The organism is Novacetimonas cocois, assembly GCF_003311635.1.
Classification (GTDB): domain Bacteria; phylum Pseudomonadota; class Alphaproteobacteria; order Acetobacterales; family Acetobacteraceae; genus Novacetimonas; species Novacetimonas cocois.
Genome location: NZ_QEXL01000016.1, coordinates 41,693 through 83,544, shown reverse-complemented (window position 1 = coordinate 83,544; position 41,852 = coordinate 41,693). Strand labels below are relative to the sequence as shown.

At 60.5% G+C, this 41,852-nt stretch carries 40 protein-coding genes, 2 tRNA genes and 1 riboswitch; of the genes, 14 read left to right on the top strand and 28 right to left on the bottom strand.

The genetic code is table 11. The features are described from left to right. Positions 1–81 precede the first annotated feature (81 nt). From petA to NJLHNGOC_RS12275, 5 genes are all read right to left on the bottom strand, one after another. Complete coding sequence (gene petA, locus NJLHNGOC_RS12300) at positions 82–726, bottom strand: ubiquinol-cytochrome c reductase iron-sulfur subunit (protein ID WP_113596632.1); 645 nt, start codon at positions 724–726, stop codon at positions 82–84. A gap of 308 nt (positions 727–1,034) precedes the next feature. After that, entirely contained in the window at positions 1,035–2,255 is a 1,221-nt protein-coding gene (locus NJLHNGOC_RS12290; RefSeq protein WP_113596615.1) for a cytochrome b, read from the bottom strand. Positions 2,256–2,400: 145 nt separating this feature from the next. Beyond that, entirely contained in the window at positions 2,401–4,161 is a 1,761-nt protein-coding gene (locus tag NJLHNGOC_RS12285; RefSeq protein ID WP_206059789.1) for a porin family protein, read from the bottom strand. 523 nt (positions 4,162–4,684) lie between these two features. Next, a complete protein-coding gene (locus NJLHNGOC_RS12280; protein WP_113596631.1) occupies positions 4,685–5,686 on the bottom strand; it encodes an SDR family NAD(P)-dependent oxidoreductase in 1,002 nt (333 codons plus the stop codon). Positions 5,687–5,808: 122 nt separating this feature from the next. After that, positions 5,809–6,066, bottom strand: a complete 258-nt coding sequence (locus NJLHNGOC_RS12275; protein ID WP_113596630.1) for a hypothetical protein — start codon at positions 6,064–6,066, stop codon at positions 5,809–5,811. A gap of 279 nt (positions 6,067–6,345) precedes the next feature. On the opposite strand from NJLHNGOC_RS12275, the gene NJLHNGOC_RS12270 reads away from it, so the two are divergent. Next, on the top strand, positions 6,346–6,840 hold the full coding sequence (locus tag NJLHNGOC_RS12270; protein WP_110531758.1) for a DUF2721 domain-containing protein: 495 nt from the start codon (positions 6,346–6,348) through the stop codon (positions 6,838–6,840). Positions 6,841–7,003: 163 nt separating this feature from the next. On the opposite strand, the gene NJLHNGOC_RS12265 is transcribed toward NJLHNGOC_RS12270, so the two are convergent. The 13 genes from NJLHNGOC_RS12265 to rapZ all read right to left on the bottom strand — a co-directional run bounded on the left by NJLHNGOC_RS12265 (position 7,004) and on the right by rapZ (position 19,370). Beyond that, positions 7,004–8,047 carry an ABC transporter substrate-binding protein gene (locus NJLHNGOC_RS12265; RefSeq protein ID WP_408890887.1) on the bottom strand — a complete coding sequence of 348 codons (1,044 nt, stop codon included), beginning with the start codon at positions 8,045–8,047 and terminating at the stop codon, positions 7,004–7,006. Then, a riboswitch (TPP riboswitch) is annotated at positions 8,042–8,137 on the bottom strand. (Overlaps the previous gene by 6 nt.) A gap of 56 nt (positions 8,138–8,193) precedes the next feature. Then, the gene (locus NJLHNGOC_RS12260) at positions 8,194–9,849 is read right to left on the bottom strand and encodes an ArnT family glycosyltransferase (RefSeq protein WP_113596613.1); all 1,656 of its coding nucleotides are present in this window, start codon (positions 9,847–9,849) and stop codon (positions 8,194–8,196) included. A gap of 181 nt (positions 9,850–10,030) precedes the next feature. Next, a complete protein-coding gene (locus tag NJLHNGOC_RS12255) occupies positions 10,031–10,801 on the bottom strand; it encodes a glycosyltransferase family 2 protein (RefSeq protein WP_239021516.1) in 771 nt (256 codons plus the stop codon). Positions 10,802–10,804: 3 nt separating this feature from the next. Then, complete coding sequence (locus tag NJLHNGOC_RS12250) at positions 10,805–11,299, bottom strand: F0F1 ATP synthase subunit B family protein (RefSeq protein ID WP_110531754.1); 495 nt, start codon at positions 11,297–11,299, stop codon at positions 10,805–10,807. Positions 11,300–11,329: 30 nt separating this feature from the next. Further along, positions 11,330–11,884, bottom strand: coding sequence for a F0F1 ATP synthase subunit B family protein (locus NJLHNGOC_RS12245; RefSeq protein WP_239029666.1), 555 nt, complete (start codon positions 11,882–11,884; stop codon positions 11,330–11,332). A 74-nt stretch (positions 11,885–11,958) separates the two neighbouring features. Continuing rightward, complete coding sequence (locus NJLHNGOC_RS12240) at positions 11,959–12,183, bottom strand: ATP synthase subunit C family protein (protein ID WP_003616715.1); 225 nt, start codon at positions 12,181–12,183, stop codon at positions 11,959–11,961. A 55-nt stretch (positions 12,184–12,238) separates the two neighbouring features. Next, positions 12,239–12,988 carry a F0F1 ATP synthase subunit A gene (locus NJLHNGOC_RS12235; protein WP_113596611.1) on the bottom strand — a complete coding sequence of 250 codons (750 nt, stop codon included), beginning with the start codon at positions 12,986–12,988 and terminating at the stop codon, positions 12,239–12,241. Positions 12,989–13,026: 38 nt separating this feature from the next. Further along, positions 13,027–13,353 carry an AtpZ/AtpI family protein gene (locus NJLHNGOC_RS12230; protein WP_113596610.1) on the bottom strand — a complete coding sequence of 109 codons (327 nt, stop codon included), beginning with the start codon at positions 13,351–13,353 and terminating at the stop codon, positions 13,027–13,029. A gap of 148 nt (positions 13,354–13,501) precedes the next feature. Beyond that, positions 13,502–14,308, bottom strand: a complete 807-nt coding sequence (locus NJLHNGOC_RS12225) for a hypothetical protein (RefSeq protein WP_113596609.1) — start codon at positions 14,306–14,308, stop codon at positions 13,502–13,504. Between the two features lie 105 nt (positions 14,309–14,413). Then, positions 14,414–15,994, bottom strand: a complete 1,581-nt coding sequence (gene purH / locus NJLHNGOC_RS12220; RefSeq protein ID WP_113596608.1) for a bifunctional phosphoribosylaminoimidazolecarboxamide formyltransferase/IMP cyclohydrolase — start codon at positions 15,992–15,994, stop codon at positions 14,414–14,416. A gap of 112 nt (positions 15,995–16,106) precedes the next feature. Continuing rightward, positions 16,107–16,910: an aminotransferase class IV gene (locus NJLHNGOC_RS12215; protein WP_113596607.1), complete on the bottom strand. Its 804-nt coding sequence runs from the start codon at positions 16,908–16,910 to the stop codon at positions 16,107–16,109. After that, on the bottom strand, positions 16,907–18,334 hold the full coding sequence (locus tag NJLHNGOC_RS12210) for an anthranilate synthase component I family protein (protein WP_239021515.1): 1,428 nt from the start codon (positions 18,332–18,334) through the stop codon (positions 16,907–16,909). The genes NJLHNGOC_RS12215 and NJLHNGOC_RS12210 overlap by 4 nt, the downstream gene beginning before the upstream one ends. Before the next feature lie 28 nt (positions 18,335–18,362). Next, positions 18,363–19,370: an RNase adapter RapZ gene (gene rapZ, locus NJLHNGOC_RS12205; protein WP_113596606.1), complete on the bottom strand. Its 1,008-nt coding sequence runs from the start codon at positions 19,368–19,370 to the stop codon at positions 18,363–18,365. A gap of 251 nt (positions 19,371–19,621) precedes the next feature. Here rapZ and NJLHNGOC_RS12195 point away from each other — a divergent pair, with 251 nt between their 5' ends. Further along, complete coding sequence (locus NJLHNGOC_RS12195) at positions 19,622–19,957, top strand: RidA family protein (RefSeq protein ID WP_113596626.1); 336 nt, start codon at positions 19,622–19,624, stop codon at positions 19,955–19,957. A gap of 24 nt (positions 19,958–19,981) precedes the next feature. Here the strand turns inward: NJLHNGOC_RS12195 and NJLHNGOC_RS12190 are convergent, their stop codons facing one another. The 4 genes from NJLHNGOC_RS12190 to NJLHNGOC_RS12170 form a co-directional block, all read right to left on the bottom strand. Then, the gene (locus tag NJLHNGOC_RS12190) at positions 19,982–20,827 is read right to left on the bottom strand and encodes a class I SAM-dependent methyltransferase (RefSeq protein WP_113596604.1); all 846 of its coding nucleotides are present in this window, start codon (positions 20,825–20,827) and stop codon (positions 19,982–19,984) included. Between the two features lie 12 nt (positions 20,828–20,839). Then, entirely contained in the window at positions 20,840–21,286 is a 447-nt protein-coding gene (locus tag NJLHNGOC_RS12185) for a hypothetical protein (RefSeq protein ID WP_133258746.1), read from the bottom strand. A 226-nt stretch (positions 21,287–21,512) separates the two neighbouring features. After that, positions 21,513–22,721: a glycosyltransferase family 4 protein gene (locus NJLHNGOC_RS12175; RefSeq protein ID WP_239021514.1), complete on the bottom strand. Its 1,209-nt coding sequence runs from the start codon at positions 22,719–22,721 to the stop codon at positions 21,513–21,515. A gap of 19 nt (positions 22,722–22,740) precedes the next feature. After that, positions 22,741–24,003, bottom strand: coding sequence for a polysaccharide biosynthesis/export family protein (locus tag NJLHNGOC_RS12170; protein ID WP_239021513.1), 1,263 nt, complete (start codon positions 24,001–24,003; stop codon positions 22,741–22,743). 55 nt (positions 24,004–24,058) lie between these two features. Here NJLHNGOC_RS12170 and NJLHNGOC_RS15740 point away from each other — a divergent pair, with 55 nt between their 5' ends. After that, positions 24,059–24,244: a hypothetical protein gene (locus tag NJLHNGOC_RS15740; RefSeq protein WP_133258745.1), complete on the top strand. Its 186-nt coding sequence runs from the start codon at positions 24,059–24,061 to the stop codon at positions 24,242–24,244. 13 nt (positions 24,245–24,257) lie between these two features. On the opposite strand, the gene NJLHNGOC_RS12165 is transcribed toward NJLHNGOC_RS15740, so the two are convergent. Beyond that, positions 24,258–24,333 (bottom strand) — tRNA-Ala (locus NJLHNGOC_RS12165). A gap of 159 nt (positions 24,334–24,492) precedes the next feature. On the opposite strand from NJLHNGOC_RS12165, the gene NJLHNGOC_RS12160 reads away from it, so the two are divergent. Further along, entirely contained in the window at positions 24,493–24,798 is a 306-nt protein-coding gene (locus NJLHNGOC_RS12160; protein WP_206059788.1) for a YggT family protein, read from the top strand. 99 nt (positions 24,799–24,897) lie between these two features. Beyond that, complete coding sequence (locus NJLHNGOC_RS12155; RefSeq protein WP_113596601.1) at positions 24,898–25,362, top strand: YjjA family protein; 465 nt, start codon at positions 24,898–24,900, stop codon at positions 25,360–25,362. A 73-nt stretch (positions 25,363–25,435) separates the two neighbouring features. On the opposite strand, the gene hemJ is transcribed toward NJLHNGOC_RS12155, so the two are convergent. Genes hemJ through hemE form a run of 3 tightly spaced genes read right to left on the bottom strand, consistent with a single transcriptional unit; the run spans position 25,436 to position 27,647 of the window. Further along, complete coding sequence (gene hemJ / locus NJLHNGOC_RS12150; protein ID WP_206059790.1) at positions 25,436–25,882, bottom strand: protoporphyrinogen oxidase HemJ; 447 nt, start codon at positions 25,880–25,882, stop codon at positions 25,436–25,438. Beyond that, entirely contained in the window at positions 25,882–26,583 is a 702-nt protein-coding gene (locus NJLHNGOC_RS12145; RefSeq protein WP_113596599.1) for an HAD family hydrolase, read from the bottom strand. The genes hemJ and NJLHNGOC_RS12145 overlap by 1 nt, the downstream gene beginning before the upstream one ends. A gap of 2 nt (positions 26,584–26,585) precedes the next feature. Then, positions 26,586–27,647: a uroporphyrinogen decarboxylase gene (gene hemE, locus NJLHNGOC_RS12140; RefSeq protein ID WP_113596598.1), complete on the bottom strand. Its 1,062-nt coding sequence runs from the start codon at positions 27,645–27,647 to the stop codon at positions 26,586–26,588. Positions 27,648–28,084: 437 nt separating this feature from the next. Between hemE and NJLHNGOC_RS12135 the strand changes: the two genes are divergently transcribed. Together NJLHNGOC_RS12135 and NJLHNGOC_RS12130 are read left to right on the top strand one after the other, a co-directional pair. Next, on the top strand, positions 28,085–28,726 hold the full coding sequence (locus NJLHNGOC_RS12135; protein ID WP_113596597.1) for a Maf family protein: 642 nt from the start codon (positions 28,085–28,087) through the stop codon (positions 28,724–28,726). An 83-nt stretch (positions 28,727–28,809) separates the two neighbouring features. After that, positions 28,810–28,885 (top strand) — tRNA-Ala (locus NJLHNGOC_RS12130). Positions 28,886–29,050: 165 nt separating this feature from the next. Here NJLHNGOC_RS12130 and NJLHNGOC_RS12125 read toward each other — a convergent pair. Together NJLHNGOC_RS12125 and NJLHNGOC_RS12120 are read right to left on the bottom strand one after the other, a co-directional pair. Beyond that, entirely contained in the window at positions 29,051–29,704 is a 654-nt protein-coding gene (locus tag NJLHNGOC_RS12125) for an ABC transporter ATP-binding protein (RefSeq protein ID WP_113596596.1), read from the bottom strand. A 70-nt stretch (positions 29,705–29,774) separates the two neighbouring features. Then, positions 29,775–31,262 carry an LTA synthase family protein gene (locus tag NJLHNGOC_RS12120; RefSeq protein WP_113596595.1) on the bottom strand — a complete coding sequence of 496 codons (1,488 nt, stop codon included), beginning with the start codon at positions 31,260–31,262 and terminating at the stop codon, positions 29,775–29,777. Between the two features lie 204 nt (positions 31,263–31,466). Between NJLHNGOC_RS12120 and NJLHNGOC_RS12110 the strand changes: the two genes are divergently transcribed. From NJLHNGOC_RS12110 to NJLHNGOC_RS12080, 7 genes are all read left to right on the top strand, one after another. Next, positions 31,467–33,161, top strand: coding sequence for a capsular polysaccharide export protein, LipB/KpsS family (locus tag NJLHNGOC_RS12110; RefSeq protein WP_113596593.1), 1,695 nt, complete (start codon positions 31,467–31,469; stop codon positions 33,159–33,161). Beyond that, on the top strand, positions 33,154–34,494 hold the full coding sequence (locus NJLHNGOC_RS12105) for a capsule biosynthesis protein (protein WP_113596592.1): 1,341 nt from the start codon (positions 33,154–33,156) through the stop codon (positions 34,492–34,494). The genes NJLHNGOC_RS12110 and NJLHNGOC_RS12105 overlap by 8 nt, the downstream gene beginning before the upstream one ends. Positions 34,495–34,502: 8 nt before the next feature. Further along, positions 34,503–35,738 carry a glycosyltransferase family 4 protein gene (locus NJLHNGOC_RS12100; RefSeq protein WP_113596591.1) on the top strand — a complete coding sequence of 412 codons (1,236 nt, stop codon included), beginning with the start codon at positions 34,503–34,505 and terminating at the stop codon, positions 35,736–35,738. Positions 35,739–36,038: 300 nt separating this feature from the next. Continuing rightward, positions 36,039–37,508, top strand: a complete 1,470-nt coding sequence (locus tag NJLHNGOC_RS12095; protein ID WP_113596590.1) for a mannose-1-phosphate guanylyltransferase/mannose-6-phosphate isomerase — start codon at positions 36,039–36,041, stop codon at positions 37,506–37,508. A gap of 571 nt (positions 37,509–38,079) precedes the next feature. Beyond that, positions 38,080–38,892 (top strand): ABC transporter permease, encoded by an 813-nt coding sequence (locus tag NJLHNGOC_RS12090; RefSeq protein ID WP_133258744.1) that lies wholly within the window; start codon positions 38,080–38,082, stop codon positions 38,890–38,892. A 59-nt stretch (positions 38,893–38,951) separates the two neighbouring features. After that, positions 38,952–40,097 (top strand): hypothetical protein, encoded by a 1,146-nt coding sequence (locus tag NJLHNGOC_RS12085; RefSeq protein WP_113596588.1) that lies wholly within the window; start codon positions 38,952–38,954, stop codon positions 40,095–40,097. A 76-nt stretch (positions 40,098–40,173) separates the two neighbouring features. Continuing rightward, positions 40,174–41,295: a polysaccharide biosynthesis/export family protein gene (locus tag NJLHNGOC_RS12080; protein WP_239021512.1), complete on the top strand. Its 1,122-nt coding sequence runs from the start codon at positions 40,174–40,176 to the stop codon at positions 41,293–41,295. Positions 41,296–41,852 lie beyond the last annotated feature (557 nt).

Below are 41,852 nucleotides of genomic sequence, written 5' to 3'. Positions count from 1 at the left end.
AAAGCTCGTCGCGGCGAGAATCTGGTGTCGGGGTTTATGAGTCGACGCCCTAGAATTCCATGAGCCCGCAGGGGGCCTGCTTTATATCTGCAGGATGGTCGTGAAATCGAAATCCTGCCCGTCAGGATTGGCGCCTAGGCGTATGGTGGTTGGCGTAGGCATGGAATAGGGCGGAACAGGCAGGTTATAGGGCGCGGGTGCGCCCCTGAACACGCGACCCGCCAGATCGAACATGGAACCATGACAGGGGCAGGCATATCCTCCGGGCCAGTCATCCCCCCCTGTCCCTTCGGGCAGCGGGCGATAGGCCGGAATGCAGCCCAGATGCGTGCAGATCCCCACCAGAACGCCATATTCAGGCACCAGCGAACGATGCCAGTTGGCGGCATAGGGCGGCTGTTGCCGATCAGAGGAATGCTCGTCACGCAGTCGGCGCGTCAGGTCCGCCTGCTGCAGCCGCGCCAGCGCCTGTGGCGTGCGATGGGTAATAAAAACCGGACGGCCCTGCCATGTGACGACAATCTGCTGTCCCGGCGGCAGGCGGGAAATATCAACGTTCAGCGGCATATGCGCTGCCGCACTGTCGCGTGGTGTCAGGCTTTGCAGGAACGGCCACAGGCACGCGCCTGCCCCGGCGGCCGCCGTCGCAACGGTCACCATCTGCAGAAAGTCACGCCGTCCACCGCCTGACGCAGGCGTTACGCTGTCGTCGGTTTCATCTGTCATCAGGATTTCATATCCGCACAATGCCGCGCCGGAAAGAGCGTATCACACCTGCCGACCTGCGAAAGGCCAGCAGATCGCCATCCCAAGTTTGGAATCCGAAGAGCCAGACAGCGCACGGACATGATCTCATGATGCCAACACGCCAATGATAAATCGGTCATGGGTCCGCTCGCCCGGAAGGCTGTTCCAAAAAATCCCCACAAAACATCCTGCAAATACAAAGAAGTTTTTGGTGAAGCTTTTTTTAAAAAGCTTCGGAAGAACGCCGCCTTTTTAAAAAAAGGCAGCACCCAAAAAACTTTCACCATTCAGGACAGGGACGTCGGCAGGGGACGCGTCTTTTCAAAACGGGGCGCAAACGGCAGCAGCACCAGGAAATAGGCGAAATAATACAGGGTCGCGCATCGTCCCGCGATCATCCACACGCCGGCGGCGTGGTGCCGCCCCACAAGCCCCAGCAGCACAAACGCCGCCACCAGCCCCCACAGCGCCACCCGGCACAGGGGACGGAACCGCGCGGAACGCACCGGGGAGGGATCCAGCCACGGCACGGCAAACAGCACCAGCACCGCCCCGGCAGACGCCACCAGCCCCCCGAATTTCGACGGAACGGATTGCAGGATCCCGTAAAATGGCAGGAAATACCATTCAGGCTCGATATCGGTAGGGGTATGCAGGGGATTGGCCGGGCGATAATTGGCCGGCTCCGACAGAAGATCCGGCCACAGAAAGGCCAGCGCGGCAAACACAATGCCAAACAGCACGATGCCGACCATATCCTTGCTGCTGTAATAGGGATGAAAAGGCAGCGTATCGGAAGCCTTCGCCGGTTCCACGCCCGACGGGTTATTCGATCCCGACACGTGAAGCGCCCAGACATGCAGCCCGACCACGCCAAGGATCGCGAACGCCATCACGAAATGCAGCACGAAGAAGCGATGGACGAATATGTCCCCCAGGGCATCGCTGCCTTCGATGACATGTTCCAGATCCGGGCCGATACCCGGTATGGCCCCCACCGCCTTGCCCACCACGTCGGCGCCCCAGTACGACATCTGCCCCCATGGCAGGACATACCCGGCAAAGGCGGTCACCATCGTCATGACCAGCAGCACGAGCCCCGTCAGCCACAGGATCTCGCGCGGGCTTTTATAGGAACCGTAATACAGTCCACGGAACAGATGCACGTATAACGCCGCCATGAACAGGCTTGCCCCTGTCATATGCAGCGCACGCAGCAGCCACCCCGCCGGAACCTGACGCTCGATCACCTCGATCGAGGCAAAGGCCGCGTTGGCCGCGGGCGTATAATTCATCGCAAGGAAGATGCCCGTCGCCAGCATCAGCACAAGGACGACACACAGGATCGCGCCGAAATTCCACAACCCGTTCAGGTTGCGGGGCATGCGGTAATCGACATATTCCGCGCGGAACCATCTGAATACCGGCAGGCGGGCGTCAATCCACGCGACCGCCCCGGATTTCGTTTCAGGTTGATCCGCCTCATGCACGGTGCCTGAACCGCCCATCCCCTTCTCCCTTCCGATCACGGACCATGACGGGGGCGCTTTCACCCCCGCGTGATCCCGCACCGGGCTTTCTACCCGCTTTCAGGCGCGTTTAACAGAAGGAGGTTCCGCCACCGACCAGTGGCACGGCAGGCGGGCGCTGGCGTCAGAACAGCAGGATCGCACCACCGGAGGCCGTATTGTCGCTTGCCCGCGCGGGGCCATGCGCCTTCGATTCCGTATGCGCGTATTCACCCACGATATTGAGCCAGTCCGTCAGGCTGTAGAACAGGGCGCCCACCTCGGACTCGTTACGGGCCACCAGATCGGGGTCATTTTCGCCCCGGGCCTCATACAGGTTACTGACGCCATAGCTTCCGACCAGCTTGATCTTCTTGGTGACGTTATACATTCCCTGCAGGTAATAGCCTTCGGACGAACGCTTGTGCCCGTTCGACGCCACCCCGTCGAAGAACAGGCCCGTCGTGCCCAGGCCACTGCCGCGATAATAATAGGCCACGCCCTGGAACGGGCCATAGGTCAGCTTGGTGCCGATTTCGCCTGCTTCGGCCGTCACGCCACGCTTTTCGCCTTCCGAAACCGGAACGGTGGAGGTCGTGGTCTGGACCATGTTGTAGATCCCGCCATCCAGCCCGCCGCTTGTCACCTCACGCAGCGCCGTGGTCACTGTGGTCGTCTCGCTGCGGGTCAGGTCCTGCTGATGCTGCGTCAGGAAACTGGCCCAGATGCGGCCCGTAAGCCCGCCGATCTTGAAATCGTACGTGACCTTGCCCTGCACCATCGGCGAACTGTGCTGGGTTGAACCGGCCGACAGGTCGCCGCCCGCGAAATTGAACTCATCCAGCGGCTGCAGAATGCCGATATTGCCCTGGAAGCCATGAATCTTGGGGGAGAGGTACGAAATCTGCGGAATCCAGTCCGCATACACGTAACCAACACCGATACGGCCCAGCGACGTATTGCCCGGGGCGGTGTTGCTGCCGGTGGAACCGACACTGAGCAGGGTCGCGTCATTGAGGATCGCGTCACCGCCAAAGATGCCAAGGTCACGACCGACCTTGATCGTGCCGAACGACTTGGTGCCCGCGGTCACGAACACCTGACGAAAGTCGATGCCCGCGGTGCCAAGGCCGACCGGGCTGCCGCCGGAGTTGGCGTTCATCGCGCCGGGCTTGTTATTGTCGATGCCCGGATACATGCCCATGACCGCCGACATGTCGATGCCGGCCTGCGTTGTCGAAAGCTTCAGGATCAGGCCGGCAGGCAGCAGGCCGTTACGCAGCGAGGAGGAATCGAACCCGTTGGGACCGGTGGAGACCCCGCCCATGACGGTGCCGCCGCGTCCCGGACTGTTGAATGTGTAAAAACCGTTAACAAAGCCGGAAAGATTGATCTTGACCGGCCCGGCATCAAAGGTGAGGCCCTTGCCCGGCACGTATTTTTCCATGCGGACAAAGCCGTCGCCATATGCGGGTCCGCCCGGCTGCATCGCCAGCATGGCGCTGCGCGCGGCCTGCGCGCTTTCCGCGGCGGAGGCCGCCGCCGCGCGGGCCTGCGCCACCATGTCGCCCGCGCTGTCGGCCCCACCGATATCGATCGCGCCCGGCAGTTCCGTATGGATGGGGTTGTCCGGCGTCCCCGGTGCCGCGGGCCGCGCAGGCGCGGCGCGGCGGGTCGTGGCGGCCATGCGGCTGCCACGCGCGGCGGCCGCATCGGCGCGCGCATGGCTCAGATGCTTGGCCAGAAGGCCGTTATATTCACTCTTGGTCAGGCTGCCCTTGGCACGCAGGATATCCAGAAGGTCACTGTAATCATCGGCGCGGGCTTCAGGCATTTCCATCACCTGGCCAGCACTGGCGGTCAGAACGACAACGGCCCCTATTCTGGCCAACCTGCTTGCCGACATCTGATCGTTCCTTCCGTGTACTTCAACTGACTTATGTGGTGACCGCGTTAAAGTATTTCTGTTGGATATGGCCTGATGGGTCAATGGCCCCCCGCCGGCCGGATACATCCCCCGGTACATGTTTCATCGCATGTAATTACGCCCGGCGCGATGCGTGAAAGTTTCCTGCCACACCAGATATTGATGCCATCAGGGACGCATCATGCCCCTTTGGTCAGAATGTCGCCGGAAAGCGGCGGGATATATGCGCCGCCTAAAGAAGTTCCATATGAAAACTATTACTTTCACGTTTTGTCATGTACCGTGAAATCAGTACGTTAGGTCATTATGGACAAAAATGCCCCTGTATTCAGGTCCTGAAACCCGTGGCGAAAACCGTTAAAATCACCATCATTAAAATGTGATTTTTGGGTTCATTTTCACTTGGACAGTTGCACTAAAACGACAATTTCCGTCATCTGTTCAAACAATCGTGTGAACAAACAATCGTGTAAATCGTATTTCCTGCCTGTTTCATCCACCTTCATGCAGGATGACGGGCGTAATAGTTCTGGTACCATTCCACAAAATGCCGGACCCCGACGGACAATGGCGTCGCCGGACGAAAACCCGTCAGCCATTCCAGCAGGGAGGTATCGGCCCATGTCCGCGTCATGTCGCCGGGCTGCATCGGCAGGAAATCGACGCGCGCCCTGCGGCCAAGGCAGGTCTCTATTTCATGGACGAAATCCATCAGGGGAACAGGCTGTCCGTTGCCGACATTGACCACACGATAGGGGGCGGCGGGACTGGCGCCCATGGCCCTGTCACCCGCAACGGGCGGACAGGACAGCAGGCGCGTCACCGATTCGACCACATCGTCGATATAGGTGAAATCACGCTCCATCTGTCCGTTGCCATACACTTCGATATTCCGCCCCCGCAGGATCGCATCCACGAACAGGAACAGCGCCATGTCGGGACGCCCCCATGTCCCATAGACGGTAAAGAAGCGCAGCGCAGTCACCGGCGTCCCCGACAGGTGGGAAAAGGAATGTGCCAGCACCTCGGTCGCCTTCTTGGTCGCGGCGTACAGGCTGATGGGATAATCGCTGCACTGTGCCTCCACGAAAGGAAGGTCCGTCGAGGCCCCGTAAACGGAAGAGGTGGACGCCAGCAGGAAATGATCCGGCATCATGCCGCGCGCCGCCTCGATCAGGTTGGCGGTTCCCACGATATTGCTGTCGATATAGGTGTCGGGCCGGTGCATGCCATACCGCACGCCAGCCTGCGCCGCGAGATGGATGATGGTACCGAACCGCGCGCCCTCCATGACCCGGTCCAGCGCCGCACGATCCTCCAGCATGATTTCATGGGCGACGAAGCGCGGATGGTTGCGCAGGATCATGTGCCGGCGGCGCTTGAGGGCGACATCATAATAGGACGTCATGCCATCAATACCGACGACCTCATGTCCTTCATCCAGCAGGCGACGCGCCAGATGAAATCCGATAAAGCCCGCGCTTCCGGTGACCAGCACCCGCAATGTACCCTCCTGCGTGCCATCGCATGACACTGTTTACCGTCCCGGCTCCTGCCGGGGGCTGATACCCCATATCATCGGACATGCCGATCCCTTATCCCACGACAGGGGCATGCGTATTCCGCTTATTGGGCGAAATGCTGGCGTGCATGACGCCACGCGGCCTCCAGCGCATCCACCATGGCCGGATGATCCGCGCACCACCGCACGCTGCCGTCCTGTCCCGCGTCGGCGTCCGTGGGGGCGACCACCGCGCGCCACAGCATGTCGCCATCATGGCCCGGATGACGTTCGACCCTTATGACCCAGTCGGCAGGAATGCGTGACAGGACGCGCGCCAGACGTTTTTCCGGCGTCATGGGGGTGGCGTAATTATGTGACATGTCATTCCCTTCTTCTGGCCCATCGTCCGGCGTGCCATCGACCACGACCCCAGCCAGACAGGCCGTATCCTGCCGCAGGCCCGACCCGGCCATTCCCCATACCCTTGGAAAACCAGCCTGAATTGGCGGATCCCCGTTCAGGAGCGTGAACGCGCATCCCACGACAGGCGCGGGCCATATCCGCGCCTGTCGTGACGCATGGGGGAATTTCCCCTTGACGATACGTCACATAACCACAGAATCCGCCCCTTTCCGTCAAGACAGGAGCATCCCCCGTTCGTGACACTTTTACCCGGTCTTCTGCCAGATGAGTCCATCGACGGCGCCACCCACCTGATCCAGACCGCCCTAACGCCGGTCTTCATGCTTTCGGGCATTGGCACGCTTCTGGGCCTGTTCAATACCCGGCTTGCCCGCGTCAGCGATCATATCGAAACCATTCGTGACAAACTTGACGCGGCAACGGACGATGACAGGTCGGACCATGCCATGCTGATGCGTCGGCTCAGACACCTTCATTACCGGACATTGCTGCTTGATGCCTCCATCCTGTTCGCGGGGGTGGGCGGGGCATCGGCCTGCGGGGCCGCCTTTGCCCTGTTTGTCGGCAGCGTGCGCGATTCCTCCAGCGCATGGTGGCTGGTGCTCATGTTCGGCAATGCGCTGATGTGCACCGTCGTCGCGCTGGCGATGTTCCTGGGCGACAGCATTGTCGCGTGGCACGGGCTGCGCGTCTCGACATTCCTGCCACACAGATACACGCAGGTGGACTGATCGAGCGTTTGAAGAACAACCCGTTGATGATTAATAAAAGTTTTTGATGAAGCTTTTTGCAAAAAGCTTCGACAGACGTCACCTTTTTGAAAAAAGGCGACACCCAAAAACTTTTATAATTCAGTAAGTTATCAGGGCCGTCTTTCCAAACGATCCCGAAGGTTCAGGGCGTCAGCAAAAAGGGATCGACCGCGTAGGTTTCCAGCGCGGCCTCGTGGCTGATGACACCATGGGCATGCAGGAACGCGGTGAACGCGCGATACCGCCGCGTATTGAGCAGGGCCGGCTGCTTTGCCACGCGGGGCAGCGTCTGCGTCCACGCCGCGCGGTTCAGCGGCGTGTCGAGCTCCGGATGATCGGCAATGGCGTGCGACAGGATATCGTCGGGATGGTTGAGGAGCGTGTTCGTCCCCTCTTCCAGCGCCGCCATGAAGGCCCGGACCCACGGGTCGCGTATATGGTCCCGGGCGGCAAGGAAGACCAGTTCGTCATTAAGGGGAACGCCATGCTCCTCGGGGTAGAAGGCGGTGACGCGCATGCCCTTGAGCTTCAGGTCAATGAGTTCATAGGTGCGCACGGCCCCCATTACCGCATCGACCGAATGGGACATCAGCGCCTGTTCCAGCTGGAAATTGACATTGACCTGGTGAATGTCGGCCATCGCCACCCCGGCCGTGGACAGCATGGTCCCCAGCACCGCGTCATCCGCGCCGGCAAGGGAAATGCCGATCGCCTTACCCTTCAGGTCGGCAAGGGAATGGATGTCCCCGGCCGCGATCAGGGCGTTGAGCGGCGTATCGATCAGGGTTCCCACCCGCACCAGCGGAATCCCCTGTTCCGAAAGCATGCCCAGCTGCGTCTGGTAGGAGACGGCAAGATCAGCCTGCCCCGCCGCCACCATGCGTGGCGCCGCCCCCGGATCGGCGGGCGCGATCAGGTGCACCTCCAGCCCGTGGCGGGCGAATGACCCGCTGTACTGCGCGGCGAGCAGCGCGGCGTGATCGGCATTGAGGAACCAGTCCAGGACAACGTTGACACGATGCGGCGCGACATCGGCCGCCCGCGCGCCAACCCCCCATCCCGCCATCATCAGCAGACATGCGAGGCGTAACAGTACGGCCTTCATCGCGACATTCCCCTTCATGCGTCCGTCCGGGGAAAACCATGATGGGGCAGCGCGGGAAAAGGGCCATGCCGATACCGGCATGTCGCGTTTTCTCCCTTCGCTGGCATGACCCAGATCAGGTTCAACGGGTGTGATCTCAGCCCGCATCCGCGGACACCCCGGTGGATGCAGATGACGGGAAATCCGCCGCAGCGTCAACCGCGCATCCCGCCACTTCGCCGTGACCGTCAGGGCTGTCGGGCGTAAAGACCGATATCGAGGTGCCTGCCCGTGGAATAATTCAGGCCACTGACCATGCCCAGCCGACGCACATTCAGGCCGTCATGCTCCAGCGCGCCTTCGAACGCGGGGCGGTCGCGCTCCCCCACCAGCACCAGCGCGCATCTGCCGTGATCGCGCAGGAAATCGGCCGCCATTTCCGGCCGCAGCAGCTTCGTATCCTGTCCCAGCAGGAAGACGAGGCTGGGTTCGGAATCGGAAACTGACGCCACGACCGTGTCGGGACAGGGACGATGCTCCGCCACCAGCGCCGCCAGCCGGGGGCTGAGCCAGATCGTCTCCAGCCGGGGTATGACCACAAGGAACAGGCCGACATTGATGATGACAGCCGCCGCGATCGATGCCATCGCCGCCTGCAGCACCGCACCACGCATCAGAAGCAGCGCCGCCGCCATCAGCAACGGCAGGGCACCCGCGGTAATCACCATCGCGGCGGGGGACACGATTCCCTCCAGCCGCCACAGCAGCACCGGTCCCGCCAGTGCCAGCACCGAGCCCACGGCAAACCAGATCACGCCATAGGCCGACAGCAGCCCACGCCCCCACGCGGAACGCGGCCACCGCCATCCCTCGGGCATGCTGACGATCGCGGCGGCACTCAGTATGGCGATGGCGGGATAGGTCGGCAGGACATAATGCGGCAGCTTGGTCGCGATCGCCTCAAACACCAGCCAGTGCGGCACGATCCAGCAGATCAGGAAGCGGACCGAGGGCTGGTGCCGCTGCTGCCATACGAATGGCAGCGCCATCGCCGCGAACAGGGAACCGGGCCAGAAGGCAATGGCAAAGGCCACAAGGTGATAGCCCGGCGGCAGTCCATGGGATTCCTGTCCGCTCGCCACCTTGCCCAGGAAATTATGCCCCACGGCGCGACTGTAGAAATCGCCATGGCTGACGACGCCAATCGCCACGCACCACGGCAGGACAATCGCCAGCATCACCAGCCATCCCCATGCAGGACGCAGCCGGTGCCACCAGTCGATGCGACGTTCCACCAGCGCCAGCGCGATCGGCGTGCCAAAACCGGGAATGAGGATGACCGGCCCCTTGAGCATCAGCCCGCACCCCAGCGCCGTCCAGTACAGCAGCGCCGCCGCCAGCGGGGTCGGCAGGTCGCGTTCGCGGTCCAGATAGGCCCGAAGCAGCCCGCATTGCGCCAGCAAGACCACCAGCAGCAGGGTGGTGTCGATGGTCGCCATGCGCCCTTCGGCCGTCATCAGGACGGAGACCGCCAGCAGTGCCGCCGCCAGCAGCCCGCTGATCGGGCCAAACAGCGCGGCACCGATCCATGCGGTCAGGACACCCGCCGCCGTGACCGCCAGCAGCGAGGGGATGCGATACGGCCATGTCGCATGGGAATCGCGCATGCCCGTCAGGCTGACTGCTGCGGCCTCCAGCCAGTAAATCCCCGCCGGTTGCAGGTATCGGGGCTGATCCAGAAAACGCACATCGACATAATCGCCGCTGTGCAGCATCTGGGCCGTGGCCTCCATGTAACGGGGTTCATCACGATCCAGCGGCGGCAGCGACGCGCGCCCCGGCAGGAAGAGGACAAAGATCGAAACGGCGACAATGATGTAATGCCGCAGCGTCAGGCGTGTCATGGTGCCGCCCTCTCAGGAGATGTTTGAAAGTAACCCGTTGATAAAAATTATAAAAGTTTTTGGTGAAGCTTTTTTCAAAACGCTTCAAGGGAACGCCGCCTTTTTAAAACAAAGGCGACACCCAAAAACTTCTTTACATTGTAAACGGGGCGTTTCGCGGACGATTTCTGAAAACCGCCTCTCAGCGTTCGGTAATGCTGTCCGGAATCCGGGCACGCCTGTTCAGCCACATGACCCCCAGCACATCGCGAATCCCGACCAGCGCACGGTTGAGGTTCGTATATTTCGACTGTCCATGCAGGCGGCTGCGATGATCCACCGGCGTGCAGACCAGTGGCACGCCATGTCGTCCCATCAGCGAGGGAAGGAAGCGATGAAGTCCCTCGAACTGCGCCAGGCGGAGGAAATCCTGTCGCAGGAACAGTTTGAGCGGCGCGCCCGTGTCCGGGCATCCATCATGCAGCAGGCGCCGCCGCAACCCGTTGGCAAAGCGCGTCGCCAGCCGACGTGACAGGCGGTCACGACGTTTCGCCCTTACCCCCACGACCAGCGGCGCGCGACCGGGCGTCTGTTGCGCCAGTTCGAACATCCGAATGAATTCGAAAGGATTGTCCTGCCCGTCACCGTCGAGCGTCGCGATCCATTTCCCGCGCGCCGCCTCGATCCCCGTCCGCAGTCCGGCGGACTTACCAAGGCGACGGTCGTGGGAAAGTATCCTCAGGCCCGGCAGGATGCCTTCGGCCCTGACGGCCTGCAGGATGGCCACCGTATCGTCGGTGCTACCATCATCCACAAAAATGACTTCGGCGGGGGGAAGATGCGCCAGGGCATCAGCCAGTTCCTGACAGACCGGTCGAATATTCGCGGCCTCGTCAAGAACGACTGATACTATGGACAGGACGGGGGCATCGTCCGTCGGGGAAGCCGGGGAACTCAGCGTTCCGACGCCCAAGATTCAGGCCGCGCGACGCGACAGGGCGGACGGCAGGCCCGAAATGGCATTGTCAATCAGGGACTTGTCCCCATCCGCCGACAATGTGGTCGCCAGCGTTTCACGCGTGGCCTGCATGGCGATATCAATCGCGGCCTCGCGCACTTCACGGATCGCGCCACGCTCGGCCGCCGCGATGCGGTCTTTCGCCATCTGTTCGCGGCGACGCGCCACGTCATCGGCATCCTGTCGGGCCTGCGTCGCGATGCGGGCGGCTTCCTGCAGGGAGTGTTCGACCATTTCACGGGCTTCCGCCAGTGCCGCCTCACGCTCACGCGTGGCATCTTCGAGCATCTGCTCCGCTTCGCGGCGCAGGCGCGCGGCCTCATCCAGGTCGGCGCGGATCTTCTGCGCGCGGGCATCGAGCGCCGCGCTCAGAGGACGCCACAGCTTTGCGCCGAACAGGACAAAGAACAGGACAAAGGCGACAGCCGACCAGAAACGGGGCTCATGCAACATGATTACGGACCTGTCTGTAGAGGGGGCCCATTAAAAACCACGGGCCGTCGCGACACCATCGACCTTGGACGTCACGACGTCCACGGGGGCCGAACTGCCGGATAACTGATGGATCAGGGCTTCTGCCGTATCGGTGGAAATCTGGCGCAGCGAACCCAGCGCCGTTTCACGGGCCAGGGCGACACGGGCCTCCGCCTCGCGGATTTCGGCGCCAAGACGCGCATTCATTTCCTGCGTCTGCTTTTCGGCCGCGACACGGGCTTCTTCCACGACCTTGTCAACATTGGCCTGCGCTTCCGCCATGGCGTTCTTGCGCGCCTGACGGAGTTCGGCCACCGCGTCATCGGCACGGGCCTTGGCCTTGTGCGCGATTTCAAGGTCATTTTCGATCGTCTGGCGACGAAGGCTCAGGACCTTTTCAACCTTCGGCAGGGCCGAACGGCTGAGCAGCAGATAAAGGACGAGGAAGATGCCAGCGCCCCATATCACCTGTCCGATGACATAGGGATTGCCGAAATCAAGCTGGGGCATGCCCTCGGCGCGTGCGCCAGGTGCAACCATGGCCATCAATGGCAGGGCCAGCATGGGTGTCGCCGCGTGCGACGCCACCCTGCGGATGTTTTTATACACCGTGGAACGCACCACGCTCGCCTCCGGTATCAGACGAACAGGATCAGGAAGGCAATCAGCAGCGCATACAGGGCGACAGCTTCTGTCAGGGCGAAGCCCAGCATGCCGAGGCCGAACACGTGCGGACGCGCGGACGGGTTGCGCGCGATGCTGCTCACCAGCGTGGAGAAGATGTTACCCAGGCCAATGCCAACGCCGGCGAGGGCGATAACGGCGATACCGGCACCAATTTCACGGGCTGCTGCGATATCCATGTCGAGATTTTCCTTGTTTCAGACGTTCTGGATGAAGCGACGGGGATAGCGGCCCTCAGTGGGCCACAGCCTCCCGCAGATAGATGCAGGTGAGAATGGCAAACACATAGGCTTGCAGCGCACCCACCAGCAATTCGAGTGCCATCAGCGCGATATTGATGACGATCGGACCCACGGCGATGACATCACCGAACAGGCCCAGTCCGGCCAGCATGATCGTGAAGGCGGCAAACATGTCGAACATCACGTGACCGGCGACCATGTTTGCAAACAGTCGGATCGACAGGCTCACGGGACGGGAAAGGAAAGAAAGGATCTCGATCGGGATCAGCAGGGGCGCCAGGGCCTTCGGCGCGCCGGCGGGCATGAAATGAGCAAAGAACTTTGCCCCCTGCACCTTCAGCGACACGATGATCGAGAGACAGAACACCATCAGCGCCAGCGCCAGTGTCACGGCGATATGGCTGGTGAAGGCGAAAGAAAACGGCAGCAGGCCAAGGTAATTGCCCGCGAGGATGAAGAAGAACAGGGTGAACACGAAGGGGAAGAAGGCGCGGCCTTCGGCACCGATCGTGTCAACGGCCATGTTGTAGATGAAGTCGTAGCACATCTCGGCCGCAGCCTGCAGGCGACCGGGCACCACGGCCGCGGGCCGCATGCCGACATACAGGAACGCCAGCACGATAACGGAAGCGATGATCATCATCAGCGGCGACTGGCTGAATCTGAGGGACTCCCCAAGGGCGCCCAGAACAGGATGGAGCTCGAACTGACCGAGCGCGTCGATGGATGATCCGGCCGCCAACTTCGTTCTTCCCTAAAATATCTGTGCCCGGTTTCCCCTCAGGAACCCGAATCGCCATCCGTTATGGCATCGGGCCTGACGAGACGCCAGACATTAAGCACACCTGCCGCACCCCCGAGAAGCGAGAACAGAACAAGAAAGACCGCCCGCACATGCAGCCAGTGATCCAGTCCCCAGCCAATGCCGACCCCCACGATCAGGGCTGACACAAGTTCGGTTCCCGCCCGGAGCATCAGCCCCAGTTCGGAAAATCCCCGTCCCATGTCCTTGTCCGGCGCAGTGTCCGCGGGCTTTTCCAGCCGGCTGCGGGCCTGTTGCAGGCGTTGGTCAAAGGACGCGGCGGATGGATCTTTATCCGTGTCCATTTTCGCACCTCCCAATGGGTGCAGGCGCTAGCTAACGGTGCTGCAATAACCTGTCAAGCAAGCGGCAGCCCACAAAGCGTCACAATATCCGATTTTTGCCCAAAAACATGTGCTTTTCCCCATACTGTCACATGGGGAGGAAACGGCATCATTCGGATGCCGTGTCGCCACCGGGAATCCGGTCGTATCCGGGACTGCCGGGGAATGCGCCGGGCGGGGGCGCATCGGCGGGCACGATATGGATGGCCTGATTGACGTCGGGTCCGATTTCACGCGCGTTGATCGCTGTTCCGCGGCCACCGTTCACGCCGGTGCCGATCGCATGCAGCGACGCCCCCGGACGCAGCCAGTTCCCCAGGCGCGCGGCATTGGCCCGTCCGACGTAAATGACGGAATGGTCCCGCATCACGACGCCCTGCACCGCGCCGGTCATGTCATACAGCGGGGCGAGGATGGTCCCGTCCACCGCCACGTCCGGTCCGATATTGGCGGGCGGCAGAATCGTTTCGGATCCCGGTTCATCGGCAATCCGCCGGCCACGCGGCCCGGTTACGGCATAGGCGCGCACGATGGGACGGCCGCGTCCCTTCAGGCCGCTGACGCTGACCTGTTCGCCCGGACGCACGATCTGGGTCACGGCATCGCCCAGCCGATGCGGGCACAGGACCTGCGTTCCGTCAGACAGCAGCAGCCCCTCCACGTCGCCCGTGCTGGTCAGCAGGTACTGCGTCAGCGTGCCGGTCACGACCGGCAGGGGGGAATAATCAAACGCGGACGCGACCTGTCCCTGCGCCTGTGATGTCGCGGCCGGGGCCGTGGCAGCGGCGGGTGCCGCATGTGTTTCCGGCGTGGCCCTGGACGCCTGAGGCGCGGCCTGCGCCGACGCGGTTGCAAGGCATGCAGCAAGACCCATGGCCGCCGTCACGTAAAAAGGGGAACACCGATGAATGTCCATTCCAGATCTCGTCTTTCGTCTGCATCCACCGGCCTGTCGCGATGCCGGGGCCATGCCCTAGTGATATTCCTCGCCCCGCGACAGGCAAGCCCCCGTGTGGTGGGATCAGTGCCGGAAATGGCGCATACCTGTGAAGACCATCGCGATCCCGGCCCTGTCGGCCGCGGCAATGACCTCGTCATCGCGGATGGAGCCACCGGGCTGTATCACGGCCACGGCGCCCGCCGCGATCGCGGCCTCCAGCCCGTCGGCAAACGGGAAGAAGGCATCCGATGCCACCACGCTGCCCTGTGTCAGGGGCTGTGCCTCGCCCGCAGCCTTCGCGGCGTCGGCGCTTTTGCTCGCGGCGATGCGGGCCGAGTCGACACGGCTCATCTGTCCGGCGCCGATGCCCACTGTCGCCTGATCCTTGACATAGACGATGGCATTCGACTTGACGTGTTTTGCCACGCGGAACGCGAATATCAGATCCGCCATTTCAGCATCGGTCGGCGCGCGCTTCGTCACGACCTTCAGGTCCGCCCGGTCAACGCGCCCGTTATCGCGTGTCTGCGCCAGGAAACCGCCCGCGACCGAACGCACCACGACGCCGCCCGCCGTGGGATCGGGCAGGCCACCCGTCAGCAGCAGGCGCAGGTTCTTCTTTTTGGCGAGGATGGCGCGCGCCTCTTGTGTCGCGTCGGGGGCAACAATCACCTCCGTGAAGATGGTGGCGATCCGCGCTGCCGCTTCCGCCTCCAGCGGGCGGTTCAGCGCGACGATGCCCCCGAATGCCGAAACCGGATCGCATTTCAGCGCCTTGTCCCATGCCTCGGCCTGCGTCGCGGCGGTAGCGATTCCGCACGGGTTGGCATGCTTGACGATCACGACCGCAGGCTCGGTGAACTCGGCAACGGCTTCGAATGCCGCATCGGTATCGTTGATGTTGTTGTATGACAGCGCCTTGCCCTGGATCTGGCGCGCGGTCGCGACACCCGGACGATTGGTGCCGTCGGTATAGAAGGCGGCCTTCTGGTGCGGGTTTTCCCCATAACGCAGGCTTTCGCGGCGGATGCCCGCCACCGTCATGCGTTCAGGCAGCAGGTCGTCGCGCTGGCCCGCGAACCACTGCGCGATGGCCGCGTCATAGGCCGCCGTGCGGGCATAGGCCGCGCCCGCCAGCGCGCGACGCTGCGCCAGCGTCGTGCCGCCTTCGTCCAGCGCCTTGATGATCGCGTCATACTGCGCCGGGTCGGTCAGGACGGCGACATGGTCATGGTTCTTTGCCGCCGCGCGGATCAGGGCGGGACCACCGATATCGATATTCTCGATGCAGTCCTCTGCCCCCGCGCCGGAAGCCACCGTCGCCTCGAACGGATACAGGTTGACCGCCACGAGGTCGATCGGCGCGATCCCGTGCTCTTCCATCTGGCGCAGATGTTCGGGCAGGTCGCGCCGGCCAAGGATGCCGCCATGTACCTGCGGCACCAGCGTCTTGACCCGTCCATCAAGGATTTCGGGAAAACCCGTATGTTCGGACACGTCCTTGACCGCGATGCCCGCTTCACGCAGCGCGCGGGCCGAACCGCCGGTGGACAGGATCTCCGCCCCGTGGGCGATCAGCGCGCGGGCAAGCTCGACCAGGCCGGTCTTGTCCGAAACGGAAATGAGGGCGCGCCGCACCGGCACAGGCGTCTGGGGGGCCATCGCAGTGACCTTTCACTTTAAACCGCGGGACGATCCGAACACGGATCCGATGGGCGTGATTAATCCAACCGCGCCTTTTTGAGCAATAACCGAAATGACAGGGCCGATGGCATCAGGATGCGAGAGCGGCCCGTATCCGCGCGGCCGTCGACGGCTCACGCCGCAGCGCGACACCGTCAATCGTCACGGCCTCGCGCACCATCATGCTGTTGATCAGCACGACAGCCTCCGCCCCCGGCAGGTCCGCCAGCGTCAGCGTCCGTTCCCGCACAAGCCGCATGTCCAGCAGCACCGAACGCGCGATGCCGGGCAGCGCCCCATCCGTTACCGGCGGGGTCAGAAGCATGCCGTCGCGCTGGATCAGCAGGTTGCTGGCGCTGGCTTCGGCCACGCGACCGGCGATATTCAGCAGCACGGCCTCGTTCCCGCCGCGCTGGCGTGCCTCCATCAGGGCCAGGATATTCGGAAGGTAATTGAGCGTCTTGACCCGTGACAGGGGAGAGTTCTCATCACGGCGCATCCGGCTGGTAACCAGATGCGCATCGGGGGCGCGGGCCACGGACGGCGGGAACGGCACGATGAGGAGCGTGGGCGACACCCCTTCGGGCGGCAGCAGGCCACGTGGGCCGCATCCGCGCGTCAGGGTCAGCCGCAACGATCCCTCCGTCATCGTGTTTTCCGCGATGACGCGATGAAGGGCATCCTCGACCCCCGCGCGGGGCGGCGACGGGATCATCAGGATTTCCAGCCCGGCGTAAAGGCGCGCCAGATGCCGGGGCAGGTGGGCGATGCGGCCCGCCTGCACGCGCATCGTCTCGAACACGCCATCGCCCAGCAGCAGCCCCCGGTCCGAAGGATCGACATGGACCTGCGCGCGATCCAGCATTTCCCCATTGAACCACAGCCGGTCGCTCATCCCCGTTTCTCCTCACTGGCCTGTTCCTCCCCTGTGGGGGGCATGCCGCCAAAGACCGCCAGAAGTGCCGCGATCTTGAGACACATTTCGTCATATTCCCTGTCAGGATCGGAAAGTATCGTAATCCCGCCACCAGCCGCCGCCCATATCCTGTCGCGGGTCAGCGTCAGGGCGCGGATGATGACGGAACTGTCCATCGCCCCGTCGCCACCGATCCGGAACACGACCCCGCAATAGGGGCCGCGCGCAGAGCTTTCCAGTTCGTCGATGACCTGCATCGCGCGATGCTTGGGCGCGCCGGTCACCGAACCGGGGGGCAACGTCACGCGCAGCAGGTCGATGCCGTCATGGCCCGCCTGCAACGTCGCCCGCACCTCCGACACCAGATGGTGGACATGGACAAAGCGTTCCACGCTGAACAGTTCCGGCACGCGGACGCTTCCGATCCTCGCGACCTGTCCGATATCGTTGCGCATCAGGTCAACGATCATCAGGTTTTCCGCGCATTCCTTGTCATCCTGCCGCAATGCATGCGCAAGCTGCCTGTCGCGCACGGGATCCGGATCGCGTGGGGCCGTGCCCTTTATGGGGCGCGTCGTGATGGTGCCTGCGGCGTCAAGGGAAATGAACCGCTCCGGCGATGCGCAAAGAAGGGCGAAGTCCGGCCCGCATGACAGGAACGCCCCGAACGGCGCGGCGGAGGTCGCGCGCAACGCGCGATATGCCGCCATGGCCGACAGTCCCGGCGGCCTGTCCCCCCACATGCGCGAGGTGATGTTGACCTGAAAGATGTCGCCTGCCGCGATATACTTACGCGCCCGCGCCACGGCCTGCCGATAGGCGCGGGGCGTGCGGTCCGCCATGAAAGGAACCCGTGGCATGGGCGGAACCGGCGCGTCCGGGGTGACCATGTCCCACAACCGCCGCACCTTTTCGCGCTGTCGTGCCGTATCGGCCTGCGTTCCATATCCCGCCACCCACGCCTGGCGCGCATGCCGGTCGAATACCATGACATGGTCATAGATGGCCGCCACGAATTCGGGCTGCCACGGATCGGCCTCATGCCGGGTTGCAAGGCCCATTGCCCGCTGCCCAAAGCGGTAATCCGCAAAGCCGATGGCCCCGCCCGCAAACGGCACCTGCACGGGACAGGAAAAGGAGGGCACCAGTCCCCGCAGAAGCGCCAGCGGATCGTCCCCGGCTTCGCGGCCATCAAGCATGCAGCGGCCTGCGCGCGCGACCAGCACATGAACGGGATCAATGCAGATGAAGCTCCACCGGCCACGTGGGGCGATATCCCCGCCGCTGTCCAGACAGGCCATCCATGGCACATCGCCCAGCGTGGCCAACACGTCGCCGACCTCCCGCCATGGCAGTTCATGCGCATAGGCGGGGTACGTCTGTGGCGGGTTAGGGGCTGTCACGGGTCAGGGGCGCTTGCCGCCCGGGCCTTCATGATGCGGAGGTGTCATCAGGCTGCCGCGCCTGACCGCCGGGGCGATTTGCCCATCGCCAGCTGCTGCGGCCCTGCCGGGCCAGTTCGCGATGCATCACCACCACGGGCCACTGCCCCCGTGGGAAACCTGTCACGGCCCCTTCCTGTCCTGCGGCGGCAGGGACGGAGGCGTGCGGTTTGCCCAGACGGTCGGCCAGTGCCTCCACCAGCGTCACGGAGCGATGCCGCCCGCCCGAGCAGCCGATGGCGATCGTGGCGTATTTCTTTCCTTCCTGCACGAAACGCGGCAGGACAAGTTCCAGAAGGTCGTCGATCCGGTCAAGGAAGCCCGCATAATCGGGATCGGCCTGAACATAGGCCGCGACCTGCGGATCAAGCCCCGTCAGCGCGGACAGGGAAGGATCGTAATAGGGATTACGCAGGAAACGCGCATCGAACACCATGTCCGCCTCCCGCGGGAGGCCGGCGGGGAAGGCAAACGACATCAGGGCCACGGTCAGCCCTTCCCCACGGCCATCCTCCCACTGTCCAAAGCGCGCCTCCACAAGCTGGCGCAGTTCGGGCGGGGGCAGGTCGCTGGTGTCGATCACCACATCGGCGGCTTCACGCAGGGGGGAGGTAAGGCGGATTTCCGCCTCGATCCCTTCCTTGACGGTGCCATGGATGGCCTGCGGATGGCGCCTGCGCGTGGCGGTGTAGCGGCGCAGCAGCACGCTTTCCTCCGCCGTGGCGTAAATCAGCTCCGCATGGAGGTGGGGATTGATCCGCAGGCGCGACAGTGCCGCCAGCACGGCCGTGGCGTCAAAGCCGCGCGTGCGTGAATCCACCCCGACCGCAACGGGCTTTTCCGCCCTGGCCACGATTTCATCGAGCATGCCAAGCGGCGGATTGTCGATGACCTCGTGCCCAAGATCCTCCAGAATGCGCAGGATCGACGACTTGCCAGCCCCGGAAAGGCCGGTGACAAGCAGGATGCTGCGCGGCGGTGGTGAATCTTCATGCATGTATGTGGCAGTCACGCGAAACCCTGAACGGACATCATGCCGGCATGAACCGACATTCGGATGCCAGAATTTTATGACAATCGGGAACGCAGGTTCCCCATCACGGGATTTTCCCCCCTTTTACCACATATGAAAAGTGCCACCATCATCACATCTGCATTTCGCAGGGCTGGGGAACGGATGGAAGACGTCATGCGGGCGCCTGAATTTAATCATGGACAAAATATGACTGTTTTGTGATTTTCGTCCCGATGGAAAAATTAACACGACCGAACGCGGAAATCCATATTCGTCACCTGACCGGTCGCAACCCCGGAAACGGGGAGTTCGCGCCCAGCCTTGTCGCGCAGTTGCGCCTGGCGCTGGCACAGGGGGCATCCGAACTGGAACAACATGGATACAGCCTGCGCGACGTGACGCGGATCATTTTCACCCTGAGCGGGACGGAAGGATTCAGCGCCTGTTTTTCCACCCTCAACGAACTGTTCGGTCAATCCTGTCCCGCAACGACACTACGCCTTGTCAAAAGCGGCAGGCATCAGGAGGAACTGGTGGAACTTGACCTTCTGGTAACGCCAAAATCCTGACGCGTTCCCCCTGATGGAGGGATATCAGGGCAGTACCTGCCAGATTTTCTGATAACCGTCATAAAGGACTTCCGCGCGGATCGTTTTCATGAAGCGATCGACCAGCAGTCCCTTGCCCCCGGGGCCAAGGTCGCCCACGTTGTAATCATCGATGCACAGCAACGTGTCCGGACCGATCAGCGGTCGCACCGCCGTAAGTTCCATGATGTGATGGATCGCGCTTGGCATCGGATTGGCGTGATCGAGGTCGAAACTGTCCAGATAGATCAGGTCCACCGGCGCCCCGCACCGCAGCGACAGCATATGCAGGGCGGCGACGGAATCATTGAGGATCAGGCTGGTCGCGCCACTGCAGGCGCGGCGCGCGCTTTCGATGCTGTCTGGCGTGATGTCGATGGAAATGACCGATCCGCCAACATCACGGACAAAACTGTCAAACTGGAACGTGCTCTGCCCATCGCCTTCCCAGTTGCCGCCGACACGCAGGCAGCCGGTTTCCAGGATGAAGGGGGCGCGTCGCCCGGACAGGCGATCGAACATCAGTTCAAAGCTGTCCGCCCTTCTGGCAAGGCGGGGTTTGAATGCGGTCTGGAACTGCGTGGCAAAAGGCCGGGAGATATCGAGATCGGGAAGACCGACAAAGGCGGGGTCCGCCTCCATCCGTCCATCATCCATGATATTGCCGGTACGATGATGCTTGTAGGCCTGTTCGAATTCGGGCCGCATGACCAGTTCACGCACGACATCATCAATGCGGATATCTGGATCATTCAGCCGCTGGTACAGATCCCGGCCCGTATCAGCTCCCCCCAGTGACTTCAGAAGTTCCTGTATGTTTCCCGTTCTTTTACCGCGTGCCGGTCTGGTCATGCCATTTCTCCTTCAGGATGTTCTGGATTCGGAAACCACCCGCGCAATACAGTCCGCAACAAGCTTGTGCGCACTGGTAATATCATTGAACTCGTCCCCGTCGGGGCCAAGCTGATGCGCCATCTGCTGTTCGTCACGCTCCCTGATCCGGGCGTTTTCATGATCCAGCATCGCGATCTGCTGTTCACGGGTCAGCATCCGCAGCGCTGTCTGCAACGCAACCTCAAGACAGCCCACGTGGGCTTCGAGCAACGCAATTTCCCCATCGCGTACAGTATCGTCACCGCCCATTGTAATTCTCTCCTGCCGTTTCACGATGTCAAAAATATGTTGCCCGTTGAATCCGTCCAACGCGCGAATATTCCGGATCATGGGACATCTGTACAGAATGATAAGAATATTGACACGATCCGTTTGTGATTTTTTCACCCTGATTCTGTCAATGAAGGCAAATTTCACCGTGCCACGGCATGATGAAAATCGATTGTTTCGGGATCAGGATGCCCCGTCCCGATGTCGCCGAGAGGTGTATGAAATTGGCCTGCCGACAGGAAAAACAAAAAATCCCGGGTGCCACCTTTTCCAGATAGGCCATGTCCCTGCGTGATTTTTCAAAAATCATGACCCAAAACTTTCTCATGATCCGCATGGTATTGCGAAGGCCGGATTTTGAAACACTCCCTTATCAGGCAGTCAGTCGCGCATGAAATGCCGCAAGCCGTGCGGTATAGGCCTGACGCGAGAAGAACTTCGCCCGCACGTATCCGCGCCTTACAAGATCGCCACACACGCCGCATGTCTTGTCCACGCCATCAAGTTCGGAAATCGCACCGGCGATATCATCCACATCGAACGGATCGACAAGACGGGCGGCCCCGCCCGCAATTTCCTCCGTCGCGCCCCCGCGCGAGGTAATGACAGGCGTCCCCAGCGCCATCGCCTCGATAATGGGCAGTCCGAATCCTTCGGCAAGGGACGGAAAAACCAGGGCATGCGCCTCTGCAAGGCCGCGCAACAGCTGAAGGCGGCTGCTCCACGGCAGGCGGATCAGCCGACCGGGTCCATCCGGCAATGACAGGTCGGGCCGGTCATCGCCATCGGGACCGACCAGCACCAGCGGGCGATGACTTCTGCTGCGGGCATAGGCCGCGACAAGACGCGCGATATTCTTGCGTGATTCCACGCGCCCGATATGGATCAGACTGCCGGGGGGAACGATACGGGGGCTGGCCATTACGGCGGTGATATCGATATCGACCATCTGATACAGATTGACGACGCGTTCGGGCGCAACATCAAGGATATCGATGATCTGTTGCCTGACCGTTTCGGAAACGGTGACGATCCTGTCCATGCGCGTCACCAGTTCACGCAGCAGGCGTTCAAAACGCCCGGGATCTATGCCCGTCAGTCCGGGATTGAGGATCGGGACAAGATCGTGAATGGTCACGACGTTCATGCAGCCCTGCAGGACCATTGGCAGGGGATATGTCCAGTGCATGAGCGTGGGCGGCGTATCGGCACGTAATGACGTCAGCCGGCCAAAGGTTTTGTACCTGACATGTGCCGTCCGATACAGATCGACGCAGGATGGCGCCGTGTGGCCCTGTGTATCGGGTCTGTCGATAATATGTCGCTGCGACCGGAGCGCACGGACCAGTCGGTACGCTTTTTCAAGTTCACGGAAAGAGAGCTTTCCGGGGTTTTCGTCCCGCCCATCAAGGAATGCGGTGGAAACGCCGATTTCGTGCAGGCAGTCCGCAAGATCACGCGTATATCTTGCGACGCCGGTACCGCCACGGCTGCCGATGTTCCGGCCATCCAGCCAGACAGGACTGAGCGGGAAACGCCGCGGCAATGGGAACGGGCCTGCCGCCAGCGGTTTTCCGATCACCCTCCCCGTCAAGACAGGCTTACTTCGCCAGCCAGGCGGCCGTGATACCCGGGCTGATGATCGTGCTCAACAGGTTGAAGAACTTGTTGAAATTATTTATTTTTGCGTTGGCGACGTAAATCAGGTCCTTGTTTTTCATCGGGAACTGCTGCGCAAGGAAGTAATTCTGCGCATTCATCATGTCCAGCTGGTACACAACGGGAATGTTCTGCTGCCCCGGATCCATCTGCAGGCCAAGCCTGCTGGCAATATTGCGGTCCTCGAAACGGAACAGGTAAACGGCATTCGGATCGGCCTGCTGATCCAGCGGCCCGCCAACGCGCGACAGACCTTCCGCCAGCGACAGGGTCGGCGTGGTAAAATCGACCTCGTCAACCTTGGCGGTCGCACCGAACACCGTAAAGCTGCGCGGTTCATACAGCAGTTCAAGCCGGTCACCGGGCTGAAGGGGAATATCCTGCTCCGGCGTCTGTTCGATGAGTTTCAGGGGCGCCTGCACCAGCCGGTCGCCGCGCGTCAGCTGCACAAGCACATCTTCGGAAAGGTGCTTTGCCCCCCCCGCCAGCGCGACGACATCAAGCACGCGTTCCTGATTGGGCGACAGCGGAATGCGGCCGGTCTTGGCGACATCGCCATAGACGATCGCCACGTTCGTCTCATCCACCAGGGGACGCACCACCACGGCGGGCTTCGTGGAAACATTCTTCAGGCTGCTGGCAATACGCTGTTCGATTTCCGACGGCGTCAGCCCCGCGACATGCACCTTGCCGGCATAAGGGATGGTGATATTGCCCTGGTCATTGACCTGCACCACCGGAAGTCGGGACTCAATCGCGCCAAGCGGTGTATCCCCCCCGATGCCGGACATGCTCGTCAGGCTTGAGGTATCCTTTGTGGACGTTCCCGAAACAGAGCCGGCGAACAGACCGTTTCCGACTTCATACACCGATATCGCCAGATGATCGCCCGGTCCGATACGATCATTATGTGACGCCACGTAATTCGTCGTATCCAGGGTGGACAGCAGCGGCGGCTTTTCCGCATCCAGCCACGATATCAGTTCGGGCGTGATCGGGATGATCCTGAACCCCAGGCTGTTCTTCTTGGGGCTTTTCTGGTCCGCCACGATTTCCGACTGCTCGGGCCCGCTGTGGGGAAGGGTATTGCATCCGGCCAGCAGAAGCCCCGTTACGGACAACATCGCCGCCATGCCCGCGATACGCCGCGCCATGTCGGAAAACATGGGCTGGCGACGGCCATTCACGACTGTCGGCATCGTCATTCCAACGGAGGTCCCATCTTCATGACGCGTCCTCAAAACAACGGGATGGTCTGGCATGCTGGTTAAATATTTTCTCTTTGCTGGGGACGACGGGGAAATGCCTGCAACGATCAGGATACCGCAGGTAAGAAAGCCGGATATCTCTACTCCGCCAGCAAAAAACGATCAACCTGAACCTGCCGACGTCGTGTATCAGCATCTTTCTGATACAGAAGAAGGCATTCGCACAATATTATGGTGATTTTACGGAAACGTGGTGGAGCTGAGGGGAATCGAACCCCTGACCTCCTCATTGCGAACGAGGCGCTCTCCCATCTGAGCTACAGCCCCACATACCGTGCTGGGGGATAAATCACACGACGGCCCGATGTGTCAAGCCTGTCCGGGCATCACGGATGCGTTTATTCATGGGGATGCACAGTTGATATTGTGGCGCGTGCCACGGAACGCTAGATTCCGCACAGACGCCCCCTTTTGAAAGTCGGCCCATTGATTACCATTGTGTTCAGGCTGCTGTTCGAACTGATCCAGCTTTACACCTGGGTCGTTCTGCTGGCCTGCCTTTTCAGCTTCCTGATCGGTTTTGGCATCCTTGATCCGCGCGAACGGATCGTATGGAAAATTTACAATTTCCTTTCGCGCATGACCGAACCCCTGCTGCAGCCCATTCGCAATATCCTGCCGCCGGTCGCCAATATCGACCTCAGCCCCATCGCGCTGCTGCTGCTGATCCAGTATGTGCTGTGCCCCGTCCTTGGCAAGATATATGGCATGATGCTGGTGGGGATTGCCTAACGGGCCATCAGGCTGAATGCTGGGGGCTGGCGTGCGTCATGGCGGGAACGGGTCCTGTCATGACATGCGCGCTCTGCCCCGTGGCAACCAGGAGTTCCCATGTCCATCGTCAAGAAGCTTTCGGCAGCATACCTTGCCCTTCCCCTCCTCGCCGCTGTTTCCGCAGCCCCCGTCCATGCACAGGGACTGTCTGGCCTGACGGGCGGCAACTCGAACGGCGCATCTTCCCTGCTAGGGAACGCGGCGTCCGGCGCGCTGTCGAACAGTGGCCTGAACATTCCGTCCGTATCGTCGCTGGCCCCGTCCAACGTCACCGGCCTTCTCAGCTACTGCGTTGAGAACAACTATCTCGGGGGGAATTCGCCTTCGACGATCCTGTCCTCGCTGAAGAACAAGAGTGGCCTTGATACGTCCAACTCCCTTTACACCAACGGTCAGCAGGGGATCCTGGACACCGGAAACGGAAATACGTTCTCCCTGTCGTCCCTGACGGGCAACCTGAAGCAGAAAGTGACCAAGAAGGTCTGCAGCGCCGTGCTGAAGCAGGGCAAGTCGCTTCTGTAAGCTCTCACCCGCTCTTGTGCGGGAGTGTTGATGCGCGCGGCTCGGGGCAATGTCCCGGGTCGCGTGTTTCATGTCAGAAGGGACGCACGACAATCATGATGACGACAATCATCATCAGCACCGTCGGCACTTCGTTCGCCATGCGATAGAAGCGCTCATCATGGGTATTGCGGTCCTGCGCGAAGGCGCGTCGCCACGAGGCGCAGGCCCCATGGAAACCGGCCAGGCCAAACACCGCCGCCAGCTTCGTCAGCCACCATCCCGCATGCCAGTCGATCAGTCCCGGCATCATGGCCAGCAGGCCGCCGAACAGGAACGTACAGCACATCGCCGGCAGCATGATCATGCGCAGCAGCTTGTATTCCATGACCTTGAAGCGTTCGGATTCCGCCGATCCTACTTCCGTCTGGCAGTGATAGACAAACAGGCGCGGCAGGTAGAACAGGCCCGCCATCCACGCGACCATGGACATGATATGGAACGCCTTGATCCATAACACCCACGGCCACAGCATGCCCATCATGTTCCGTGCCCCTGGGATCGAAGGATGCGCTTCACCAGCGGGACGAATTCCCCCAGATGGCCGATCCGCAGCAGTCCGGGCCAGCTGGTCGCGGGCAGGTCCAGCGGGCGCAGCAGGACACAGGCCATTCCGGCCGCATGCGCGGCCCCCGCCCCGGTTTCGGTATCTTCCAGCACAAGGCAGTCTTGCGGATTCACGCCCTGGCTTTTCGCGGCAGACAGATAGACGGCGGGATCGGGCTTGGGCCTGCCCATATCACGCGCCGAATGGATCTGTTGTGGCGTAATCAGCGCATCCAGTCCAGTGCGACCGAATTTCGCATCCATTTCCAGTTTCGATGAGTTGGAACCGATGCGATAGGGAATGCCGAGTGCCGCGATTTCACGCAGCATGGTGGCCGCCCCCTCGATCGTCTCCGCTTCGGATTGCATGAGTTCCACAAGCGCGTGCTGCATGCGCGTCGGCCAGTCCGCCGGAAGCGTCAGTCCGGCCTGATCCTGCATTTCTTCCTTCAGGGCCGTCAGCGCCTTGCCCGCGAACCTGCCGACGGCCTCGTCATCGCTGATTTCCAGCCCCGCCTTGCGCAGTTCCCGCGCCAGCATGCGGCATGAAGGCCCCTCGCTGTCGATAAGGACGCCGTCGCAGTCGAAGATGATCAGCCGCAGATGGCCGTCCGGACGGATACAGGCAGGTAGCATGTTCAGATATCCCGAATGGTGCTGATAAGGTCACCGACATGTTCCGGTGGCGTCGCAGGCACCACCCCATGGCCGAGGTTGAAGACATGCGGACGTCCCTTCATCGCGTCACGGATGGCACGGGCCTCCGCCCGCATGCCCTCGCCGCCCGCCAGTACCCGCAGGGGGTCAAGATTTCCCTGCAGGGTCAGGGTCGAAGGCAGCTGCGCCGCGATCGCCTTCATGTCCGCCCCGGTATCGAGCGCCATTGCATTGACGCCCGTCTGCCGGCCGTATTCCACCGCCATGATCCCGGCAAGCCGTGGGAAGCCTATGATCGGAACGCCGGGATGGCGTTCGTTGATGATGCGCACGATCCGCTGGGCCGGGGCGATGACATGGCGGCGGAACTGCGATGGCGGCAGCAGCCCGGCCCAGCTGTCGAACAGCATCACGGCCTCGGCCCCCGCCACGATCTGGTCGCACAGCATGTCGGCCGTGGCGGTGGTCAGGGTATCGATCAGGCAGTCGAAGAATTCCGGATCGGAATAGGCCAGTCCACGCGTGACGTCGAATTCCCGCGATCCGTGCCCCTCGACCATGTAGCAGGCGACGGTGAACGGCGCGCCCGCAAATCCGATCAGCGTGACCTGTCCCGGCCGTGCCACCCCGATCGGTTCGGGGCCGTCAACGATGCCGCGCAGACGACGCAACGTTTCCATGACCGGTCGGGTTGCCCCTTTCACCCGGCCCACGTCCAGACGTTCCAGATCCCGCAGGCTGCGCACCGGCTCCAGCACCGGACCGCGCCCGTGGATGAATTCCAGCGACTGTCCCATTGCCCAGGGCAGGATCAGGATGTCGGAAAACAGGATGGCCCCGTCCATGCCGAAACGGCGGATCGGCTGCAGGGTGATTTCGGTCGCCATGTCCGGCGTCATGCAGCGCGTGATGAAATCCGCCTTTTCCCGCAATGCCCGGAATTCGGGCAGGAAACGTCCGGCCTGCCGCATCAGCCATACCGGGGGGGGCCAGATCGCTTCTCCCGCAAGAGCACGCAGAAGGGGTTTGCCTGTTTCCGTCATCGGTCCGTCGTTCAGTTTCATTGCAGCGGGACTATCTCGTACTTTTTGCCGACCGAACAGCACGGATCCGCTTTCGCCGTCTTTCCCACGGTTCCGGAGGTCTCATTCCTAATCAATAAAAGAAAAGAGAAAGAAATTCTTGAGGTGGCTTATAGGGGGTGTGAGTGATGGGGTACCCATGTTTCCGAAAATGTACCCCGTTTTTCCCACAGTGTGTACAGTCCGGAGGGTCCCGGTTTTCAGCCATCAGGGAAAGTTGCTAAGAATTTTCCGACAGGGGGCTGTGTACAACTCAGGTTGCAGGGGGGGGGGCGGCTTATCCACGGTACTCGGTACGATGCAGAATCATGCGAAGTACCATCCCCATGTACCACAGTACTCCCGGAGTACTCCCGTCGCCGAATTTCATGTTTAACTTTGACAGTACGGAGCGCCAGATGTCCGACGACTCGAATTTAGTACTAAAAAACGTTTCATTACAGACCGAGTCGCCACGGATAGTACTCGCCAGCCAGTCTTCCGCCCGTCGTATGCTGCTGGAATCGGCGGGGCTGGTCATTTCCTGCCGGCCGGCCGCGATCGACGAGGGGATCATCAAGCAGCGCTGCCGGGCATCGGGACGTGATGCCGATGCCACCGCCATGGAACTGGCATGGGCAAAGGCGGCACGAATCGTGGACGAAGACGCGATCGTCATCGGCGCGGACCAGATCCTGTCATGCGATGGGGAATGGTTTGACAAGCCTGCCGATATCACTGCCGCGCGTGCGCAGCTGACGCGCCTGCGCGGGCGCGGGCACGTGCTGCATACGGCGGTGGCGGTGATGCGCGACGGCAGGCGTCTGTGGCATCACCTTGCGCGCCCACGCCTGTGGATGCGTGAGTTCAGCGATGATTTCCTTGACCGTTACCTCCGCCTCGAAGGCGCTGGCGTCCTGTCTTCGGTCGGGGCCTACCGGCTGGAGGGGCCGGGGTTGCATCTTTTCGACCGCATGGAGGGGGACCATGACGCCATCCTTGGCCTGCCGCGCATGGCATTGCTGGAATTCCTGCGCCAGCAGGGGGTCGTAAGGACATGAAATAGGGGGTTGCCAAGCCTGGGGCTACTCGCTATACCCCGGCAGACAAACGGGTCGAGCCCATACGACCCGGTCAGAAGTGTGGGGCCATAGCTCAGTTGGGAGAGCGCCTGAATGGCATTCAGGAGGTCGTGAGTTCGATTCTCATTGGCTCCACCATCCTTATCTTCCCTATAAGGTCGTTTCGATTTTACTTGCCTGTATTTAGGGGCAGGGTGTGTCTGGCTGGCCATTTTTACCCTGTCTGGGCGGATCCGGCTTTTTCATGACGTCGGAAGACAATGACAGCCTGCTCCCCCTAAGGGAAAGGCTGTCCCGCATGGGTTACCTGTAAAGTTCGGCCGACGCTTCGATCGCCTCATCAATCGCGTCATAGAAGGTCAGGCGCCCATTCTGGAGCACCGCGCCTTTGTCGCAATATTCGCGCAGCATGTTGGGATCGTGCGACACCATGACCAGGGTTCCGTATTCGCGTCGTTCCAGCAATGCCTCGCGACACTGCAGACGGAAGGACTGGTCACCCACCGCCGTGACTTCATCGATGAGGTAGCAGTCAAAGCGAACGGCAAGCGATACGGCAAAGGCGAGACGCGCCAGCATGCCGGATGAATATGTCTTGACCGGCGCATCGAAATAATGCCCCAGCCGGGCAAAGCTGTTTACGTAATCAAGGATGTCATTGATCGGGCGACGATAGATGCGCGCGATGAACCGCGCATTGTCCGCCCCTGTCAGGCTGCCCTGAAACGCGCCGGCAAATCCCAGTGGCCAGGAAATGGACATGGTGCGTGTGATGCGGCCGCTGGTTGGATATTCGATCCCGGCGATCATGCGGGTCAGGGTGGATTTACCCGCGCCGTTGACCCCGATGATGCCAATCGACTCGCCCCTTTCTATGACAAAGGACTGGTGATCCAGCACGCATTTGTTTACGCCGCGCGCGTGATAGATCTTGGTGACGTTTTCAAATTCGATCATGGGCTTGTATTCGGGACCTCAGGAAAGGGCCTGACAGGAAAGACGGGATCAGGAACCGGACATATCCATATCATCTTTCATGGTCGCACGCACCATCGGCCGCCAGCGTGTCATGCAGGAGCAGATCGTGCAACTGCGCCGGCGTCAGGCTTTGTGGGGGGGCAGGCCGGGTAACCGTCCTGCCGGGACCGAAGGGAACCATGACATAGGGGGTGCCCCGGGCGGCGGCAGGCACCACCATGCCGGCGATGGACGGGCGGTGATCGCCAAAGAAAAGCAGGAGTCCCGTCCGGCCCGTGGTGGACAATGTCTCCATCAGCATGTCCAGCATCCGGTCGCTGTTACGCAGATGCCCGAAATAATGCGCCAGTGCCGATTTTGGTCCATCCGGTCCCCGGGCGGGCCATGGACCGTGATTTTCCATGCTCACCGCATAGATGAAACCGAGGCCTGCCTGCGCCTTTACCAGTTGCCCGATCTGCTGCGCCAGCGCGACATCCTCCACATATGGCATGTCGGGACGGGCAGTGTGGGTAAAGCTTTCCTCTCCGATGATGTGGCTGAACCCGCATGCGGGCATCAGTTGCGCCCGTCCGTAAAATCGCAGGTCGTGGGGATGGACGAACGTACATTCATATCCGGCCCGTCCCATGATGGCGGGCAGGGAAAGCGTGGTTTCCTTTCGTGCCGTCAGGAAAGGGTCATAGGCGCGGAAGCCCAGTGCATTTTCATCCACGCCGAACAGCACCCCGTATTCCGTGCGCATCGTATAGGCGCCAAAGCCACTGACATCGAGCGTTCCCCATCGTGATGCCATGCGACGCGCCCGTGCCAGGGCAGGCAGTTCCGGCAGGGGAATGGGGGATGGGTGATCCGTGCTGAACAGGTCGGTGGGACAGGCAAAGGACTCACACTGTATGACAATGACGGTGTCGTATGCCGGATGCCCGGTCACGGCCGGAGCCTCCGCAATTGGGGTCTGCGCCGTTTCATGCCGCCAGCGGCGCCAGTAAAGAAACAGCGAGCCAGGCAGGCCAAGGCGGCCGATATCGTATGGCATGTCTGGTCGCGGCGCCCACCGGGCCGCGGGGATGAGGCGCAGCGCCAGGACGCAGGCGATCAGGCACCCTGTCCCCATCAGGTGTGGCAGCGGCGAAAGGGTGCTGCACATCACCAGCAGCAGGGGCAGCGCGATCAGGCCGCCCACCACTGCGATGCGCCCTGCGGGAGGAATGGAAAAGAGATAGAATTTGGGATGCTGAAGGAAACCGCGCGCGGCAACTACATCGCAGAACAGCATGGGTTCCCCCAGGATCGACAGCTTGATGTTCGATCCGATCACCAGACAGGTGTTCACCGCCGTTGTCAGCGCCGCCGCCAGCACCGGCGCGCCACACAGGGCCAGCCACATTCCGTATTGCGTCCCCGTCAGCAGCCCATCGAGAAGGCAGCGTCGCGGCGATGGCAGGGCACGGCACGACGGTCGCGCCATGCTTTCCACGAAAAAGCCCGCTATGACGGTTACGCCGAGGATAAGAAGGGGAAACCACAATTGCATGGAACAGGACTGCATTCTATCCGGATGGCGTAAGGCGGAGGGCGCGCATACCCTTCTTGCCGATGATGTATGGAAGGGCAAGGGCAGGCATCAGCCAATCGGAAGTCTGGCGCCGGGGGCTGGAACCCGTGACCGGGTCGTGGCTTTATCATTGCAGGGGGAAACGAAGTGGCGCGGCATGAGGCTGTTTGCGAAAACACGGTAATGGATGACGCGTTCCTGCTTCGTGCGCCACCCCTGCGTCGAAAGATGCCGGTGCTGGCATCACGTGGCAGGGGCGAAGAAGACGATGAAGGGGTGGCCCGGATGCTGCGTCTTCGGCTGGGTGGGGAATTCTGGGCCCCTGTCGCGCGCCATGCCCGTCCCGTCATCGTCACGGCCTCCGTGGCTGAACAGCGCAGGCATGGACAGGCGGGGATTGCAGCACTTTTCGAACATGTCCTCCGGCATGTCCGCCGCAGCGAGGTCATGCTGGTCGTGCGCGACCCGTATGGGGCGGCCGCGCGCGTGGCCCGCCTGCGGGGGGTGGCGATGACGCATGGGCCGGTTGACCCGCATGCCCTGCTCGATCATGCGCGGGAGGTCCATGCCCTTGGCCTGTGCGACCTTGTCCGGCTGGCGGCCCTGCGCGGGATCCGTGCGCTGGCGTACCAGGTGGCATACCGGGGCGGCGATGTCGCGGGACGTCGCGTATCGTATGAGGAATGTGCCCGGGACCTGACGGTGCGGACCTGTTACAGGGATCCCTTTGATCAGGGCATCGTGCCGTTGGGACGGATTGTCGATATCCTGTCCCTGTGGCGCGACAGGATCCGGGCGAACCGCGAAATCGGCGTCTGTGTGGGCATGGCGCTGTGGAAACGTGAACGGATCGGCGATTTCCTGGCGCACGCGCCGGGGCATCCGGCGTTCATGCGGCATGCGAAAGCGGCCCTGAAGGTGGCGCGGCGACGTCATGGCGCCATTGCCGGATGGGCCACGCGCCTGCCTGAAGGACTGGTGGAGGAGGCCGCGGACAGGGGCGTTCCGCTATGGCGGGTGGAGGATGGCTTCGTCCGTTCCGTCGGGCTGGGAAGCGATCTGTGCGTGCCCTGTTCCATCTTCGTGGACCGGCGCGGCATCTATTACGATCCTTCCGGCCCCAGCGATCTGGAACATATCCTTGCCACGGCAGAGTTTGACGCAGCGCTGAAGGCACGCGCGCGGCGCCTGATCCGTCGCCTGATCGACGAAGGCGTCTCCAAATACGGCCAGGCGGAGGGAGGTTCGTCCGTCCCGGCGTGGAATGCGGCGGGACGGCGTGTGATCCTTGTGCCCGGACAGGTGGCCGATGACCTGTCGGTACGGGCCGGCGGCGGGGAAATCCAGGGCAACCTTGAACTGCTCCGCGCCGTGCGGGACCATAATCCGGACGCTTTTGTCGTTTATCGACCCCATCCGGATGTTGATGCGGGCCACAGGGCGGGCCACCTGCGGGAGGAGGAGGTCATGAGATATGCCGATTTCATCAGTCGCGGCGGAGCCATAACCAGCCTGATGACGCAGGTTGACGAGATTCACACCCTGACGTCGCTGGCAGGGTTTGAGGGGCTGTTGCGCGGCTGTCGTGTCGTGACGTACGGGGTTCCGTTCTATGCCGGATGGGGCCTGACGACCGACCTGGGAAAGGTACCGTGCGTACGGCGTAACCGTTCCCTGTCCATAGAGGCTCTTGTTGCGGGTACCCTATTGCTTTATCCCCTTTACCTCGACCCCGTTACGCGCCTGCCTTGTGAGGTGGAAACGCTGTTGGCCCGGTTCCGGGAGAGACATATCTGGCGACCACGCATGTTGACCCGGTTGCGTCAATTACAGGGAAAGCTGACCCACCTGTGCGGAAGAAGAAATAATAATGAATAATGTTTCTGAAAGAAGCGTTGTGGGCGAACGCAGATTTCTTTTTCTGCAGGGATTGATGGGGCCATTTTTCCGCGAGCTTGGCAAAGCTTTCCGCAAGACCGGCTATGGCGTCTACAAGATCAATTTCAATGGTGGTGACCGCCTGTTCTGGGGTCTGCCCAATGGTATTGACTTTACAGGCACGGATGAAGAATGGCCTGATTTTTTTCAAAATGTAATAAAACGTTATCGTATTACCGATGTAATTCTGTTCGGGGACTGCCGTCCCCTGCATCGGGTCGCCATTGCGGCATGCGCCAGGATGCATATTCCCGTGCATGTGTTCGAGGAAGGTTACATCCGCCCTGACTGGGTCACGCTTGAACTCGGCGGTGTCAATGGCCATTCAGCTCTGCCCCGCGATCCCGAGTGGTATCGCAAGGAAGCGGCCCTGCTGCCGCCGATGCCGCCGCATCATCCCGTCCCCTCGTCCTTCCGCCGCCGCGCGCTGGAGGCCGTGGCCTACAATTCCGCCGACCTGCTGAGCCGCTGGCATTACCGCCACTGGTGTGATTACCGCCCGTGGCATCCGCTCAAGGAAGGGGTGGGCTGGCTCAAGCGTCTGCGCCGGCGCAAGGCCGCGACCGAGGAAGCCATGCAGATCGTGCAGCGGGTCGAGACGCAGCATATCCCCTACATGCTCTTCCCGCTCCAGCTTGATGCCGATGCACAGGTGCGGCTGCATTCGCCCTTTTCGGGGATGGAGCCGGCATTGCGCAAGGTCATCCATTCCTTTGCCACGAATGCCCCGAAGGATCTGGTCCTGCTGGTCAAGGAGCATCCGCTTGACAATGGCGTGCGGGACTGGCGTGAACTGACGCGCCAGATCGCGCAGGCGGAAAATGTCGCGGATCGGGTCTATTTCCTTGAAGCGGGCGATATCGCGGTCATCGTGCGCACGGCGCAGGGGGTGGTCACCATCAACAGCACGACAGGCACGCTGGCGCTGTCCTCGGGCGTTCCGGTCATCACGCTGGGTGAGGCGGTATATGACATTCCCGATATCACGGACCAGAACGGCCTTGATAATTTCTGGTCCCATCCGACACCTCCGGACACAGCGACCTTCAACGCATTCTACCGGGTGCTGGTGAACCGCTGCCTGATTGCGGGCGGTTTCTTCTCCCCCGAAGGGTTGTCCAGCCTGGTCGAGGGCGTGATCCAGCGCGTCTCGCAGGTGTTGCCCGCGCATAACCGCATGGCCCGCGTTCCTGACATGGTTGCTTCCGCCCCTGCCCTGTCGGAAGTGGTGCGGGTGTCGCGCAACGTGGTCGTGTCTGATGGTGTGCGCTGACATTCATCATGCCGCGCTGTCCTTATATCTATCTGGATATTTCCCGTCTGATTGCCCGGGCCGGATCTGTCGTGCCGACCGGGATCGATCGGATCGAATTCGAATATGCCGACTATCTTTTGCGCCATGACGCGCGGCGGGTCACGTTCGTTGCGATTTCACCGCTGGGCGTCATTGTGCCGCTGCCGTTTGACCAGGCCGAAAGCTTCATAAGGCTGACGGAAAAGGTATGGCAGGGAAAACATCATCTGTGTCGTGACGTGCGCGGCGCAGCGCGGCGGATGGTGCAAAAGGCGATGTTAGGGCGGTCTTTCCGTCCGGCAGCGGCAGCAGGGCATGACAGGGCGGTCTATCTGCTGTTGTCGCACCATCACCTGAATCGCGCGGGCAGTATCGAGCGGTTCCTGCGGCGGCAGGGGGCGTGTCTTGTGCCGATGGTGCATGACCTCATCCCCATCGAATATCCTGAATACGCGCGCCCGCGCGAACCTGCCCGGCACGAGGCCCGGATGAATACGGTCCTTGCGCTGGCGCGGGGCGTGATCGTCCCCTCGCAGGCCGTGGCGGGATCGCTGGCGCGGTATGCGCGTCACAGGCGCAATGGATTGCCGGTCCGCGTCGTGCCGCATGGCGTGGTGGAGGGAGCAGCCTCCATTCCCGTCGGGAATCCGCATCCCTATTTCGTCTGTCTGGGGACGATCGAGCCACGAAAGAACCATCTTCTGCTGCTTAACCTGTGGCGCGCGATGGTGGAATGCAATGGCGCGAACAATGTTCCCCACCTTGTTTTGGTGGGGCGCCGGGGGTGGGAAAATGAGAATATCCTGGACATGATCGAACGCTGTCCCGCCCTGCAGGGTGTTGTAAGGGAATGCAATGGGCAGTCCGATCCCGAGGTGGCGGCGCTTCTGCTGGGCGCGCGTGGGTTGCTGTTTCCCTCATTTGTCGAAGGATACGGCCTGCCCCTGTCGGAAGCCCTGAAACTCGATGTCCCGGCCGTCTGCAGTGACATCCCTGTTTTCCATGAGATCGCGGGCCAGGCGGCGACCTATGTCGATCCTCTTGACGGCATGGGATGGCGCAGGGCGATCGAAGACCTGATGACAGGCAGCATAGAGGACCATCGTCCGGGCAGGAAGCTTGCCACGGCGAAGCTCTTTTCCTGGCCCCGGCAGGTGCGCGAAGGCCTTTCGTTCATCGAGGACCTGTGCGGTTCCGGCGAATTGCACGAGAGGTGCCCGTGAAGATCGGAATGCGACATGATATCAGGGGAATGGCCTGCCGTGTGCTTGACCGGGCAGAATTAATTGAACAGGATATTGAAACTTTGGCTCGAAAAAACCGTCTGTATGCAACACCGGATTGTCAGGATTTCAGGAGCATGGAAAATTTGACATCATAACGACACGTTATACCCAGACCTGACGTGTGAAAATTTATGCATCCGGAACGATTACAAATACTGAATGTAATATATCATGCGATGGTAGATTTTCCGATACATATTTATTGTAGAACCATAAGAACAAATTAGGGGGTTTGTAATGTCCATGCTCAAGAAATCTTCAACAGTTTCAGAAAATCTTCCTGATAATACAAACCCTGTCATACCTGTTATCTTATCTGGTGGCTCCGGAAGCCGCCTGTGGCCGGTTTCGCGCAAAAGCTTTCCCAAACAGTTCTGGCCCCTGCTGTCGCAGCAGACGCTGCTTCAGGAAACGGCGCTGCGCGGTGTCTCGTGCACGGTTGGCGCGCCGATCGTCGTGTGCAACCAGGAACATCGCTTCATCATTGCCGAGCAGCTGCGCGAGGTCGGAATTACCGACGCCCGTATCGTCCTGGAACCGATGGGACGCAACTCGGCGCCGGCGATTGCCGCCGCCGCCCTGCTGGTCGCGGAAACCGATCCCAATGCCGTTCTGTGGATCATGGCCGCCGACGCCGCCATCAGCAAGCCGGAGAACCTCAAGGACGTTCTGGGGCGTGGCGTGCAGGCCGCGCGTGAAGGGCATATTGTCACTTTTGGCATGACCCCGACGCGGCCAGATACCGGATACGGCTATATCCGTCTCGGGCCGCAACTTGCGGGCATAGGGGGCGTCTATCAGGTTTCGTCCTTCATAGAGAAGCCTGATGCCGCCCGTGCCGAGGAAATGCTTGGGACCCGGGAATATCTGTGGAATTCCGGCATGTTCCTGTTCCGTGCCGGCACAATCATCGAGGAACTGGAGCAGTATGCTCCGGATGTGCTTGCGGCCGTGCGCCAGTCCGTCAAGGAACAGACAAGGGATGCGGACTTTATCCGCCTCAACCCGACATATTTTTCTGAATCCCCCGACATATCGATCGATTATGCGGTTGCGGAGCGAACGCAGCATGCCGCCGTCGTACCTGCCGATCTGGGCTGGTCTGATGTTGGCAGCTGGGATGCGCTGTGGGAACTGAGTGAAAAGGACGAGGATGGCAATGTCACCAGTGGCGATGTCTTCCTATCCCACAGCCGCAACTGTTATGTGCGATCGGACGGCATTGTCGCCGCGGTCAGCGGCGTGGACGACCTGATTGTCGTCGTGACGCAGGATGCGGTGCTGGTGTCACACCGTGATCATGCACAGGACGTGAAGCAGGTCGTGTCCCGGCTGGAGGCGGCGGGCCGTCCCGAAGCGAGGACCCATAACCGCAACTATCGTCCGTGGGGCTTTTACGAGGGCCTGACCAAGGGGGATCGTTTCCAGGTGAAGCGGATCGTGGTTGACCCGGGTCGCAAGCTGTCGCTCCAGAAGCATTTCCACCGGGCGGAACACTGGGTGGTGGTGGAAGGCACGGCCATCGTCACGCGTGACAATGAAGAGCATATGGTTCGTGAAAACGAAAGCATCTACCTGCCGCTGGGCTCTGTCCATCGTCTCCTGAATCCCGGACGCATTCCCCTGACCCTGATCGAGGTGCAGTCGGGCCCCTATCTGGGGGAAGATGACATCGTGCGCATTGAAGACGATTATGCCCGGGTCTGAATGATATCTGTGCAAGCCTGCCGGGTCCCCGGCGGGTGAAACGGGATGGTGGGGGTGTTTTGGGGACTTGGCGTCCTGCACCCTCCGATGGCGTGCCATAATTTGGTCTCAAACCGCCATCATAAAGCATGTTGTCTGCAACATGCTGGCGTGGTGCATATCTCTTCTTTCTTATGTATTGGATATGCATCCGCGTAACATAAGTCCCATCGGGAGCTTATGTTATCAGTTATTCTGATATGTTTTCTGTGAAAACCGCAGGCCTCTGTCGTTTCTGCAACGGACGGACCATGACTATGTGTGATGTGGTTCATGTATGGTTCTGTCCAGTTACTCAGGTTTGTGTAACGTTTCATAACATGAAAATCGCTGGAAATCGGGGTGTCTGTGCGAGGATGTCGGGGCGGATCGCTTCCGTCTCGACAAGGAGGGAGAGGTGGGGTAAGGGAAGCTCCTGCTTATTTGTTCATTGTCCTAACATGACGACAGGACCCATTTATGGAGACCGGCAGGAAATGCCCAGTAGGTACTTGGCTTGCGGGTGTCCAGCTGCTGGTGGATCAGCAAAGATATGACACAGGTTAAAAAGAGGTATTCTGAAGTCGAACTTATTAAAAACGGTTTCAATACTCAGTGGCATGTCATAGGAGCTCTCATTATCCGGGAGTTGCATACGCGTTTCGGGCGTGACAACATAGGTTTCCTATGGGTTATGATGGAGCCCTCACTGCTCACGATCGGCGTTACAGTGCTTCATTTTTCCCAAGGACCTTTTGTGCACGTCGGTATGCCAACAGGATCTTTTATTACGTCGGGATATACATTTTTTTGTCTATACCGTTCTGTGGTTAGTCGTGCCGGTGGTGCCATAGAGGCCAATCGTACATTACTCTATCATCGAATAGTCACGATTTTTGATATCCTCTTTTCCCGTGCCATACTGGAAGCTGCCTCCACCATCCTTGCGGTGATTTTCCTCTCGCTCTTGATGCAGTCGATATCATATGGCTTTTTGCCGCAGCGTCCGTTGCTGATGATCTGGGGACTAGTACTATTGTTATGGTTTTCGTTTGGGCTGTCCATGATTCTTGCAGCCTACAGTGAAAAGTCCACTGTGGTTGAACGACTTGCGCATCCAGCAATGTATCTAAGCTTGCCGATCAGCGGGGCATTCACATTGCAACAGACAATGCCGGATCCTTTCAGATGGTATTTCTCATGTTTTCCAACGACAGAGATGTTCGAATTCATCCGCGAAGGGCAGTTTAGCTCCTACACGAGCGATTATACCTATCCTGCCTATGCAATTGGCTGGTGTCTGGTATTGACCTATATCGGACTGATAAGCATCAGGAAAGTCCGCAAGGATGTCCATTTAGGCTGAAATGGCCACATCCAGATCGATATGCTATATGGCCGTGCCATTCCAGGATAAGAGGTAGTATGATCAACGCTGAGACGCCAGATACGCATTCTGGCATGACGGCATTCTTGCGGCGGCATGCACCTGTTCTTATTGTCGTGGTTCTGCCTACATTTCTGGCTCTTGTATATTACACGCTGATTGCAAGTGGACAGTATGAGTCTGAGGCTGCGTTCGTGGTTAAGGATAGCCGTCCTTCTACCAGGGCAAGTGGCGCAGGCGCCGCGATGATGATGGGTGGAGGCAGTCCCATAGCTTCTGGCGGAGCGGGCCTTGCGGAAAATTTCGCTGTCAATACATATCTCAAATCGCACGATGCTGTGGATTCCCTGCAGCAGCGCCTGAATCTGGTGGCGATGTTCCGCCATCCGGACATAGATATCCTCTCACGACTGTTCTATGAGCACCCGACGCCTGAACGCTTGCTATGGTACTATCTGAATCATATTGACGTCGTGTTTCATGAAGACACGGGTGTCACCACTCTGGACGTGCGCGCTTTCCGTCCGGAGGAGGCTAAGCGTATCGCAGACGAACTGCTGAAGCTTGGTGAAGAGCGTATAAATGCATTCAACAGGCTGGTAGCGGAAAACACCATCAAGGCCGCAGATGAGGAAGTTACTATTGCGGAAAACCGGGTTAAGGACGTCCAGCATCGAATGACGGCGTTCCGTCAGAGGTCGGGTGATGTTGATCCTTCGAAATCCAGTGTCGTCGGAATCAGTTTGATTGGTCAGCTTGAAACAGAACTGGCGCAATCGGATACTCAGCTTGCCCAGATGCTGCGCAACCTCAATGCTTCAAGTCCTCAGGTCCTGACGCTCAAGCAGCGTATCAAGGCTCTTGACGAGGAGATCGAGGCCCAGCGTCGCCTGACCCAGAAGACAAAAGGTGTATACGCCAATATCGCGGATTATGACGAATTGATGCTGGACCGTGAATTTGCCCAGCAAGCCTATATGACATCGGCGTCGGAACTGGAAAATGCGCGCGCGATAGCCCGTCAGCAGCAGGTGTATGTCGTACGCGTGGTAGAGCCAAATCTGCCAGGAATGATAACTTATCCCCATGTTTTCCGTATGATTTTGGCTGTGTTCATTGGCTCGGGCCTGACTTTCATGATCGGGCGGCTGCTTATTACCGGGATGCGTGAACATGCGATCTAGGGTATGGGGAAACGCACTCTTCACACAAAAAGTTCTTTCCAGATGGAAAAAGACAGTGGTCGCAGGATTTCTGCCAATGGTTCTCTTGGCTGGGTGCGATACACTTCCTGACAGCGGGCCTACGGAATCCGGCGTCAAAAGCGCACAGTCCAATCCTAGGAAAAATACCATCGGCTATGGGATCGTGCAGGTCAGCCCGGACCTGATCACGCTGCTCAACAGCCAAGCACCGCCCCTGTTTTCCAATATCGAGCAGTCGCCCGCCATGGCGCATTATAACAGTGATCGCGCCGGTCCGGGGGACATGCTCGATATCGACGTGTATGAAATGGGCAACAGCCTGTATCTGCCGTCCTCCAGCACCAGTCCGGCCTCCGGTATCGCCAGAAGAAGCACGTTCTCGTCCATCCTCGTGAATGGGGATGGCACGATCGATATGCCGTATGCCGGGCATCTTCAGGTGAACGGACTGACATCGGATGAAATCGCGGACAGGATACGCGCCGCTCTGAAAGGGAAGTCCCAGTCGCCACAGGTGATGGTGCTGATTTCCAAGAATCTGACGAATTCCATCATCGTGTATGGCGACGTCGCCAAGCCCGGTCGCCTTCCGCTGACGCTGCATCAGGAACGCCTGGTGGATGTCGTGGCACTGGTGGGGGGAGGACTGCATCAGCCGGAAGACACGACGGTCCAGCTGACGCGGCATAACCAGATCGCCGAAGGTTCGCTGAAGCTGATCGAGGATAATCCCGAACAGAATATCCTGATGGAAGCGGGCGACCGGCTTCAGCTGATTTTCGAACCCCGGACATTCACCGTGTTTGGCGCGGCCGGAAAGCCGACGGAAACGCCGTTCACGAAATCCAGCGTCACCCTGGCGGAAGCGCTGGCAAAGGTGGGTGGTCCACAGGACGCCCGTGCCGATCCGAATGCGGTGTTTGTCTTCCGCTATGAAAGTTCCGAGATCGCCGAGCGTCTGGGCCTGCCTGTGGATCCGCAGAAGCCGCTTACCCCCATCATCTACCAGATTGACATGATGAACCCGGCAAGCTTCTTCCTTGCCCAGCATTTCATCATGAAAAACAAAGATACGATTTACATCGCGAACGCAAAAATCAACAAGCTGTCCAAGATGTTCAACCTGATCAACACGCTGATCTCACCGGGTATGTCGGCCGGCAGAAGCATGCAGTGATCCGGTCGGAAGGGGGCATTGATGCAGGACATGTGTCAGGCATGAATGCCCTTTTTTCGACAATCTAGTCCCCTACCCCTTTATCAGGTCAGGGCCTGTTCACCGGGTCATTCCCGTCAGGGATGATCCGGTGTCTGGTCATGGCAGGATGGCAGTCCTCGACGGATTACGAAGAGAAAAGATTTGTGACCGTGTATTACCAGAACCACGATGGTCGATGAGGGTTGAATCAGGGAAACCATAGGGTTCCGTTATTGTCTGCCATTCCTGGCAGGCCGGTGCGCGGGGGAAATGTCGTCGTAGATGTGAATGATTATTTAACAGTATGATTTTGTTTTAAAAAACTTGAATTTTGCAGATTGAAGCAGCTTCCAGACCTGCCATATTGGCGCGGGGAAGATATCGGGTGACGGTCATGCCTCAAGGCGGCAGGGATACATGTGATACGAAGGCTGCTTCAGGAAACGGCGGATGGAACATATTACCGGCCATGGGTACGAATAATCTTGATCCTGTCCCATGTGCCTCGTATCTCAGGCGATCAGACATATATAATG

Coding starts and splice junctions, on each gene's coding strand:
- petA (WP_113596632.1), bottom strand. CDS start 726: ATGACAGATGAAACCGACGACAGCGTAACGCCTGCGTCAGGCGGTGGA.
- NJLHNGOC_RS12290 (WP_113596615.1), bottom strand. CDS start 2,255: ATGGGCGGTTCAGGCACCGTGCATGAGGCGGATCAACCTGAAACGAAA.
- NJLHNGOC_RS12285 (WP_206059789.1), bottom strand. CDS start 4,161: ATGTCGGCAAGCAGGTTGGCCAGAATAGGGGCCGTTGTCGTTCTGACC.
- NJLHNGOC_RS12275 (WP_113596630.1), bottom strand. CDS start 6,066: ATGTCACATAATTACGCCACCCCCATGACGCCGGAAAAACGTCTGGCG.
- NJLHNGOC_RS12265 (WP_408890887.1), bottom strand. CDS start 8,047: ATGCCGGTATCGGCATGGCCCTTTTCCCGCGCTGCCCCATCATGGTTT.
- NJLHNGOC_RS12260 (WP_113596613.1), bottom strand. CDS start 9,849: ATGACACGCCTGACGCTGCGGCATTACATCATTGTCGCCGTTTCGATC.
- NJLHNGOC_RS12250 (WP_110531754.1), bottom strand. CDS start 11,299: ATGTTGCATGAGCCCCGTTTCTGGTCGGCTGTCGCCTTTGTCCTGTTC.
- NJLHNGOC_RS12245 (WP_239029666.1), bottom strand. CDS start 11,884: ATGCTGGCCCTGCCATTGATGGCCATGGTTGCACCTGGCGCACGCGCC.
- NJLHNGOC_RS12240 (WP_003616715.1), bottom strand. CDS start 12,183: ATGGATATCGCAGCAGCCCGTGAAATTGGTGCCGGTATCGCCGTTATC.
- NJLHNGOC_RS12230 (WP_113596610.1), bottom strand. CDS start 13,353: ATGGACACGGATAAAGATCCATCCGCCGCGTCCTTTGACCAACGCCTG.
- NJLHNGOC_RS12225 (WP_113596609.1), bottom strand. CDS start 14,308: ATGGACATTCATCGGTGTTCCCCTTTTTACGTGACGGCGGCCATGGGT.
- purH (WP_113596608.1), bottom strand. CDS start 15,994: ATGGCCCCCCAGACGCCTGTGCCGGTGCGGCGCGCCCTCATTTCCGTT.
- NJLHNGOC_RS12215 (WP_113596607.1), bottom strand. CDS start 16,910: ATGAGCGACCGGCTGTGGTTCAATGGGGAAATGCTGGATCGCGCGCAG.
- rapZ (WP_113596606.1), bottom strand. CDS start 19,370: ATGCATGAAGATTCACCACCGCCGCGCAGCATCCTGCTTGTCACCGGC.
- NJLHNGOC_RS12195 (WP_113596626.1), top strand. CDS start 19,622: ATGGAAAAATTAACACGACCGAACGCGGAAATCCATATTCGTCACCTG.
- NJLHNGOC_RS12190 (WP_113596604.1), bottom strand. CDS start 20,827: ATGACCAGACCGGCACGCGGTAAAAGAACGGGAAACATACAGGAACTT.
- NJLHNGOC_RS12170 (WP_239021513.1), bottom strand. CDS start 24,003: ATGACGATGCCGACAGTCGTGAATGGCCGTCGCCAGCCCATGTTTTCC.
- NJLHNGOC_RS15740 (WP_133258745.1), top strand. CDS start 24,059: ATGCTGGTTAAATATTTTCTCTTTGCTGGGGACGACGGGGAAATGCCT.
- NJLHNGOC_RS12155 (WP_113596601.1), top strand. CDS start 24,898: ATGTCCATCGTCAAGAAGCTTTCGGCAGCATACCTTGCCCTTCCCCTC.
- hemJ (WP_206059790.1), bottom strand. CDS start 25,882: ATGGGCATGCTGTGGCCGTGGGTGTTATGGATCAAGGCGTTCCATATC.
- NJLHNGOC_RS12145 (WP_113596599.1), bottom strand. CDS start 26,583: ATGCTACCTGCCTGTATCCGTCCGGACGGCCATCTGCGGCTGATCATC.
- hemE (WP_113596598.1), bottom strand. CDS start 27,647: ATGACGGAAACAGGCAAACCCCTTCTGCGTGCTCTTGCGGGAGAAGCG.
- NJLHNGOC_RS12135 (WP_113596597.1), top strand. CDS start 28,085: ATGTCCGACGACTCGAATTTAGTACTAAAAAACGTTTCATTACAGACC.
- NJLHNGOC_RS12125 (WP_113596596.1), bottom strand. CDS start 29,704: ATGATCGAATTTGAAAACGTCACCAAGATCTATCACGCGCGCGGCGTA.
- NJLHNGOC_RS12120 (WP_113596595.1), bottom strand. CDS start 31,262: ATGCAATTGTGGTTTCCCCTTCTTATCCTCGGCGTAACCGTCATAGCG.
- NJLHNGOC_RS12110 (WP_113596593.1), top strand. CDS start 31,467: ATGGATGACGCGTTCCTGCTTCGTGCGCCACCCCTGCGTCGAAAGATG.
- NJLHNGOC_RS12105 (WP_113596592.1), top strand. CDS start 33,154: ATGAATAATGTTTCTGAAAGAAGCGTTGTGGGCGAACGCAGATTTCTT.
- NJLHNGOC_RS12100 (WP_113596591.1), top strand. CDS start 34,503: ATGCCGCGCTGTCCTTATATCTATCTGGATATTTCCCGTCTGATTGCC.
- NJLHNGOC_RS12095 (WP_113596590.1), top strand. CDS start 36,039: ATGTCCATGCTCAAGAAATCTTCAACAGTTTCAGAAAATCTTCCTGAT.
- NJLHNGOC_RS12090 (WP_133258744.1), top strand. CDS start 38,080: ATGACACAGGTTAAAAAGAGGTATTCTGAAGTCGAACTTATTAAAAAC.
- NJLHNGOC_RS12085 (WP_113596588.1), top strand. CDS start 38,952: ATGATCAACGCTGAGACGCCAGATACGCATTCTGGCATGACGGCATTC.
- NJLHNGOC_RS12080 (WP_239021512.1), top strand. CDS start 40,174: ATGGTTCTCTTGGCTGGGTGCGATACACTTCCTGACAGCGGGCCTACG.